The sequence below is a fragment of the Xanthomonas sp. NCPPB 2933 genome, assembly GCF_056725225.1.
On the sequence record NZ_CM161518.1, the window covers coordinates 3,339,434 to 3,396,475 of the forward strand.

The following is a 57,042-nucleotide window of genomic DNA, read 5'->3' on the forward strand; positions in this document are numbered from 1 at the left end:
GCCATCGAATTTCTTCGTGTATTCAAATTTGTGAAATGCAGCCACAAGCGAGCTCTTGCGTAAGCACCGTTTCTTGGTTGGATGAGGGCTTACCCAACACAGGAGCACCCATGCACCACCAAACGCAAATCCAAGTCGCCAGTCGCTTGCTCGGCCACCTCCTCCGGCAACACACCACACGCCGTCCCCCTAACCAAGTCGAGGACATCCAATACGCGCTCGACCTAGCTGCCGAGCTGTTGAGGCTCGGCGGGCCAGGACCGACCAGTCAAACCCAGGCGTCAGCTATGGCACCCTCTAAACCCATCCTCGTCAAACGAGCGGCCGTGGATCGCAGCGTCGTGCCGACCATGCCTACCTCCATTGAGGAGTGGCGAGAGGCGCGCAAGAAGAAGGACAAGGACAATGTCCCCCGCCCCAAGGAGCCTATTGGGATTGAACGCGCAGACTTGCGCCCTCGCCCTCGCGCCTGCCGCTAGGGCCCAAGGAAGAAAGCCCCGCATCTGCGGGGCTTTTGGTATCCATCAGGCCTCGATGAACATGCCAGACGGATTAGCGCCGGTGGCGCGGACACTCCCCTTTGTTTTGGAATCGACAGCCGAGCAAAAAAGCTTCGATTCGTAGGCTCGTGCACAACGCGGGGTAAGAGCGCGTCCGCTTACGGCCAGGAGCGGACATTTGGAACGGGCCATGTCACGATAGGGAGCAGTACCGGATTGAACGTAATAAAAGTTCTATCTTCAGGCTAGTATTACTGCCCATCATTGGATGATTCGCATGGAAAATTTGTACTTGGACTTCAACGTCATCAGCTACCTAAGACAGGGACAACAGCCAGCGTTGACGAGAGCCTTCAATCATGCCGCTAAAAGTCAGCTGGTAGTTTTTAGCCCTGCACACTTGGAAGACGTTGCTGCCTCAGCAATAAGGGATGCGGCGCCGCCTGCCATCATCAAGGCTGAGATCGACTTTCTCGCCAAGATTGCTGGCAGAAACGGACTTCGCCCCATCACCCTCGATCGAGTCGTTCTGTATGACGAGTCGCCACACGACTGCTATGCACGCGTAGTCGCCCAGTACGATAAGAATGACGTTGCCGAAGAGATAGATGCTTCCGTCATAGCCGATGCGCACGAAAGTCCTGCCGGGGATCCCAGAGAGATGAACAACGTTCCCCATACTGAGATACTCGGCCACATTATCTATCGCGAGCTCATCGTGCGCACCCTTTTCGTCCGGGGACTTATCGGCAGGAACGAGCAGGTACGCGCACTTTCATGGCAGTTCGATGATCTGAAGGATCGATTCAAGGTGCTTCAGGAGTATATTAACTTGGCCGCAAATTTTTTGGAGAAAATAGGCTATCACCGTGAAGGCAGAGACAAATCTCGCGCCCGGCTTCATGACGTTTCGCACATCATCTATGCAGCCTACTGCGGTACATTTGTTACGGCTGACAAGAAGCTAGCGAAAAAGGCCATGGCCATATACAGCCTGCTCGGTATCCGAACGCTTGTTCTTCTTGACAAGGAGTTCGCGGCCCAACTGCCACTCGATGTGTTGAATTCTGCGGACGGGTGACTGCAGGCTCTAACGTTGGAAATTGGCGCCCACGTGCCAACGGCGGTGGCGCAACGCTGCTTCGCAACGGCTATCGGCCCTTTATCGAAGCGGCAGTTGTAAGCGAGCGCGGCGAAGAGCCACTAGAGGGCAAGGGTTCGTTCCAACGTGGATCACCTCACCGTCAAGCTGTTTCGATGCCAATGGGACGCTCCCTGTTCACTAGGCGAGTTCAGCCGCCCGGGCCCTGTTTCGGCCAGAAGCAGACATTGACCAACGCCTGAGTCAAGCCGGCCCGCCCAATGCGGTCCGGTTAAGCCCGAGACCGCTAAGCGGGAATCGGCTTGAACGAATTATTAAACGTACGCCTATTGAAAGCGGATCTTTGCGGGAGTGAATTTGTAGAGCTCGGATTGAACAATTGGAACTGTGCAGCCGAGCGAAACTAGCCTCTGCTTAAGCTGGTTGTACTCGATATCCGTCAGCCGCGGATCTAGAGCAACCTCTGAGACAATCTTTCTCCAGTCAAGGCCGAACACCGCAACACTCACGTTTGCATGAGTCCCCTCTGTGTCGTGAAAGAGGAGGCGCACCTCGTTCTCATGCTGGAACTCTGGTCTCTTGATGAGCAATGTCTTAGCAAACCTGTGAGGCTGTCCGCCGAAAGCTAGATCGTTGAAAGTAGTGGTTGCGAGAAATTGTTCGATCTGTGTTCTTGACTGGTAGTCAACAGTTCCAATCAAGAACTTGAGACTAGCGAACTTATCGCTGGGATCGTAAAAGTCAAAGAAGAGGTCGCGGATTGTGGTTCTTACCCTAATTCCGTCCTTGTTTGGGCTGTAGATCCGCCACATGGCGTCACTGTCGACATTTCTCGTCCAGCATTGTCCGTACCAACTCCTTGACAGCTGAGAGAGACTGACGGCCGTCCCGTCTGGTAGTTCCGCCTCATTCTTTAGAAAGAAGTTCTCGAACGGATCGTCCCAGGATGAAGGGTGTACGAGTCCGTTCTTGCCGGTGGTGATTAGATGCTCGAACCAACATGTCGAAAAGATCCGATAGATCGGCTGATCAAGGTTCGAGACCCCAATTGCGTTGTTTTCCATCGATGGTTCTCCGAACATCTTTCCCTCGCACGTCCAACTATCTAATAGCCGGATCCCTGGGTCCGACTATACGACTTATCCACAGCACACCGTATGGTGGGCCATCCCCTGGTACCGCTCGATCTTAGGACGACGGGGGCCGGCTAACAAGCCGACGTGCAACCGGATTCAGCGAGCTGACCAGCCCGCAAAGGTCGTGGAGAAGCATTGATGGATGTCCGCTTTGGATCGTAAGCGGACAGTTGCATCGCGGGGACGCTATCGCTTAAGCCAGACGTTCGCTTTGGGCCAGAGGTGGAAATTGCAATGTCCTAGTCGCCTGGAAGTTGAAGTGCAGTAACACAGTGAGATCATCGTGTTCAGCGTTGCTCCATTGCGTGGCACGCTTTGCGAAACGGTTTCACTCGCGCGCAGCCGCTGAGGCAATCTGCATACGTCCAGCTTGAGTGAAGTCGGAGATCACGCTTCAATCGGCTTGGCTCGCCCTGACGTGGACCGTTCCTTGTTCAACCACCTCACAATCCTGCTCATCAAGCTTCGATCCATACGCAAACAGTCGGCGATTTGGCTGGGCATGCCCTCAGCGGTGACGCTAAGCCACCAAGGCACTTGGAAACCGGATGCAGTCAATGGTGGGGTGAACGTCGCCGCAGCTTCGGCTGCAATGGGCCGGGGTTTAGTCATAGTATCCATCCGGCGCTACATGGTGCATCGCATAGCGCCTCAAGAGCATTAAATGGCCTCTATCAGGGGCGTGGCCGGCGGCGTGTTGGTTGCGGCGCTGGCACTGGCGAAGGCTTGGGCATGGCTGGAGTAGCGTCGATAGATGCAACAGAGCCATGGACGATTTCAGGCTCTGGACTTGCGAGCATCGCTTCGCTCCACTGTTCCACTTGAGCCGCGCGGATCTCAATCTCGTTCTCGTCGTCGTTCCACCGCTGCTCGGAGACCGCTGCCCGGGCTGTCGCCAGTTCGGCTGTGCGTTTTTCCAGCACGGCCAACCGCCGTCCTCGTCGCGTTTCCCATTCTTGAGAGGACCACTCGCCATCGGGGCGAGGATGGTCGCCGTTGAACTGCTCCCATGCCTGCTCAGCTAGGTGGAAGAGCCTCTCGGCACGCCCTAAGGCGTCGGTCCTCTGCGCAAACTTCAGCACACTCCGCTTCAGCCGGCCCAGTCCATCGACCAGCCCGTTGAGCCACCTGCGCAAATCGACACCGTCGACAAGGGCTGATGCATGCGCGGTCCACCGCCCCACCAGACACTGCGTAGCGGTCAACGCCAAGTCGGGCCGAGCCGAAAGGATCTCTGCCAGGTCCCGAGCCGCCTCCATGGCCAGCTCACCGATGGAGCGCATTGGTCGCGGTTCCATCTCTTCTGCAGGCCGACCAAGTGCCTCGGACAGGCGCATGCCTCGAAGCCCGTGGATTTCCAATCCAGGCACAGAAGCTCGGAGGTGGTTCTTGGAGCCAGCCCGGCGTCGACGGTCGCGCTGCGCTTGGTTATGGCTATGACCAGCGGAGCTCGGAGTAGCCCTACCCTCTTGCTCGGCTTGCGCGAGCAACCGTTCGAAGGCCTCTTCGTTTTCTCGAACGATGCGCGCGTTCTCGGCGCCCAGCTCTGTGAGCACGCCCCGGCGTTCGAGGGCGGACGCCGCCTTACCCATGTGCTTGGTGGGCTGCCGGGACAGCACCATGGCTTCAGCCCAGTCACCGCGAGCCAGAGCTTCCTCGGCTTGGACCTCCAGGCGGCGATGGTCGACCCGAGCATCGATGCCCGCAGCCGCCAAGTGCTCGTTGATGGTCGACGCCATGGTTTGGCGAACCCATTCGATCTCGATCTTCCCCGACGCGCCGCCATCCAACTCCCGCGTCTTCTCGGCAAAGCCGTCGCTGGTCAACCGCCGCGTGGTGGCGAGGAGGTGGACGTGATGGTTCAGACCGTCACGGGAGCCTGGCGAGTGGATGCTGGCTTGCACAGCAAACCCGTAGCGGGCGACCAGCGCTTGGCCGATGGCCGTGGCGAGCTGGGACCGCTGCTCGTCGTTGAGCTCGTGTGGCAAGGCGACCTCGAACTCGCGGGCCACCACCGAGTTCTTGCGGTTCTCCGCCGCCTCGGCTTTCGGCCAGAGCTCCCCAGGGATCAACGCCCAGTCGGGCGCGTCCTGGGGGACCAGGCAGATGGTCTCCACGACACCACCGCGGCGGCGGTAGTCGTGGCGCTGTCCGGTGAGGTGGTCGATGAGTAGCAGACCGGCCCGGTAAGCCGCTGCGGCAACGGCAGAGTCCCCGCGGGAACGACTAAAAACTTTGACACGAGAGTGGTAGATGGCCATGCAGAGCTCCGGATGAGGTTGCTCTCTTTATGCCGTGGCTTTTGATTTGCGCAAGCGCGGAGCGCTTGGGGGTCCGGGGGCGTAGCACCTGGCGCGCGCTATGTCGCAGACATTGCATCAGTGCGCTCTTGCTTCTTTCTTTTAAGCCTTGTTTTTCAGGCTTTTCAATTTTCGAAGCGGCCGAAATTCGAGACCACCTCAACGCTTGACGCGAGCCGTTTTCCTGATTGACTCATTTCCAAGCGACAGGAGAAACGCATGACCGCAACGAATCACTACCGAGATCAAATTCAGCGGGCCACCGAGCGCTTAGCACAGCTGCAAGCGAAAGAGCTTTTGGCCAACCAGCGCCGCGAAGCAAAGGCGCAGGAAACAGCGAGGCGCGAAGAGATGAGACGACGGCAGCGAGTGGCTGACCTAGTCTTCCAGACGGGTGCCCATGCACTAGACGAGGCAGAACTGGAAACGTTGCTGCTCAATCACATGAGGGACCGGGCAGGCTTGCTCCACTAACCTTGCACTATCAAGTCAGCTTTTTTGCAAGCCACCCAGTGCTCGCCCATGGTCATCCGAGACCCTTGCTCCTGCTGGACGCCCCTCGGCTGCATCGGTTCCATGACTTGCCAACGGATCTAGCCCTGCTTGATAGTGCGGAAGAGCTCTACGGACCAAGGACGGTGATGGCGTGAAGTCCCGACTCTATCGCAGCCCTGATGATCCTGTAGCTGTCCCGGTCGAAGCCCAACGGCTCGCCTTTTAGCTTCCTGGCCGCTGTCAGTGTCGTGACGGTGCCAAGGTAGTGCCAGGCATCCAGCACATGGAGCTGGCGCAAGTTCTCGCCCTTCTCTTCCAACGCAATCCGGCCATGAAAGGGCCAGGTTGAAAGCTCTAGACGAATGAGTGCAGCCCGTAGGCGCTCTTCGTGCTCGTCCAGGGTCTCACCTCCCGAGCAAGCGCCGGCGCAGCGCTTGAGCATGGCCCGAAAGCACGGGCGACCCGAGGGTAGCCGCTCAAGCCCCACCAGGGCGTAGCAGAGCCGGTGGTCATCGGCGATGCGCCGCAAGCTTTTTTGAGCGGACTGCGGGCTGGAATAAAGCCCGTAGAGCATCGGAGAGGAGGCCACATCGTATTCTGCCGAGTGGACGATGGACACCTCGCCCCGATAGAGCCGGATGGAGAACTGCCGCGGCACCTTGCGGAGCAGCTTGTTGTAGAGCGGCATCTGACGTTTGACCATCTGTGCCTCCAACAAGCGCGCCCCAGTGTCCCCTGCCATGGGGATACAGGAAACCGAAGTCGTTTGTCGCAGCAGTAAGGCTTCTTCCTGGGTGCGACAATGGTCCATCACCCGGGTGCGCACGTTGACGCTCTTGCCAATGTAAAGCGGTAACAGGCCTTCCTTCCCGTGAAAGGTGTAGACCCCTGCGGTCTTGGGAAGTGCTTCCACGCAGTCGCGCAGATGCTCTGGGTAGGCGTAGTCGAGAGCGATGGATGCGCGGCGGGCCCGTTTTGCGCTGGGCATGCGTCAGTGCAGCTTCACGGAGGGGTCGTATGTCGGATTGGATAGGCCGCCGATGGCCACCCAGTGCGCATTGATGGCTTCAAGCTCGCGCGAGGGACCTATGCCGTCGGCCTGAACCAGCGCGATGTCGTCCGAGTTCTCGGCCGCCTGATCCATGACCGGGCCCAACAGGTCCTCAAAATCGTCGGCGAAGAACTCGCAGAGGTTCTCTCCCGATGCAGCCAGGAGAATCACGAAGTAGCCGGCGCCTGGTTGCTGCCACCCATCGATCCGCTGCCAATCCAAGGCATTGGGGCGCCCGCGGAGTCCGGCCAGGAAATCGTTGGTGTCTGGGGTTTAGGCCAGCACCAACAAGGTGCCGCACTCGTAATGATGGGGTGGCGAGACTTCCGAGGGCATGGAACAGGTGCGTTGAGAGCAGGCCAGCAAAGTTTCGCTTCGCCCCGTCTCAAAGGCTGCGACGGCTGCTAACGCTGGCAGGTGCCGACGTAGGTCAGCGAGCCCACGGATTCGGAAAAGCCGGTCTGCACGCAGTTGCCGGTCGGATCCTTGGTCCAGCAGCGGGAAGTTACTTCGAACCCCTTGCAGCCGTTTGCTTCGGTGTATTGCTTGATCCACCCCAGCCGAGTCTTCTCGGCAGACTCGCTGTCCGGCGCGTAGTTGGCGGCCGTCTTGGCCGTCATGCGCCAGCCGGTATCGGTCATTTCGAAGTCGCTAAGCGAGGGGCGATCACTTGCTTCGCTTCCATCATCCTGCAGCACCGCCCGCGAGTGTTTCCAGAATGGCACACGCCGCCGGTCCGTTGTAATATCGAAATTCGAATCACACGAATAAAGAGGTGCGAAAATGAGCAGCCTTCCAACTCTCACTGCCTCGGAACAGGTCGCGGACACGATTTCCTTGGCCACTCAGATAATGATTAGTTTGGAGTTGTCGGCTTCCGATAGCACCCTAACATCCACTCTAGAGGATGTTTACACTAACGCGGCGAATGAGTACCAATACGGACAGGGGATCGCGAGCGTTGGCGTCGCCGCCGCTACGAACGCGGTTGAGGCAACAACGACCGAGGCGAAGAGCGAGATTAGCAAGTGGGAGGATGAAGCGCTTGCAGCCTCATCTCTTTCTCTTGCCGCCTCAGCAGCTCAAATCGCTGCTGCGGTATTCAGCTGGGCGCCCGGCGTTAACCTTTGCATCGATGCAGGTGCGATCGCCGCGTACTTCGTGGCTCAGGAGCTTCAGCAGTCCGCAGAAGATTATGAAGGTACTGTCATCAGCTATATCGGAAATTTCAACAATAACACTATCGGCCAGCCGGGGCTTGAAGCGATAAATCAGTGGAATACGGCTGTTCAGAACAACGTGATCAACTTCAAGAAGCTGTCACTTGGAGCGACAAACGAGCAGATCCAAGCGACTTTGATGGCTATAACTAACAGCCTTCTGAGCTCAAATCAGGCATTAACTCCACAGAATTACGGCAATGTCGTTTATGGTGTTGCATTGGCGCGCGCAAACAATCCTGGAATCGATCAGGCTTGGAATAAGGCAATGGTTGCCATCTCCCAAGCTCCAGCAGCCGACCTCCCCTCTACAATCGCTAGCCAAGCGGCAGCCCTTAAAGCTGCATTCCCCGGCGCATGGGACACGACTGTTACAGTTATGTCCCTCTTTACGTCGGTTATGACAATCGTGGATTTTAAAACGTGGGTGACTGTCCGAAGGGTTTTCCAGTCCAATTTCGCCGACACCGGAAATGTCGCCGCTGCCGACCAACTGACGCAAGCGGATCCGGAGGTCGCGCGCTTGGCGAGGTGGTCGACTCGGGTGAAGGTTCTGGGATCCATAGTAAATGTCGCGGTGGCCGTCATAAGTATCATCGCCATTGTTGATACCGTTGAAGCGGCGAGTAAGATGACCGACGCTGTTAATCAGGCTCACGACGGCATGTTGCAGTATCTTACAACTCTGATCCAGGACGCAGCCGGGCAGCAATCGGCAACCAGCTCCTGATTGCATTCCCGAGATTAAGGCCGGTTTGAAGAAGACCGCCACATGGCAGGCGAAGGTATTTTAGAAGCTCCTCATCACCGCGCGACAGGTCACCCTGCGTCGCGTGCATCGCCATTTCATACTCGCTTCTTCGCGGCTTCTTGTGCCTGCCTAAGCAGCCGACTAGGGCCGGGACTCACAACCACCACATGATCGCGGCGGCGAGATGGATGCTGCCGAGGAAGTTGGCGGCGAGCCGGTCGTAGCGTGTGGCGAGACGGCGGGAGTCCTTAAGCCGGCAAAACATGCGCTCGATGGCGTTGCGGCCTTTGTACAGGGTCTTGCTAAAGCAGCTTTTCCACAGGCGTGTGCGCTTGAGCGGGATGTTCGGGACGGCGCCCTGGCTCTCGATCAGTTCGCGGACGCGGTTGGTGTCGTAGGCGCGGCCCGCTCAGAGGTAATCTAGCCTATTTGCATTAAACAGTATGAGTATGATGAGCGAAAAGGGCACCGTTTAATTTCGGCTTGATAGGGCCTCCCAATGGGAGGCCCTTTTAGTTTACGTGATTGTTTCGATGGTTCGCAAAATTAATGAACGTTGTATCAACGTAGGGTTCGCTGAACCACGAAGACCATGCCAGCTTTTTTTAGCCTGCGCCGCAGGTCTTCCACCTCTTCAAGACTAGGCTTGTTAGCGAACTCCAAGCGTATATCAGCATCCTCAAGCCCTGGAATAGTCAAATATTCCTCGAACGCAATGTATGGGGTAGCGCCCAACTCCGGGCTCCACTCGCACACCTTCAGGTGGGGGGCGTCCTTGTGAACTGAAACGCTCATCTATAACTCCTTCGTGGCGGGTTGAGAAATCCATTTATACATTGACATGACCTACCAGGGAATGTCGTCGTCGAGCTCAACAACGTCGACCGACGCGGCTTCTGGACCCGCTGCCGGCGCCATCATCTCTATCAACCGCTCTCCTTGATCCAATAGGTGGTCGTAGGTCATGACCGTGATTCCATGCATGCGCCGATTGAGACCGTGGAGTGCGCGCTGCTGCTCATCATTCCAATCATGGGAGCGCCCAATGACGATGGTGGCGCGTGGGTGGTAAGCAACTACCTCCTTGTGGTCGAGCAAGCCCTTGTCTGCGAAGTCGTGGAGCATGTCGAGATATCGATGGCACTGACCGATGGCTTTTGATACCTCGGCGGAAAAGTAGTGATTCTTGTGGGCCTTGTCATAGAGCAGCACCTCCATGTCGGGCCGCTTCAGTTCGACAATGTCTCGATAGCCAGCAATGACGTTAGGCAACATCAGGTCGATGTTGTCCCCGGTAGTGATTGCCCGCACCTCGTCCCGAACCACGTAGGCATTGCCAAAAGCCCAGCAGTGCTTCTCGCACCACGACTGGTAGACTTGCTCTGCTGATTCGCCGCGACCCAAGCTGGAGCGCAGCTCGGCGACTGCGGAGCGCATCTCGCTGAGACGAATAGATCCCCGTAGCGCGGTAGTCAGCTCATGAGTGAGCTCCGTGCTAGCCAAGTGCTGGACCAGGTCCGAATGGGAGAGCACCTTAGTGAGCGCGCCGACCAATGACTGCGGATCATACCCGGTTAGATCTGCGGCTCCGTTCGCCACCTTGATGAGAATGAACTCGCCGGTCTCGGATTGCTGGGCCAAAGGCAGATGGGTCTGCAGGTATTTAAAAAGTTTGAGAGTCGATACCTCGGTGAGGTTGATCGTCCTGGATTGGTCTTCCTCCCAAGGCGAAGCTTTCGTCTTTTTGAACCCCACTAGCTTCATGGAGAAGCCGGTATGGTCACTGTGCGGAATCAACCAACCAACGACATGAAGCTTGGTCTTGGACGTTTCGTTGAGCACGACGACGGGGACATAGTCCAACTTGCCACTGCTCGCCGTCTTCCGAACAACTTTAGTCAACTCCGCTGTCCCGTTCATTGGATCCCTCCCTTCGCCCACGCTGCCCCGATAGTCTCAGTTCTGTTTCGCAAGCGCCATGAGGTGACGCAGCGCTCCCGCGCGATCCTGCCAGGCATCTACGTTCCACGATGGATGGTAAACCCACGTCATCAGGGCTGACCCTCCCTCGTAGTCCAATGACCAGACTTCTCGGAATTCGATGTAACGTCGCTTGCTCTCTCCTCGATTCACCTGTTGGGCGATGAAGGGCTCTAAGCCCGTTTGCGGTTCACCATGACTGAAGAGCCGCCAAGCGGTGCGACCCAGCACCAGCACCACATCCGGCCGAAGCACCGGCAGAATGTCTCGAACCAATACGTCCCCGCCATCGCGCAGCGCCTGATTTCCTGGCCGGTGATTTGCCTGGGAACCTGCGAACGCTTGGGAGAGATTCATGAATGCCACACGCCTCCAAGCTTCCGCGGCTTCCTGCAGCTGGAAGCCCTGTTGCCCGGTGAGCACCATGTCTAGCGCCCTGAAGAAGGGGCCGTCGCGGCCGTTCCGGACCGGCAAGGCCATCTCACGGAAATGATGTTGAGTGAAGGGACGGGTCACTTCTAACGAATCGCTTAGCCCCTCCCTCCGGTAATGCGACTCGCCCAACAGCAAGACCCGCTTCCCCTGGATCCCTTCCCAGTAGAGGTCGCCCCAATATGGTGTGAAGCGGACGGCGACGGGCCACCTGTAGCCTGCCAAATTCTCATTAGCCTCTCGCGCCAATCGCAACATGGCTAAGCCAGTCTCTGTCATGTTCACTCTTAGCAGCTGACACTTGAAAAAGACTGGCACTAGTCGGTGCCGGCCAGTGGAACTCTTTTCCTCTCTGTCCTTCTCGAAGGCCTAGCTCAAAGCAGAATCTGCGGCCGGCTTGGACTTGCTGCTGGCTCGACGGTTAACGAAAAAAGCATCAACTGCGACTTTTGCTGCTTCGCGCCCGCCCTGCTTTTCAGTTACATCTTCGAACTGAGACAAAAAGCGGTTCTGCGCTTGCTCCACGTATACGCGAAGCTTCTTTTGCAAGACCTCTAGTGCTGGTCCATAAACTGAAATACGGTTCGCTCTGTCACGGACCACCCATCGTCATGCGCGGCCCTTGCTCCTGTTGGACGCTTTGCTGCTGAGTCTGTTCGAGCGCCTGCTGGCGGGCCTGGTTCTGCTGAATGGTTTCGGCCTGCTGAAGGTTCTGTTGCGCCGGCTGCTGAGAGGCCTCGCGCCCGTCGACATGCGCATGGAAGAACGGTCCTTTGTCCCCGAAGGGCGCATAGACCGCAAAGACGTTTTGCGCGCCATTATCTCCCACGCCTCCAGACACCCGGTCCACCCGTTGCAACAGCAAGTCTTCGGCTTGCTGCTTGTAGAGCGACGCCGACACGTTGCGGCTCTCCTCGTCGTTCCAGTTGCCCGTGCCTTTGACCCAGTCGTGGATGCGGGCATAGGTCTGATGGTCGGCGTGTGCCGGGTTGTCGGCCAGCACGGCCTGGTCGCGGGCGACGGACTGGGGCGCCGTGTCCGGCTGGCCGGCGCCGCCTTTTCCTATCTGCCGAACCTCACTGGGACGTAGCTGCCCATCAGAGATATCCGTGAACCCAAAGGCTTTCCCCTGCCCTCCCAGCCCAATGCCTGCCGCCTGGATCTCTTCCACCGAACTGCCGAGCTCTTTTAGGTTGAGGCCAAGGCTCGGAATCGCCTGGCTGGAGGCCCGGTCTAGGTCACGGGATACGGCAGCCCCAGCGGACACGACATAGGACAAGTAAAAGGCGTTGTAGTCGGACTGTCCTAATGCGCCCAGGCCTTTGCCGGACTGATCGAACTGACAAATCGCCACGGCTTTTACCGCCGGGCTGTCGATGCGGTTGTCGGTGTGCTGGATGCCCTGGACATCCATCAGGATGCCTGGCGCCATCCGCCCATTTGTGACGCAGGGCGTAGTCGGGTCGAGGCGATAAAGCAGTTCCGCTTCGCTGACGTTGCTGTCTTGGTGCTTGACCCGACTGGCCACCGAATTCATCGATACCATTTCGGCGAGCGCTTCGTTCTGCCGGGAAGCGTTGATGTATTCCTTTGCCAACGGAGTGATGTCCACCGTCGCATCTCCGTAGCGCGCACCCTCTTTGAGTGCCTCATCGATTCGGTAGGAAAGCTTATAGGTGCTGAGGTCGTTAGAGCGGGCCATCAAGGCATGCCCCGTTTCGTGCCCCAGGACTCCGGTGAGCTGGTCTATCCGCTCTGACCTAGTCGGTCGCTGCAACACGTCGGTGTTTACGCTGATCGTTTTTTCGCCATGGCTGTAGTGCCCACCTTCGTTGGGCGTGCGAGCGAACTTGATGTGCTCAAGGTCGCCGTTGTCGATGGCTTTGGTCATCACCTCAACCAGGTAAGGAGAGGACTCCACCGCCTCGCGGAGGTCCTTGGCTGCACCTGGGGACAGAGACGATTGCTGCTCGGTCTCTTGGAGCATGCGCTCGATGCGAGGGTCAAGCATCGCTGCGCTCCATCTCAAAGCTGATGATCGTCACGCAGGTCGGCGCGTCCCGATGGTCAGGAGTCACGGCAATGTAGAGCCCGAGCGAGGGGCCGACGATCTTGTCGAACGTAATTCGCTGGTCGTCGCCAAAGGTTGGCACATACACCCGGAAGCCGTCGGCTTCCATTTGCTTTTTCAATGCGTCGTAGGCAAGGCAGGCGTTCGGGGTAAGGGTAAGTTCCACCCGGTGCCCGGGGAGCTTGGGCGCGCCCTTCCACACAGCCCATTCGTAAGTGCCCTGTCCCACCTCGCCGGTCACCCCCCTGCGCTCATGCTTGGCGTCGGGAGGAAGCGCGATGCCCAACACGCGCTCCACGTTGGCGGGGGCGGAGTCTGCTTGGACATGGAGAGCCTTGGCAAGTGCTCTGATCTGCTTCAGAAGCTGGTCCGGGGTGTGCTCAGCCCCTGGTTGCAAGGCGGGATAGCCGTCCCAGGTCATCATTGGCGCCGAACGCTCAGGGGCGGCTGCATCGACAAGTGCCGCGACGCGGTCCTGCTCGCGCCGAACGTCAGCCGAGGTCGGTTCCTTCATGGCTTTCTCCTGGTGGGCGTTTGACGATTGCGCGCACGCGGCCACTCCCAACAACAGCGTGCCTGCTGAAAGGGCTTTGGCGATGCGCCTTCCTTGACTAGGTATATCCATGGCCAACATCCGAGTGTCGGGAGGTTAGACAGCTTACCGCCAGCGCCTGGACTCAGGCCAATCAGTAGATAGAGGGGGCTATGCTCATCCCCTTGCCGCTGGGCTCACACTTTTCTGGCCGCCGATCACCAGGTGGTCAATGATCCGGATGTCCAGGATGGCCAGTGCTTGCTGTAGGCGCTCAGTGACTTGGCGGTCGGCGTGGCTGGACTCTAGATTCCCGCTCGGATGGTTGTGGAAGAGGATAAGAGCGGCCGCGTTGAGCTACAGAGCACACTTGACGACGACCCGGGGTTGAATCTAGCAGCCTTCGACTGTGCCGGAGAACAAGTGCTCGCTTAGATGGCAGCTTTGCACACCGCTCCGCCCTGGTTAGCCAAGGTCATCCACAATGCTTTGCCCTGCTCCGCACTCATTTCGCTGAACTGTGAAGGCTCCCAGTGGGTGTGAGTAAGCAGCTTGCCGAGGTCCGCCAGGATTTGCTCGCACTCCTGACCGAAAGCGAAGACAGCGTCGTAGGTTAGGCCCAGCGTGCTGATGTCGAAAGGCGCTGGATCGTGTCCCAATGGCTGCATTTCCCAGTGGGCATGACGCTTATCCCGAAACGTTCGAATGCTGTTGCCAACTGAATCATTGAACAGCTCTTCCATCGTCATGGTGAGCCTCGACCATTCATTATCGAAGTGAGCTAAGTTTTTTTCACGATCTTGCCGCCGCCATTCCTCTTTGGCTTCCTGGCTGAATCCATCCATCGGCCTGTCGTAATGGTAGTCATCCATCTGGCCGTAGCTAACTCGATATCGCTCACGAACACCTGACACGTTCAACTTGCGCCAGATGTTGGTAAGACTTCCGGTCTTCTTGCCCTCGTCCAGGAATAGTCTCGCCAATTCGCGGATGTAGTCCTGTCCAAGCAAGGGGACCAAGTGGTTCCATAACTCCGCCCCTAACGTTCTGTCCAATTTGGCCTGCATCGCTGCCTGCACTTCCTTGTCCTGGACCAGCGGCTTGACCAGATGAACGCGTTCGTCCAGGAAGTGAACTTCGCTGGTCAATGCCCGAATCCACCCATCGATCTGCTGGATACGCAGCTCCAACTCTTCCGCGCTTGTCACTGCTCACTACCCCTTATTTTCCGCGTCCACCGGCACCCTATGGAAGCTCGGATTAAGCCGTTTGACGCGCGTCTACATTGCCGTTTTGGAAGCCCGTGGGCAGACCAGGAAGGCCTCAGCGTTGAGGACCTTGCGGGTAGCGCGCTGGATGGCTCGATACTTCACACTGGTAAACCCCGCGTATGAACGCGTCCCCCGAGCACTTGCGCGACACCATCCTCTCTCGGAGCCGCGCTGCTAGACAAGCTCCTATCATAGCTATCAAGGAGCTGGAGCGGCGTCTTGCGCTTGGTCAATTCCCATATTAGCGGCGTAATGCTCCGGAAATCCCGCTGCGTCAAACACCGCCTTAAACTTCCCAAAATAGTAGTTCAAGTCAAAGTGATGGAAGTCGACCACTGTGATGTTGATACCGTCCTTGTGAGAGCCCCTGTCCAAGAAGCGCGCCAACGGCGTAAAGGAAGCATCAGTGGCGGCCACCTTCTTCAGGGCTTCTTTGAACTTCCCTTCTTGGTGAGTAAACCAGAAAAAGTGCTCAAGAATGCATCGCATGGCGTTGGGAACCATGATGGCGGGCGTATTGGAGTCGCGCGCATCCCTAAGCACCTGCCACAACGCCTGATAGTCATTCATCATTTCCGATGCCTTCATCGGAACAACCTTTGTAAAGTCCGACTTTACCACCCGGAGCAGCTGGCATCGCTTGGCCTGGTTCGCCAACTCCGGCCCTACTGTCTGCCGGAGCATCTCATGCAAGAAGAAGAGGTTGTGGGTCAGCACGATCACCTGACGCAATCGCGGCACGCCCTCGGGCGGCTTGATGAGTTCTTCCTGGATGATGGAGGCAATGTCGAACACGAAGTTGTGCGACAGGCTAGAAATCGGGTCATCGATGACAGCAATGGTTCTGCCCAGGTCGACAGGACCAGCGTCTGCCTCGTCTGAACCCGTCAGGCGCTCGAGGAAATAGAGGAACGAGATGAGTGTCTTCTCGCCCTCACTGAGCGAAGCCATGTCGCCCTCTGTCTGCCCGGGACGGCTTAAGCAATAGAGATGGCCCTCTCCTTTCCTCGCAATGCAATACGAGGTGACACCCATGCCTACCAAACGTGCGTTGATCTTATCGACGGCCGCTCCCACACCTGTTTGGAGCTGCCCCAGTTCCTTAAGACGAACGGAAATGTCTTGCAGGCTCTTCTCAATGGTAGCCTTCTCGGCACGGTCCGTTGTAAGCGCCTCCACCAACGGGGCCTTGCTCGCTTTATACGCATCGTATACGGGAGCCCGTTCCCGCCGCATCACCTGCCAAAGCATCGTTCGGACACGCCCTTGTTCAGTCGCCCGATCAGCGATTCTGGCATTGAAATCTGTGACTCGCTGGTTGATGGCGCCGATGGCATCCTTCATTGGCTCGACATCACTTGCCGCGACTTCATAAGGCTCTGCGGGCTTGTCGACCTTGGATCTCATGACCGAACTGTTCGCCTTGAGCCGTGCCAGCAAAAGTTCCCAAGCCTGAGACAGAACCGCATCTTTCTGCGCAAAGGTGTGACTAAAGACCTGCGCTACAGACACTTCTATCTGCCCGACAGTCGTTTCATAGCGATCAGCGAGCAACTTTACCTGGTCGACACGGGCTTGCCTGTCTCCGTCAAGAAGCTTGGCCAAGTCCTCGGTGAACTTCTCCGGCAGCTTCTGCTGGCAGAAGGGGCAGTCGTCTCCGTGTGGGATGTCGCGCCCCTTCCCTACCCAGTCGCTATTCCCCCACTTCTCAATCAAAGGGGCCAGCCGGCTAGCAGAAGAGACCACGATCCTCTCGGCCCAGATCGGATCGGCTTCGATAGCATTGAGCCCAGAGAGGTCAACCGAGACTTTTGCTTGAGCAGTCTCCGAGCTGGTCGCGTCAGCAAGGCGCTCTTCTAGCCGATCCAACCCGTCCAGCTCGGCATCGTCGGCGACAGCATAGGTCTCCAGGTCGTCGAAGAACTTCTTGCGGTCGCCGTGAGACCCCTTCAAAAGATCACGGAAAGGCGGCTTGTTGTAATCGGAATGCGCCTTCCAAGCTCCTGCTATCGCCACCTCCTGGACTTTCTTCCCTGCTTCGATCGAGTGGTAAATCTTTTTCTTGACCACTTCTAGCTGAGCCTCAAGCGCCTCAGCCGCTCCCTTCTTGCCTTCGATCTCAGCTTGGGCCTGAGCGTCCAAGGCCCCAATGGTGAAGATTCCAGGAACTCCTCCTGCCGTGCGGATCACCTTGTCCACGAACCGTTGGTTGTAGACAAGCACACGATAGGGAGCGTTGTTGGAGGTGTGCATCTGGCAGTGAGAGAAATTCTCATCGCCGCCGCTCAGGCCTTGAATGACCTCTCCGATGGCACTCTTTCCCGCGCCGTTGGTTCCATAGAGGAACACTGGCTTGGGGGGCGTTCCAGGTTCAAAGCTAATGGGGAGAGCAACCGTAGGGTGGAAGCTCTTGTATCGATGAATCGACAGACCGGTAATCAAGGTATCCCCTTGGCAACGCCATCACGTGCGAAACCTCGTGTAATCCGCGAGCGCGGCAACTCTCCGCGCACTTTCGGCCTTATATGCTGCGCATACGGTTCAGCTAAGGAAAAAACCATCACCAACCCAAGTGGATATACGCCGCTCGGCGAGATCTGAATTGTCAGAAATTTTCTTAAGAGTATTTTGAAAGTTACCGAATGCCCTTGCCCACTCTGGATCATTCGGCCTACTGCGCAAAGCTGGGAGCTTGCGAAGACCGGAAACCAAACGTTCACTACGCACGGCGAGCAACACCTTCTCCAGCTCACCAGGAGTGGATGCAGCAAAGACTGACACCAGATTCTCCGGTATCCGATGATCATCTTCCATCCACATGTTGAAGGCATCTTCAAGCGAGATAATCTCCTCCAAACCGTCTCTGGCAGTAGCGATCGTTGCCAGAATCTCATCATCATCTACAAGCGAATACGACTGAATCACTCTCTCATCAAACTCCTTGGCGCCGTTAGATCTACGCTGCTCCACCCAGGCCCTGATATAGGAGCTTGCAAGCTCTGACTCACCCAAGGACCGCAGCAAACGAGCAAGTGACTGAAGACTATGCGCCGCCTCCATATGTGAAACAGGAGGCCAAGCTTGACGCATGGCAACCACAATCTCGCCAGCGTTGTCCTGCAACGTGTCGTGGTAGGTTCTCCAGGCATCGTGCCAGTCATCCTTCAAGCGACGGCTTTCAGCGTTGGCCTGGAATTCAAGAACCGCGGCACGTAGCTTATCGATATCGGGAAATCCTTCTCGAATTGTATGGATTAGTTCGTGGTCAAGCGACGTGTAGAGATACAGGCCATACTTACGAATAGCCTCCTCGGAAGCCTTTTCCTGCTCCGAAGCGTCCTTAGAGCCTCGTGCGAGTGCGGAGACGATGCGACTCTGCCCAGTCACTCGTAGCACCATGTCAAATGGGGGCGCGCCGTCGCCAGATCCAAAAGCCGAGTAGGCGAGAAGAGACAGCACCTTAGAAATATGATCAACGGTGCCTGGTTGAAGCATGTTCTTCCCAGCAGATTCAACCACCAATCGAATCGCCCTTGAAGTCCGTTGAATCAGTCTAATGTTTGAGACACCCAAGCTTTCGAGGTGTGAGAAAGCACTCTCATACCATAGCTCTTGGACATCCTCCGACAGACCAAGAGCGACTGTATCTCGCAATGTTGGCGTGTAGTTCAACTCGCCATGAAACACCTTTTCCTTATTGTCATTCCAAATGGACTGATCGGCATCTGAAAGCCGGCCATTATTCAAAATGACAACCACCCGACAGTTGCGGTCTTCGACCAAATAGGACACAAGTCCCAACACGTCACGAAGACCGAGAGCAGAACCGCGTCGCTCAACATCATCCAAGCAAATGACTCGGTCGCGAACGGCATAAAAGCTTGCTCGCTCGTAGAGCTTCCCGGCCTTACCGCCAAATTTTGGAACAAACTGAATCAGGTCTCCCAGCCAACGCTGCCCTCTCCACCAGAGGCGAGTCAAGGATCGCTTGAGTCTCCACTGTGACTGCGCATCAATATCGAATTCGGCTGTGGCTACACTTAGTGACGTTTTAAGCTCTGACAGCGAATTGATACCAAAGAGAGAGACGTAGGAGTAACGCTGCCTCCACGGCTCCGCTGCAGAATCTTTCAAGATTCGGTGGCGCCAGAAGTAGGTCTTGCCAACTCCCCATCTGCCTTGAAGAACGATGGCAGAGGACGCTTTGGCGGATAGAAAGCCTTCTATGGTCGTCTGGATGGACAAGGCTCCGCTTCCTACGGCAGTGTTGATTCCCGGTAACAAACTAACATGAACACACGTCGTTTACAATTCATTCATTCATTTTTCAGCCTTAACAAGCCGCCGCACTTGTTAGCTTATTTACTGCAAACAGTACAGCCTAGTTGTCGCTCAAGGCACCGGCGAGCTCATCTTAGACCGTAGCCTAAAGCTTCAGATTGATCCGCGCTTTAGCTCGATACCAAGGTTCAACCTCTCCAGCCTGCATAGCCATTTCAGTCACATTGCGCGTCGATTTCACCACCCTCCAAATAAAGCGCTTGCCATCGGACGGCTTATGCCAAAATTCCGCATTTCCGGCGGAAGGATCAAGCACGAAAAAAATGGTTCTTGGGCGTGCCGTGTTCCTTTTGCCACGGAATTCATCCGCACAACAAAGGAGCATGTAAGGAATCAAATTCACATTGAAATCCTTAAAGGACCACGTATTCCAATCAGTCGCTCTCTCCAGCAAAGGAAGAAACTCCTTCCACTTGAGCTGCGGGCAATTAGCAGACGCTCGATAATAAATGCTTTCGATATTATCAAGCGCATACTGTTTAACCTTTCTGGCCTCAGCGGGACCAGACCTCTCCACAGCTTTAAATATCGAGTAAGCATTGGCAGCCGCCTGGACAGTGGGGCACTTGGAGCCCTTCTGATGCGCAAAATGTGTTGCCCGCTCGGTCGAGAGGTCCGCCGAGATCCTCATGGCTTCGCCACATATGGGGCAAGACGGTGTGTCGCCATGGTTATGGACTACCCACTTCTCGATATCGATGATCAAGCTTGACGACGTTGCTCTATTGACCGCGACCCTCATAACTACCCCTGCCCATCCTGGATGCGGCATAGTTTAGCAATCGAGATCGAGCCAATTCCGCACGAACCTCTATTTTTCTGCCAACGGGCGCTTTGGCAGCAGAAATTCCTTTGACCAAGCAATCAGCTCATCATCTCTGAAGAAGTCAGGCTCGCCTGAGCCTGGGCTTTTTTCGGGTGAAAAAAGAAGCCAGTTGGATTCGTGGCACGCTCGAGGATCCGGCTCAACTGTGTAGCCGAGGCATCTGAGCTCGCGGATGCATTCGTCAATTTTCATTAACAGCTTTTACTGCGAAATCAGAATAAGTCAATGCCTACCCCGCCCATACTTATCGACCAAGGCTCGGCCATCGACGCTAGCTTTCACTCGGCCGATCCTCGCAATCGGCTGACAACAAAGGGGCGGCCGGTAGTTCATGAGGCTGCTGCGGCAACTTAGGCCCCCCGAACACTCTATAGAGCTCTCCTGCCAACTGATCACGTCTTGCAAACCCATAGCTTGACAGGTGAGGATTCGGAGCGAGAACAGTCTCCAGGCAACCGGCCAACACACTAAAGAGATCGGCGCGGATCAGCATCAACATCACGTCGCATTGTGTCCAACCCGGCCCGATTCTGCGATTGAGCTGCGGCGTTCCACCGTGCGCATACTTGTGGAGCCACTTGGCAGCGCCTCCCTTTTTGAACCCATCCACTATGGGTTGGATGGGTGGAAACGTGGAGGTCAACTGAGCGGCCATGTTTCCCAACATCGGGACATCATCAATGGGGTTGTCAGACCCATCCAGTTGGAGACCCTGAACCTCATCGCATGAAGCCACGTAGACGAACCAAAAGCCAATCGTAGAAGCTTCCAGAATAGGACGCAGCAACGCAGCCGCGGCGCCGTATTCGCCCGCCTCAACCACACGAACCAATGCGGAGTGGTGCTCAAGCGCCAAATCGATCGCACACCTAGCGAAATCCACACGCAACGAGGTCGCGGCGGCTTCGGGCAAGAGAGACCTGAAGCATTCGTTCTGTTGTCGCGACTCGGTGCAGCGGCCGAGGATGACCTTGAGAGATTCGGCTTCCATGGCTTCTCGTAGCGATGACTTTGCGTAAGTTTGCCACTCAGGCACCCACCGGAGGCCCCTGACTGCGTTTCCCCGAATCGTAGAGCTCGCCTTGCCTTAAGACGCTGATTAGATGAAGGGGCGGGCTATGCCCACCCCCTTGCGGCCAGGCTGACGCTCTTCTGGCCACCGATGACCAGGTGGTCGAGGACTCGGATGTCCAGGAGGCCCAAGGCTTGCTCCAGGCGCTTAGTGACTTTGCGGTCGGCTTCGCTGGGCTCCGGATTGCCGCTCGGGTGATTGTGAAACAGGATGACTGCGACGGCGTTGAGGTCCAGGGCACGCTTTGCTACGACTCGCGGGTGGACATCGCACCCGTCGATGGTGCCGCTGAAGAGGTGCTCGGTGGCCAAGATGTGGTGCTTGGTGTCGAGGAAGACGACCCCGAAGACTTCGTGCGGCAGGTGGGCGCAGCGGGCAATGAGGTAATCTCCGGCTTGGTCGGGGCTGTGGATGCGGCCTTGGCGCTGAAGGCGCTGCTCCAGAATAGTCGCTGCCGCGAGGAGAATCCCCTCCTCGTCCATCTGGAGTTGGTATTGAGCCTTCAGGTCTTGGGTGCGCTTCATCGGTTCTTCTCCACCAGCGCGTTGTGCGCCTCGTGGGAACCGACAGGCGAAGCGTCCGGCCCGACCGCACCCGAGAGCGAGAACCGCGCAAGCGGCGCACAGCGAAGGGCCGCAACAGAGCGCCAGCGCCGAGAAGGAGGCCTGTCCTTGCGGTCGGGCCAGCGAAGCTAAGGTCCCTTTCAGAGGCCCAGCGCTGGTGGAGAGCTACTGATGCGCGACTCTCATGGCCGTGGTTGAAACACCAAGAGGACTGCCATGCTGCTCGCGTGCCATTGCCATCTGCTGCACTCGCCCTGTCGCCGACTGCCTGAACCACGCCGCCTGCAATCCGCTGCCAGCTGCCAGCTGCCAACGCCAGCATCCTTGAGCATCGGCCCACGAAAAGCACTCATGCTCAAAGCATTTCAGGCGCAGTAGGTTAAGGCACGCATCTCAGCGAAACATCGTTACGCTGTGGGACACTCGATGCATCTTCGGACTGGCACCGAGATATGGGAAATGAACGACTGAAGGCCGCCCTGGACCCGTGGATGCGCGTGGAAACGTGGCACACCTTTCATCCGCTTGACGAGCAGCGCTTCCATCTAGCCCTAGCTGCCGCCTTCGAGGTGGTCGGCCTGCCTGCTGAAGCATTGGAGTTTGAGACCGCGATGCTGGCGCTCACGCGCAAGCACCACGGTGACGTGATGCTCCATCACATTGACGCGATCGAGGCCTATGCGCAGCTCGCCGAGGACATCAGCTTTTATCTCCACAACACGCGAGCATGACCGCCGCCATGAAGCGTATCCGCCACTTGCGCAGCCTGGTGCTTGCAATGCTTTTGGTCGTCTCACTTGTCGGGTGCGCAGCGACTGGCCCTGTCACTAGCCCGCTCATCGAAGGCCCCGTGCGTCTGGGCGAGATTGCGGCGGTCGACGGGCCCAAAGTGCGTCCCGACCAAGTGATTGAGGACAGCCGTTGTCCGGCCGATGTTCAATGCATCCAGGCTGGGCGGTTGATTGTCAAAGTGACAGTGATTGGCGGCGGCTGGTCCAAGCAGGTCGATCTAACGCTGGGTATTCCGGTCCCTGTGGCCGATGGCATGTTGACGCTGGTGGACGCCACACCCGTGCCCCTCAGCGGGGAGGCCGTCCCAGCATCTGCCGCTCGTTTCACGTTCAAGTTTCAGGGCGGCCGGTAGCCAAGCGTGTTCAACTTGCAGCGCCTTGGCCATTTGCGCTTTTAGCTTGGTTCGTCAGTGCTGGTGAGCCCGTGCCAGGACAAGATTTCCTCGGCCCGACGTCCGACAAACTGCGCGTCCTCGCTCGTCGCTGCCTTGCTCTCGATGGCGGCGGCCATGCTTGCAAATGCTCGCCAGAAGTGGCGACGATCGGGACTTGAGGCCCGCAGTGTCGGCACCGCTGCATCCAGGCGTTCGAGGTGGAGGCACAGCTCAGCTCTGTCCATGGGCTTGAGTATCGGCAGTGCTGTCGCGCCGCTTGAGACGCATCACCGTCAGGACAGCGCGGAGTCAGTTTTTTTGGGTGCCGGCACGACGCTGCTCAAGCGTCTCGCAGGGTGAGCGACCATTGGGTCCCACGTCCGGCAATCTCATATTGAACCTCCGCCGTTTACCACGCCATAGGTCCCGCGCGCGATGGGGTGTCAGAAAGTTCCGAACCAGGCGCATCAGCCTGGGATCCAGCCATGGCATGTTGACACTTACAGTGCGACTGCGCGTCTGAGGCAAACTGGACGCATGGATACAATTCGGGCCTACCGCCCTCACGACTCTGACGCATGCATTGAGCTGTTCGACGCGAACATGCCCACGTTCTTCAATGCTGAAGAGCGCCCAGATCTCGTGTGGTTCCTGATGCACCATGCTGCTGCTTGGCACTACCAAGTCGTTGAGCGCGCGGGTGACGTGGTTGGCTGCGCGGGCTACTCGGTTAATGCAGATGGCACGACGGCCAGCCTGTGCTGGGGCATGGTGCATCCAAAGCTGCACCGGCAAGGCCTGGGGACAACGCTGCTCTTGGCTCGACTAGAAGCCCTGCGCCTGACGGCAGGTGTTGAGAGGATTGTGTTGGACACCAGCCAACACACCCAAGCGTTCTATGCCCGCCACGGCTTCATTGCGCAGCAGGTGACCCAAGATGGATACGGTGCCGGCTTGGACCGGTGGGACATGGCGCTAGGCCTCAAGGGGCCACCATGACGCTGCTTAGCGTTCATAGAGTCAGATAAGGCCCCATCCACGCCATCAATGTGCATCACCATCACTGTGCCGGACGCGAGGCCATGAGGTCGCTCCATCTCGCGGGGTGCAGAGCACACCCAATGCCGGTATACCGAACATCATTTGTGTGCGAGGGGAGCATGCATCTTATCCGGGCCTACCAACGTGCCGTCCACGCGGCGCTCGTCGTTAGCTACGTCGCCTTGCTCTCTTATGCGGGCTGGATCGTGACGCATGTGCATTGAGTGAGCGGATCGTCGGAACCGCCTCTATTTCTGCGAGAGGGATCCGCCGCATGAACCTCGTTGCACAGGGGTAGCTGAGAGTAAGCACGGGGCGCACTGACGTTGTGATCGTCTCTAAAGAACTCAGAACGCCGTGGAGAGTGGAGCCGCGACTCAGCTCGACAAGGACATCGCCACGGACCGGCTTTAAACGATGAGTTCCGGATGGCTGATGCGTCACCTTAGATAGCATCTCCTGCGCTGTCCTCTTTGGCAGTCCGACTCGGCTGCCGCCGCAATTCCCCGGCTGCCCGCAGCGCTACTGATCAGCGCCATAGGCGACATACGCGAACTGCTTACTATCAGGGGACCAACTGTTAACGTTCATCGTCCCCTGCCCTCCAAAGACGCGTGCGACCGTCTTAGCCGATTGCCAGTCGTGATCCTCCACCAGCCGAATGTCGACCCATACGTCGCCTGGGTGGCCCGTCGTCCCAGGGGCGTAGGCGAGATAGGTAACGCATCGCCCATCTGGCGAAACGTGTGGGAACCAATTCGAACACTGGTCAAACGTTAGCTGAGTCAACTCAGTTCCATCGCAGCGCATGCGCCCAATTTGCATATGACCATCGAAGTATTCCGAGCTGAAGTAGATCCATTGGCCATCCGGGCTGTGTTCGCATCCGTCGGCTGCTCCGGGTCCCCGCGTTAGTTGGCGATAGTTACCGCCAGCAATGGTCATCGTGTAGATCTGCGCAGGGTGCTCGCCAGCTGAGGGCCTGCGGTGCACCCCAACGAAGGCCAGCCGACCATCGGTGGGATGAATGCCGTGGAGAAAGTGCATCAAGTCCTCGCTTTGCGAGATACGCTTGGCACCGGCACGCTCGAAGTTGAGCGCAGCCCGATAGATATGACCATCGTCTGCTGACAGATACACATGTCGGCCTAAGCGATCGACGACATGGTCGTTGTTAACAGGTGGCAGGTCTTCAATTTCCCAAGACCGAAGTTCGGAGGGGCCGAGCGTCAGCTGAAAAAGCTTTCCATCTCCGTTGAGAAGCAGCGCCTCACCTGTCGGCAGCCAGTTCGGGGCTTCCAGCATCACGTCGTCGGTAACAAAGATGCGCCTGGCCCGCGTCTCCGCCACGTCCATGATCCACACCTCGCAGCGCTGGCCCGTGCTGGACCTTCGATCTCTCTTCGGCTCGATTACTGAACTCCTTTGATAGCTCAGGCGGACGCCCGCCAACATGGTGCACAGCGATTTGCTGCTCATCAACCCTGGCCATCCTGCAGGAGGAATGGGCGCGCTCGCATGCGGCGAAAGCAACCTTTCTTGCAGAGCGTTCCTTCCAGCAATTCCGATCCAGGAGTGCCATTCAGAATTCAGGAACTGGACGGCATTCGGCCTATAGCCCACATAGGCTCTGCCGATATACGTTAAATCCCCAACCTTCCCATCGCATGTCGAACGAACTCAGAGCCCAGCTTCCCTTCGCCGGCCTAGATGACACCGCAAGCGAATTGCTGGAGCGTCTGGCTAGGGTGACCCCGTTGAAGACATGGGTTCTTGCGGAGGTCAAAAATGACCACTGGATCATCCGTGCCTGCACCGACGCGACCTTCGGACTGAAGGTCAACCAGTTCCTGAGTTGGCCCGAGTCCGTCTGCCGCAGCATGATGGTCATGGGCGGGCCTCAGTTCGCGCCCGATTTACAGAAGTTCGAGCACTTGGCACAAGCCGCAGTTGCAACAAGGCTCGGCATCGCGAGCTACCTCGGTGTGCCGATTCGAATCCCCGGGAAGGCGGAAGGCATGCTCTGCGGCCTGGACAACCAAGTGGTCGACGAGAAGCTTGAGCACCTTGTTCCGTTGGTCGAGACGTTCGGACGGGTTCTAGCCGGATCCTGGGAGCAGCACCTGGCAGAAGTTCAGCAAACGTCCACTGACATTCAAGGGTCGCACAGTGCTGGAATGCAGGACGGGCTCTATAACCTCAGCACCTTCCATGACCTCCTCCAAGCAGCAGCTGAGCATCGCCACAGCTCGGAACAAGGAGGGCTCTTGCTGTTTGATCTGGACACGAGCACCTCTGGCAATGATCTGCGGTCAGAGAACGACGTGTCGGTCGCCATCGCTCTGCTGAAGCAGGCCACACGCCCTCAAGACAGTCTGGCGCACTTGGCTCGCGGAGAATTCGCCTTGTTCCTGCCCGGCACTAGCGAAGCTGGCTTGGTGTCGGTAGCGCGGCGCATCCACTCCTCACTGAGTGAGAAGGGCTTGAGCGCTAAGTGGGGAGCGAGCTGGTTCAAGCAGATGCATCAGCTCAAAAGCATCGACCAGCTCATCAAGATAGGTCCACTGCGGACGAGTTGAGATTGCCTGTGTCAACTTAGAGGTCACCGGTCAAGAACTGGGCTCTACCAAAGCCGAAGGACCAATCCATATCAGCATTGTCGACGCAGGAGACCATCAAGTCTTCCGGTGCCAGATTACAGCGATCGCCGAGCATGTGCGCCAGTAAACTGTAAAAGCGCACTTTCTTTTCGGCTGAGCGCGGCCGTGTGGTGACCTGGATAAGAACTCGACGATCGCTGCGCTCGAAACCCAGACCGGTGTCTTGCATTATCAGATGGCTTGCTTCGTGCTCGTTGAGGATCTGGTAACGGTCACGGATGGGGACTTCAAAAGCCGAAACCATCGCGTCGTGGATCGCTTGTTGCAGTGCTGCTGTCTCATCGGCAGTTCGACCTTTGACGACATGGATGTTGATCAGTGGCATCGTGGTTCCTTAAGTGGTCCGGGCATAGCCCGTCGATGATGTTGCGCGCAGCTCTTGATGAAGAAGGCGAATGAGCTCGGCCGCGGGCATTTCACGAGCAAGTGGAGCTCCCTGCCCAGCCCAGTGGGCAGCAAACGCGTGAATACCTTTCTTCGCCGCAAGCGCATGCAGTTGCTTGGCGGCGTCATACGCAACTGGATAAGACGCAGGTGATGGTGCACCCGGGGCTTCACAGGCGGCGATGAACCGGTTGGTGATGCCACGTGCAGGCCGGCCTGAAAGCGTTGCGGTAAGGCGGGTGCTCGCAGCAGGCGCCCCCTTGAGGGCGTCGCGATAGGCATCGCTTGCAGCCGATTCGGGGCAGAGGATGAATGCAGTTCCCAGCTGTGCCGCAACCGCCCCAAGATCAAGCGTGGCCCTGATGCCTGCTCCGTCCATGATTCCACCAGCAGCAACGACAGGGAGCCCGGCCTTGCGGACCAGCAGTCTCACCAGCACTGACGTAGGTAGCTTCTCATCCGGCTTGGCAGGATCAAAAGTGCCCCGATGTCCCCCCGCTTCCACACCCTGCGCAACAATGGCGTCCACTCCAGTCGCCTCGATTGCACGAGCCTCTTCCAGGCTCGTGGCGGTGGCGAGCGTCGTGATACCCGCCTGCCGCAACGCACTGACTTGCTCACCCGTGGGTAAACCAAAGTGGAAACTGACCACGCGCGGCTTGAGTTCCACCAACATCCGGAAAGCTTCTTCGTTACCAAGAAAGCTCGCGTAGATTTCATTCAACGCAGCTGGCGGCGCCGCATCTAGTTCCTCAAACAACGGTGCTAGATGGGCCAGCCATGCCGCTTCAGTTGCAACTTCCCGCTGCGCCGGGGCATGACAAAAGACGTTCACGTTGAAGGGCCTGGATGTTTTGGCTTGTGTCTCAGCAATAGCTCTGCGCGCCTGAGCCACGGTGCTCGCACCGATGCCGATCGATCCAAGCGCTCCCGCATTGGAAACGGCTGCCGCCAAGGAAGGCGTTGAGACACCGGCCATGGGCGCCTGAATGATAGGAACCGATAGGCCAAGGCCTTGGATAGCATCCATCGCGCTCATGTCGGCAACACCTCTTCAGAAGGGCCAAAGAACTCGTAGTGAATCCGATCGATCGAGACACCCTCTTGGATCAAACCAGCGACAAGAAACCTCAGGAAAGGCTTTGGCCCACAAAGATAAATGTCCGCGTCCTTGAGGGGGGTGTTCTGCCGCAGCCAGGTGAGGTTGATGTATCCGCTTTGAATATCTGGCTCACCGTCGGCACGGTCATAAAACGTTGCAACCGTAGTGCTTCCATGATGTTTGGCAAGCGACTTCACGTGCTCACTGAAGGCATGTGTCGCGCGGTCACCGGTGCCGTGGACATACCACGTGCGTAACCCGCGATGCTTCTCTGCAATCGTCTCCAACATGCTCACCATCGGGGTTAAGCCCACGCCTCCCGAGAGCAGCACGACGGGGCGCTTTGGATGTGCAGTGAGGTGGAAGTCACCCGTCGGCGGGGTGCACTCCACGACGGTGCCCACCTCGGCATGGTCGTGCAGGAAGCGCGATGCCACCCCTTTCGCTTCACGTTTGACGCTGATGCGGTAGTGGTCATCGTTGGGCGCACAAGAGATCGAATAGTTGCGTTTAACGCCCGGAAGACCTGCATCGTCGAGACGGAAGGTCAGGTATTGCCCCGCCTTGTGGGGGACTACCTTGCCTCCGTCCCAAGGCTTCAAAATGAAAGAGGTGATGATCTCGCTTTCTGATTGACGCTCGGCGATAACAAAGCGCCGCCAATCGACCCAGCCCCCTACTTGGCTGCTGATGTCTTCTCTGATCTGAGATTCTCTTGCCTTGAGGACACCGGCAAGGAACCAATACGCCTCTCCCCACGCGCCCAATACCTCGGGCGTCGCGGCTTCTGCAAGGGAATCTTGGATGGCGCCCAGGAGGGCTTCCGCCACAAAAGGATAGTGCTCCGCCTTGATGGCATAGCCGACATGCTTCTGGGCAATACGCTCCACCGCCCCATTGAGGGCCATGAGGTTCTCGATATTTTTCGCGTAAGCCAGGATCGCACCAGCAAGCGCTTGCACCTGGGCACCGTTCTCTTGGTTGGACTGATTGAACAACGCAGCAATTGCTTTGTTCTCAAACAGACGGCGATACATGACGCGAGCAATCAGCTGACCGTGCTCCGCCAGCGCCGGCACGGTGGCCTTCACGACAGCAATGGTTTGGGGGGACAGGACGGGGGACAAGCGCGTTTCCTCGAAATGGGACGTTCACATTAATTCTTTATTTGAGAATACACTATCCATCACGTTCCTTTAAGGAGAACTAAATTGGATCTCGCAGCCTTGACCGTTTTTCGGACGGTTGCACGGGAACGGAGCGTCACGCGGGCAGCGGAGCTGCTAGACCGCGCTCCTTCGAACGTGACAACACGGATTCAGCAGCTGGAAGCGGAGATAGGAATTGCCCTGTTCCAGCGAGACAAGCGGCGCATGGATCTGACTGCGGAGGGTGCGACCTACCTGGACTACGCGGAGCGGATCCTGAATCTCGCGGACGAGGCGCAACAAGTCGTCAATCCCACCGAGCCCCTGGGCACTTTGCGCATCGGGACGATGGAAGCGACGGCGGCTGCGCGACTTCCCATGCCACTGGCGCATTTCAGCGCTGAGTATTCCGATGTCACCCTGGAAGTCTCCACAGGCCCCACCCAGCATCTTTTGGGTGAGTTGTCAGCGCGTCGGATCGACTGCGCTTTCATTGCGGTGCCGGAGGGGGACTGGTGGGTCTCCCCTACCGAAGTCGATCGAACGCCAATCTTTCGGGAAGAGCTGATCCTGCTGTTGCCACCAGGACATCCCCCAATCGATGGACCTGATGACATCAGGCCGGCCGGGCTCGCAGCGTTCCGGTCAGGGTGCACTTACCGCATGCTGGCCGAGGAATGGATCGCTGCAGGCGCTTCAAAACGCACCAAGAAGCATGTCCAGGAAGTGGGCTCCTACCACGCTATCTTGGCGTGCACGGCAGCAGGGTCCTGCTTTTCGGTTGTGCCGCAAAGCGTGCTGGACATCATGCCCAATGCGTCAGCGTTCACCCAAAAGCGCTTGATGCGTGCGGACACTTGGTTGGCCACACGCCCAGGCTTCAAAACGCCGGCATTTGAGGCTTTTCTGGCTGAGTTGCTGAAATCGAGTGATCTGTCAGCAGATGATCATGCGGCAACGTGATGCCATTGCCTCACTTGCTGCGGCGCTCGTGCTGGTGGTCGGCATGGGCTTCGGGCGCTTCGCCTTCACTGGACTCTATCCCTTGATGGTGACAAGTGGCCAGATCTCCGTAGGTGGTGGTTCCTATGCTGCAGCGGCGAATTACGCCGGCTATCTCGTCGGTGCATTACTGACCGCCCTTCTGACCCGTGTTTCGAGCCACAAGCTCTGCCTTGCATCGGTGGTAGCGACAGTGGTGTTGGCGGGCCTGCTGTCCCTCAGGCTTCCGGAGTGGACGATCATCGCTATCCGAGGACTCGCGGGGGCCGCCAGCGCGATTTCTATAGTGGCAGCGACACATTGGTTGATCCATGACAGGGACCATCACCACGGAGCCCCGGCGCTCTTCGCGGGCGTGGGGGTTGGCATCGTGCTATCGGCCGAGCTGATTGCAGTCAGCACGTCTTTGGGCTTTTCGAGCTTCGGGATCTGGGCAGTTCTTGGACTTGGCGCCCTGCCTTTGTCGATCATCGCAATGGCATTGCAGGCACGCCAGGAGCGCCACGTCATTTCGGCTCCTATGCATCCTCAGCACCGAACGCGTGAGGCATCAGCCTCGATTGGGCCATTGCGGCTAGTGGCGGTTTACGGTCTTGCAGGCTTTGGCTACATCATCGCCGCAACCTGCCTCCCCTTGCTCGTCCGAACTGCCGTTAGCTCCATCGACCCAATCCATGTCTGGGCGATCTTCGGCATAGGTGCGGTGCCGTCCTGCTTTTTTTGGCACAAGCTGAGCATCCGCTGGGGTTCCAATCGCAGCCTGATGATCAACTTGGTTATCCAGGCCATCGGCGTCGCCCTGCCGGCGATTCACTCATCGGCAGCCTACATGCTCAGCGCACTGCTTGTGGGCGGCACCTTCATGGGCACAGTCACCATTGCGATGCCGGCAGCACGCGCAATCGCCGAGTGCGTGCGCTTCAACATGCTTGCCGTGATGACCGCTGCCTATGGGGTCGGTCAGATCCTGGGACCGCTTCTGGCGAGCCGGCTATATGCAGCGAAAGGAACCTTCGACACCTCGCTCTACATCGCCGCCGCGGCCCTGATTTTGGCCGGGGTGCTGTGCATCGCCCCAAGACGCGCTCAGCAAAGTGCATCGCTGACCGATGGCAGACTTGCAGGACTGCATTAACGCCGCTCTCGACAGCACTCCTAAAACATGACGCCAGGCGTAGCGCAGCTGCCTGCTGCGGCATGCGAGAAAGCTCGTTCACTCGCTGCTATTGCGTCCCCAGATACCTGCCATCTTCCCAAGGATTCCTATGTTTCACGGCCTTAGCGCGTTCCCGCTCACTCCGCTTGTCGGCGGATCCATTGACAAGCTTTCCCTTGCACGCCTGATTACAAGGCTGGTTGACGCTGGCGTGGACTCCTTGGGCGTTCTGGGGTCAACTGGAAGCTACGCTTATCTGGAGACAGCAGAGCGCAAGACGGTGCTCCGAGAGGCTATCTCGCACGCAAAGGGCTTGCCGGTGATTGCCGGCGTTAGCGCAATGCGAACTCAGACTGCAATCGGCTTGGCGTTGGATGCAGAGGATGCGGGAGCGGCTGGATTGCTGCTTGCGCCAATGTCGTATCAGACGCTTCAAGAAGATGAGGTCTTTTCTCTCTACGAGACAGTCTCGGCTGCAGTGCGCACACCCATCTGTGTTTACGATAACCCCGCCACGACACGCTTTACCTTCTCAGACGCGCTCCATGGTCGCATTGCAGTGCTGCCAAACATTGCCTCCATCAAGATCCCAGGCGTGCCCGAAGGGCAGTCCGCCGCGACTGAACGGGTGAGTCGCTTGCGTGCGCTTATCCCCCCTCACGTCACCATCGGAATAAGCGGGGACCCCATGGCCGCTCGCGGGCTCATTGCCGGCTGTGACGCATGGTATTCCGTCGTGGGCGGGCTCTTCCCGGAGCTAGCGATGAAGCTCACCCATGCAGCCAGAAACGGCGCCGCAGATGAAGCGTTGCATCTGTCGGACCGGCTCTCGCCGCTGTGGGCACAGTTCCAAAAGCATGGTGGAAGCATTCGCGTGATGGCGACCGCCGCCTCGTTACTCGGCCTCTGCGAACCCGATAACCTTCCACATCCATTGCACTGTCTTTCAGGAGTCGACCGCACTGAGCTGTCCGATGTTCTTGGAAAACTAGACCTGCTATAGCCACGGGTTTTGCAGCGGCCCTCCCCTGGCTGGCCGGTCTAGAAAATCACACTTGAGCAACCTAGTCGCCAATCCAGCTTCATCCCGCGGCATGAGACGTCATTCGCTGCGGCCGGATAGGGAAACACCTACAGTCCAGCCCGCCTATTGCCGACAGCCTTTTGGGGCACTACTCCTTCACGATGGCGCATCGCCAGAAAAGTCTGGCGGCTAGCTCTGACGATACGGTCAGGCCAAGCACACCAAGGAGGAACACTGTTGGGCGTTACCGCAATTCGGCGCGTGGGCGATTACCTGCTCACGGCCCACGTTACCCCGGCTGGCGGGAAGTTCTTACCAGAGCTCCTGATCTCCAAGCCCGGCGGCATTACGCTTCATAGTCATCGCGTCCCCAGTGTTCCCTTCACTGACCGCAGCGCGGCGTATGACTACGCAAAACAGTGGATGGCGACGTGCCATGTGTCGAGCACAGGCGCGGTTAGCGTGACCTAGCAGGAACGTCTAAGACTGCTCTCTGGCTTGTGGGAAGCAGCGCTCAATGCGCTCGTTCCACGCGGCCAACTGTTCAAGCGTGTAGACCTCGATCGGCTTCGCTGTTGCCGACGAGGCTTTGTTCTGCGCGACCGTCGCCACCAAGGACGACGACAGGCGGTCCCAGCAGCGCGTCAGCAACGCCGGGTCGGGATGCGAGGCGAGCATCGCCTCCAGCACCGCTCCTTGAGCCACCCTTGCCGCTTGCAGGTCACTCAGTGCGTCAGCGACCGCAGCCATCCATTGCTCACTCAACTGCTCCATTTCTTCCACAGCGCTTGGTTGGGAGTGGATAGCCTACTCGGAACTCGCAACCATCTGTCACCCCAGGCCTCGAGCGAGAAGGACAAGACTGAACAAAAAAGGATGATCGCCGGCACTGGGAGACCAGCTTGCTAAAGGCCATGTAAGTAGGAAATTTCCCCACAGGTCAGTTTCTTAAGGCGAGGAAACTCTTCTCTTTGCCTATGTTTCAGTATGGAAAGACATGGCCGCTATTGGGAGAAGTGGTGTCCGGCTTACAGAGCTTGGCCATCCAAGCCTTCCTCTCCTTGAGAAAACCATGATCAATTTCCTTCAGCGCTACAACGTCGGACACCGTCTGGGCGCATCCTTTGGCATCTTAATTTTGCTGTCGGGTCTTCTCGTTGCTGCTGGACTGAGCACCATGGCCAGCGCCAGGCAGCAGTTGGACTTCATTGTTCTCGATCGCATGGCCAAGATTGAGATGGGCAATGGCATGCTCGATTCAAACTCCTCTATCCTCATCGCGCTGGGCACGTATGCGATGACGACGACCGACGCGCTCAACGAAGAAGCGCTGAAGACCATCAAGGCACAACGGCAGCGCTATAACGATCTGCGCACAAAACTCGATACGCTCTCCAGCTCAGAAGAGGGTCTCAAGATCCGCGCGGCCATGGATGAACGCCGTGCCGCCTCGGCGAAGGTTAACGACGAAGTCATTGCGTTGGCAGCCAAGAACGATAACGCTGCTGCTCAAACCCTGCTGAGTGAAAATGCGCGCCCGGCCACACTGGCTTGGCAAGACAAGATTCGCGAACTGGTTACACGCCAGGAAAAGCAAAGTCACGAATCCTACGAACAGGCGGTCCAGTCCATGGCCCGTGGCAAGCTGTTGCTCATCATTGGCGGCGTGGTCGTCGTTGTCATCAGCAGCCTCTTGGCCTGGCTAATCACCCGAAGCCTGACAACCCCTCTCGCACGCGCCACCAAGGCTGCTGAAGCGATTGCTAGCGGTCAGCTCAGCAACGACGTGCAAACGCAGTCCAAGGATGAGACTGGCCGCTTACTGCGCGCCATGCACGGGATGCAAACCCAGCTTCAAGCGTTGTTGACCGCCCAGGGCGATATGGCCAAGCGTCACGATGACGGGCAGATCAGCTTCCGTATAAATGCCGAGGCCTTCCCCGGTGACTACGGTCGGATGGCTAAAGATACCAATGCCCTCGTGACATCGCACTTGGCTGTCCAGTCCAACCTTGCACGGATCATGGGCCGCTACGCCATCGGTGACCTGAGCGAGAGCATGGAGCGCTTGCCCGGTGAAAAAGCCGTGCTGACGCAGACCATGGACGAGGTCAAAGCCAACCTGTCTGCCATGAACATCGAGATCAAGCAGCTGGCGCAGTCCGCCGCCAACGGTGATTTCACGGCGCGCGGCGATGCCGAGCGTTTCCAATATGATTTCCGCGTCATGGTGGAGAGCTTGAACCTGCTCATGGCCACCGCTGACAGCAACCTGCAATCGCTGTCCTCGCTGCTGCAATCCATCGCTGCAGGTGACCTCACCGCGCGCATGACGGGCGAGTTCAAGGGGGTCTTCGCCCAGATGCGCGACGACGCCAACACCACTGCTGCGCAGCTTGCAGAGATCGTTGGGCGCATCCAGCAGTCGGCAGTGTCCATCAATTCGGCAGCCAGCGAGATTGCCGCCGGCAATCAGGACCTGTCGCAGCGCACCGAACAACAGGCCGCCAACCTGGAGGAGACGGCTGCCTCCATGGAAGAGCTGACCTCCACCGTTCGCCAGAATGCGGAGCACGCACGCCAGGCCAACCAGTTGGCCATCGGTGCCGCAGGCGTCGCCTCCCAGGGCGGGGAAATCGTCAGCAAGGTGGTGGGGACCATGGCCGGCATCGAGGCCTCGTCCAAGAAAATTGCCGACATCATCTCCGTGATTGACGGCATCTCGTTCCAGACCAACATCCTGGCCTTGAATGCTGCCGTGGAAGCGGCGCGGGCTGGTGAGCAAGGTCGTGGTTTTGCGGTGGTTGCATCGGAAGTGCGGACGCTGGCACAGCGTTCCACCGCTGCGGCCAAGGAGATCAAGACCCTGATCGACGACTCTGTCGAGCGCGTTACCGAAGGCTCCACGCTAGTGCATACGGCGGGCACCACGATGGCCGAGATCGTCTCCAGCGTGCAGCGCGTCACCGACATCATGGGTGAGATCTCCGCAGCGTCCCAGGAACAGTCGGCCGGCATCGAGCAGGTCAACATCACGGTCACGCAGATGGATGAAACGACGCAGCAGAACGCGGCTCTGGTTGAAGAAGCCACTGCCGCTGCACGCTCCATGGAAGAACAGGCCGTCCAGCTCACGGAGGCCGTCGCGGTGTTCAAGATTGAGGCAAGAACCGCAACAGTCCGAATGCCAACCACGCTGTCTCCGCTCCGTAAAAACAGTGTTCGTAAGTCCGATTCCGCTGTAGCATCTGCAAAAAGGGCTGCCCCAACTCAGAAGCATATTGCTGTTGCCCCAGGCAATGACTCGAACTGGCAAGAATTCTAAGCTGTGACGTTAGGATACCCGGCGCTGCCGGGTATCCTTCACCAGTGACACGACAGTTCTTTTTAGCACCTCTATTAAAGATGTAGACAGCCCCTGTCCCAAAGCCGCTTTAGTCAAAAAACCGGTTTGCACGTTTACATATCCGTCGTTGATTGCCTGCTCTGACGGTGCATGGGCTTGCCGGAGGTTGTAAGTGAAATCACACCTCAACGTGAGCTTCTGTAGGAAAGACCAAATCCGGAGCACCTGCTTGCCATTTGAATAGCTGGGCAAGGGCCTTGTCTGCCGGAACTATGAGCCACTCCCGTGGATCCCCATCGATGCAAAGCGGTCTAGCAAAAGGCTCTGACTTTGATAGAGACGTTAACAACGAAAATTCAAATGTCAAAAATCCCCCCATCATCCTCTCAGAGACAATTACTGGGCAGAATCTAGGTCTATCAGTCAAGGTGTGCCACTCACCCATGAAGACTTTACCTGACAGAGAAAACAAAGAAGAAAATCCGAAAACCTTGACGAAATATCTTTTCTCGTCCCACAGCGCACGGTCATCTAGGTTCAAATCCTTGAACGTTTGATCATATATGAAAGGCGTTCGTCGAATCATTTTGCGTCCGAACCTCGCGCGAAGCGACCTTGTCAGCAGTCCATCTGCCGTTACCACGTCCCCATAGCGGTGTCCCTCCACGAGGGCAAGCCGCTGTGTTTCTTCAACGAGTTGTAAGACCTTGATCAAAAAAATTCTCCTCGGCATCATCCAAGACATGGATAACGCCTGATCGATGACTTCTCTATGGCACTTTTAGCAGGCAACGAGTGAAGGGGCGAGACGACACCTTAACCGTTAATAGCTCACTATTAATTTCGGAATTTTTCTAGGACCTGATGCCCCTATTCACGTCTGACGACACTGATATCGAGAACGCCCCGGCATGGCGCAGCGGCCTTGCCAGAATCGCTCAGCACGCCATATGCCAGCCGTGAATGGGCTCTGCACCTGTATCGATGTCATTGCCCCCGCCCGGCTGCGTGCGAATGGGCAAGGACACAGGCGAGGAAGAAATATCGGAGACTTGCTGCGACTATGTGCGCGTGCCGCAATTAGACGTCAGCGATTATATTTGAAGATATTCTCAAGCCATTGCAGTGGATGGCCCTGGCTCGCTGGAAGTGAAATTTTTATTGCGAAAATCGTCTATTGCGCTTAAGTCAGACAACCAGACGGCGGCCCACTCCCATGCGAAACAAGCGCTAGACCTATCCTTGACCGTTCTTAGCTTCGAGGAAACCGTCAGGTGCTGAGCAACGAAGCACTGAATTAGCTCCTGGGATGAACTTCGTCGCACAACAATGCGGATTTGGCTTTCTGCAGCCTGCAACGCGGAAAGTCCCTAAGTGCAAGGCACGGCCAGAGTAAAGCAAGCCCCCTGCCCGGGCTTCGATTCCACCTCGATGAATCCGTTGGCACGACGGATAGTGCCGTAGACCTGAGAAAGGCCAAGCCCCGTGCCTTTTCCCGGAGGTTTGGTTGTGAAATAGGCCTCAAACAGCCGCCCAATCACCTCAGATGCGATGCCCTGTCCGCTGTCCTGCACCTTAAGGAGCACATACCCGCCAGGTGAATGCGAAGCACCGCTTGGCACCTGCTCAATGACACAACTCTCTGTTGAAACGGTGATCGTGCCGGCATCGCCACAGGCATCTCGGGCGTTGACCACCAAATTCATGATGGCACGCTCCAAACTATGCGGATCGACCATGGCCATAGGGATATTGAACTGAGGTTGGAACTGGAGCGTGATGCCGAGTCCTACTACTTGATCCAACAGAGGCATCATTCCACGCACGATCCCGCCGACGTCAACGCTCTGCGGCAGGTAAGGATGGTGGCGCGCGAACCCGAGCAACCGCTGTGACATCGTCGCGCCCTGTTGCAAAGCGATTTCAGCCATGCCCAAGAGTTTACGATCTTTTTCGTCGACACCCCCTCTAAGAAGCACCATCTCTAAGGCACCAGACGCAGCCTGAAGGACGTTGTTAAAATCGTGCACCATGCCGGCTAGCAGTTGACCTACGGCCTCTCCCTTCTGCGCCTGCTCTGAAACGGCCTCGGCCATGCGTTGGGCCGCGCGTGCAATATCGAGTTCAACTTGTAATTCTTGAGCTCGTATATCGGCCTGGCCCAAGTTTGCTTGGGTAGCGCCGGACAACTGGGTCTGAGCTGGCGCCGACGCAGCCTGACCACTCAAGCTGTGGTTCAGCGTCCGCAACGCAATTTCTGCAAGCCGGCGTTCCGTAACATCACGGTTAACAGCCAAAACGGACTCAACCACTCCCTGTTGGTTCGTGAGTGGGCTGGTGGAGATAAGCCAAAAACGGCGCTCACCGTTAGGTGTCAGGCATTCCGCGTCGAATTGCCGACGCTCCCCACGAATGGCTGCGGAAATGGCCTCATCAACCATCGCCCTGACTTCCTCTGGCCAAAGAGAGGACCATTGCTCGCCGACTACACGCTCCGCGTTTTCAGCAGCGATTCTCGCCACTCCATGAGAGTTGACAAACATCACCCGACCATCAAGGGAGACCTCCTTGATGGAATCAGGGGACATTTCCACGATTTGACGATACCGCTCGTATGAAGGAAGCATCTTTTTTGTTCAGAAAAAAACACAGATATCACGCACATTTTGCACTGTGGAGGCCAACCTCACTAGCATCACCTATTCGAACCGACCCAAATGACCTCCTTGACTGAATGCGTCATCCTTGTGGTAGACGACGATGAGCTAACCCGCGAATTGGCAGAGATATTGCTGACCGAATACGGCTATTTCGTGGTAACCGCAGGAGATGCAAGCCAAGCGCTGGATCGGCTGCGCTGTCATCCTGAAATCGGTTTGATCTTCACAGACCTGCAAATGCCCGGCTCCATGGACGGAAAGGACCTGCTACATCATCTCCGTATGGATGGATGCAATCTTCCTGCCATTCTTACTTCGGGCATTGGCTACACTCCTCCAGACCTGCCTAGCTATACGAAATTCCTAAGCAAGCCTTACAAGCGCTCTCATCTGGTCAGCCGTATACAAGAGTCGCTTGTGGCGTGACCCGATTGCTCCGATCTCCGCAATACAACCGGCCACACGAATACATTGTTAGAAACGTTGATTTATTCACACATTTAACAGCGAGTTTTCGGAACTCTGAAGATGTCGCTGTGATTTCAAAGTCTCAGAGCGCCCGGGTCGCCCAACAGCGTCACGCTCTGCACGTGAGTAGTCAGCATAGTTTGCAACGTCTGTGCACTCCAGCGTTACCGATACTCAAGCCCATGGCAAGACAAGATTTCCTCGGCTCGACGGCCGACGAACTGCGCGCCCTCGCTCGACATAGCCTTGCTCTCGATGGAAGCGGCCATGCTGGCAAAAGCGCGACAGAAGTGACGGCGATCGGGAATGGATGCCGGCAGCGTTGGCACGGCCGCATCCAGACACTCAAGGTGACGGCGAAGCTCGCCTCTATCCATAGGCTCAAGTATCGGCTGCGCTGCTGCACTGCCCGAGACGCACCTCACCTTGATACCGCAGGAGCCCCACGATGGTGCGCTGACGTAGCGCGGAGCTGACGAGACGCCTCGCAGTTACCGGCGTCCAGCTCTACTCGGCGGTAGCACGTAGAGCGGCTATTCCTCCAACCCACCTGGGCGCAGCCACGATCGGACCTCTTGCGAGTGCCGGCAAGACGCTGCTCAAGCATCGCGCGGAGTGAGCGACCATCGGTTCCGCATCCGGCAACGTCAGGTTACACCGCGGGCGTTCCGTAGCCTATAGGCCCCAAACACCTTGGGCTGTCTGGAAGTTCTGAGCAGGGGCGCCACCGTCCCCTTGCGCAATTAAACATAGGCCTAGCCGAGGCCGAGCACCTCATTGCTCGGCCGGGTCTTCGTAAGCACCACGATTCCAAAACCGGCAGCGCCAGGGCACGACATCCTCCAAGAACATGGTTCGCGGATTCGATAGGCTGCGCCCTTCGCATACCTACGCGCATCAAGGCACACGTTCAAAAAGCAGCGTGTCGCGTTGACCCTTGACGAACATTGAAAGCGTCGCGCTGCCATCCGGACGAATCTGCATGGCGGCTTGGCCGTCGCTGAGCTGACGGCAATATCCGCTGTCGTTAGGGCCGATCCAGGCAGTCAGAGCCCCCGACACACGCCCCGCGTATCGCAGTTGCACTTGGCAGTCCCGCGGGGCTCCATAGCTAAGGCGACCAATCACGTCACCCGGTTGAACCGATGTTGGCACAAGGTCCAACTCTGCAGAAAACCGGCCCCACATCCGCCAGCGTCCGGCTTCAGCCAGCTCTGCCCTTTTCTGGTCAAGGGTGACGACCAGAGGCGGCTCTTTTCCCAGCAACGTTAGCTCTATGCTCTCTACGGTGCCATCCGTCACCTGGAGTCGGGCCTGTCTACCAGACTGCGCATCACAGAACTTTCCGCCATTGCGCGTCGTTAGCGTGTAGGCATCGTTTTGTGCCCGCAATTCCAGGGTGCAGTTGAAGGGGGGTCCAAACCGCAAGTCCGCGGCCTGGGGGCTGCTACTACCTGCCGCGCGCTCACTCAAGCGGACATAAACCGGGCCTGTGGCTTCGCTCGTGGGCAGAATTCCCCGCCAATCACCGGCTGGAATGCCATCAGCCGGAACTGCCTGAGCGATAGGTGGCGTTATACAAATCGCCAGGACTAAAGCGACGCGAAAGATGTGATTCAGACATTTACCTTCATTAGACATTGGCGCCTCTTACCGAATTAGACAGCATGGAATGACCAATTACGCCGTTTCTCACACGCTGCCATTGGCAGCCATGAGGCACGTATATGATGACCATGAATCGCCCTTGGGACCGAGACCTTTAGCAGAAATTTCAAAGCCAGTTCCCGGCACGGCATGCCGTTACTCAGCAATACCAGTGCAGACCGCCGGTGGCCGGGTTGGCACTCTTGTTGAGCTAGATGCAGCACTCGCTACTGACGAACAGCGAGCGGTCGGCTCGGAGGTAGTCCAATACCACGCCATCGAAGTGATCCATGTTAGTCAATTTCCTTAATCACCCTCAGTATCTCAAAATAATACTAACAAAAATTTCCTGTAATTTAAGAATGGTACATATTACAAGCTAACAAACCAGGACCTCTGCCTCGCCCATAAAAAATTAAACAGTATGGTTTTGACTACGCAACCGCGAACAACTACCCCCTTAAAACCCTTGCTGCGTATAGATTTTGTCAAACGAAATAGATCGGATCCGCAGGCCGAGGAAGAACTCCACTTGGTCGTCCCTGGAGTTTGCATGAGGAAATAAAAAGCCGTTCAATTTCGATTGACGTTTGAGCAGATCGTCGTATCCCTACTTCCATTGTAAACAATGGAAGCAACGCAGTGACTCACCCACTTAACGACATCATCAGCAGTTACATCGACACACCCAACGGCGGCCTTGTCTTGGAAGGGATCAAGATTGGCCGAGTAACGTTTGAAAAGATCACAATCACCAACCGTGAGGGCGCGTTCAATGCCCAGGACCTTATCAATACGGTTTTAAGCAAGACTGCTCGCATCCGGAGTGGCAAGCACGGCACGCGATACGCCGAGCTGCTGCCGCCCGGCAGCCCTGGTCGCCTCCTGTCTATCGAGATCGAAGACTTCTCATTGCACCAGCGCCGCCGTTACTTGAAGTCCGCCACCGTCAAGGACTATGCCCGGACCTTAAACCTGCTGCTACTGACGTGCGGTGACATCCCCGTTTCCCGTATTGACCACACCCACGTTGAGCGCCTGTGGGACCTCTTGCGATGGGCACCCTCCGCTTTGCTGCAGGATCCCAAACTGCGCGCGATGACGGTCGACCAAGTGATTGCGCTGGGCCAAGCCAACGGGGTTCAAGGCGTGTCCCACGCCACTCTCAAGAAGCACAACCTTTGCCTGACCAACTTCTTCCGACGCTTGGTGGCTACCCGCGCTATTCCTGGAAACCCCATGACGGCGATGGGGAAGATCAAGAAGAACTTGGTGACCGACCCAAACCGTGGCAAGAAAGCTGAGCGATTCCTGGAGGAAGCAGAACTTCAGAAGATCTTCGACCCCGACGCGTTCGTCGCTTGGGCAAAGAAATGGCCCCATCGCTGGTGGTGCCCCATCTTGGCCCTCTACAGCGGCGCGCGTGTCAACGAAATTGCGCAACTCAAGGTCCACGACATCGTGAACGAGAACGGGATTTGGTGTATCGCTATCCAGCTCACGGTCGACGACGATTTGGCAGGCAACGAACACTTCCAGACACGCCAGACAGTGAAAGGAGCCTCCGCCCTCCGGCGGATTCCCATCCATCAGGCGGTGCTAGATGCCGGCTTTCTCGACTTCATCAAGGACATCAAAGCATGTGGCCATCCGCGGCTGTTTCCCCATCTCTCTGCGGGTGTCTGCGAGGCGTCGGGGGAAACCAATGCCCGCTACAGTCAAGGCTTGGTCATCCAGTTCAGCGCCTACCTCAAGAAGCTAGGCTTTGGAAAAGGGCTTGGTTTCCATGCCTTCCGCCACACACTTTCCACCAAGCTCAAGCATGCCCGGGTTCCGCAGGAGGACGTGGCTACGATTACGGGGCACTCCGAGAACAACCGCTTCCCTGTGTTGAACCTCTATCAAACCACAGAGAACCCCGAAGAGCGGGCCCGCCAAGTGGCGGCGCTGCAACGGTTCAACCCGCCGGTGGTGCTTCCGAAATACGAGCGAGGGCAGTTCAAGGAGCGGTTGCGGGACAAGCAAAAGTTTTACCCCTGACCGTGCCCTGCCCTGATGTCAGGTTTTGCAACCTTGTTGCGGTGCTGTCGCCACCGCTATGTCGCCTGCTTCGACCCCCGTTGTTGGGCAACTGAAGACGTAGGCCAAACGACTGACGCAGCCGGCTCAAACCTCAACGCCCTTCTCCCCCTCCTTCCCCACCCTTCCGGAATTCAATCATGAGCATCACCAGCACGCCTACTGCCGAACATCTGTCCTCTCTCCTCAATCAACGCCTACCTGGCAAAGTAACCTTTCGAACACCTCGCAGCACCGCAAGCACCGCAAGCACCGCATTTGTTATGAATGCCGGATCTCACCGCCAACGCCCGCAGCGTCTTGCTGAGAGCGACCTAGCGACGATTTTCGCATCTCCGGTCTACGATCAATGGGCAGCCAACGAACCGCTGCTTTTTTGGGCCCCCTTGCTCGGACTCTACATGGGTGTCCGGGCATCGGAGGCGGCTGCGCTGTCTATCGACGACATCATCGAACCCGCTGGGCTGATGTGCATCGTGCTCAAGAATCGAGCTGCGCCGGAATCGGAAAGCGCCACTGCCTCCAAATACCGAACTCGACAGAGGCATAGCGCAGGGTCAATTCCGGTGCCGAAAGTGTTGCTTGATGCCGGGTTTCCGGACTACGTCGCAGCCATCAAAAGCAAGGACAGGCGGGAACTCTTTCCCACCAGCCAGAGGGAGCGAACAGCCGACACAGCCGCATGGCTTAGGAGCAAGTTCGCTCGATACTTGCGCTCTCATGGCATCAAAAAAAGCGGATTCTCAGCGCTACGCCAGACCTTCGGAGAGCGCTTGATGGGTGCTGACATCAGCTGGGCTGATAAAAGGGAGTTGGCCCGAGCGTCAGAGCGCCACTTCCCGGCTTTTACGTGGTTCTTTTACCCAAGTTGTCGGATGAGTAGCCTAAAAAAATCGCTGAATAAGATCTCCTGTGATGGGCTGACCTTGCCACGCTTTATGGGCGACCAGGTGCTTGTGCGCAAGCATGGGGCTGCCCGTTACGGGTGACTCTTCCAGCCTCAGAAAAAGCGAAGCAGATCGCAGAGGAGCGGAACCCCAGCTTGTGCTACCTAATTCGTTTTGCACTATGGTGAACACAGGAAGAGCGACCTTCTCTTGTGTTTATAGGTCTACTGTTACTCAGGCACGGCTACCCTGTCATGGCTCGCCTGTCATCCCCAATCACGGCTTCTTAAAATCCTCAGCGGTGAGTGGCTTGAGGTCCAAGTGCGCACGGCGAGCCAAGTCCTTCTGGGCATCCGCCCTTTCTGCGTTGACGCAATCTGGCGTGTCCCGGAGTTGGCCGGGGTTGTCGCGACACCGAGCCAGAACGGCCTTCCGTTCCCCGTCGTGTTCATCATAGTAAGTCACCGTCTTCGGTGTCGCAGCGGGTGCTTGGCTGCTCAGTGAGAGGCCACACACCAGAGCGGTCAGCAATCCACGAATTTGCATCGTTACCACTCCCTGCTTACTCGGATGTGTCAACGTATCGCTACGCCCCGACGAGTGCAACAGCTCAGGACGAGAAGTTCCCGAAAGCCTAGGCCGGCAGCTAACGTCGCACGAAGCAACCTCTCACCTTGAGCGGAAGACCTCTGGTTGAATGCCGCCCCCTAACCGCATCCCCCATCGGATGACCAAGCCCCCAAAAAAAACACGAGGTAGAACGCAGTTTTACGACGTTTGCTGGCGACCGAACTCGATGCCAACGACGTTCCAGCGTTCCAGAAATTGCCCTGGTCACTGGCCACAGCACCGATCCAAGGGACCGCGTCCAAGTGCTATGCAAGCACTACCTCCACAAGAGAAGCCGCAGGTGACGCGCAGCAAGCAGATCAGCGCTTTGGAGCTGTATCAGCCCAACGTGGAGCTGCCGCGCTACCAGCGTGGGCAGTTCCACGTATTGTTATCCGACGCCAGCAAGTTCTATCCTTGAGGAGATGGAAGAATCTTTGAAGGATGGCGAGATGGCTGAACATCCAATCTACCGCAATGCCCTCAACGCGATTCAAGTCGGCGTTGAGGACTTTAATGATGGCTCACCTCCCCGCCTCTCTTCTGCGGTGCGCAACCTAACTGCAGGCATCCTACTCCTCTGCAAAGAGAAGCTTCGTCGCTTATCGCCCGAAGACGAAATACTGATCTGGAAGCAGCTAAAGCCACGACTCGATGACGAAGGACATGTTGCCTTTGGAAAATCGGGAGATACGACAGTGGATGTCAACGATATCCTGGAACGCTTCAAGTCATGCAAAGTGGATGTGGATGCCAAGCTCTTACGACAAATCACTACCATCCGAAACAAGGTAGAGCACCACCACGTTGAGGATGTCGGTCAGATTCGAGGTGCTTTCGCTGATGGCTTGCTGTTCCTCTCTCAATTCATGCCGACGCATTTAGGTGTCGATCCACAGGAAGAGATCGATGAGGGCGCGTGGGCTTCACTGGTCGAAGAGAAGGAGATTGAAGATCACCTACGAGCAGAGTGCCGATCATCCTATGAGGACATGGATGGACCGGAGGCACTTTTAGAAGCAGTAAAGAAAGAAGGGTGCCCCCAGTGTAGCTCGCAGCTTGTCAGACAGATTGATCGTCAAAACAAGAATCCGTTCGAAGCTCAGTGGGCTTGTAGATCTTGTGGTCATAGCAGCTCAAATCAAGAGTGGCTCGGGCGGATACTTCCTGATTACTTTGCCGGAGCAAGCTTTCTGGCCGTGAAAGATGGCGGACCTGATCCACTGGACACCTGCCCCGAGTGCGATGAAGAGGCATACGTTTATGAAGAGCAGATGTGCCTTGCTTGTGGCTACCAACATCAGGCTAGAGAGTGCTTGGTTTGCTCAGTGCCCCTTGGACTGGACGAATATGATGAGGTGATATGTTCATATCATAGGCATATTGCCGAAAAGGAGCGCGACCGTTGACATGTCCGGCTTCAAGTTCGTTTCTAGCGTAGATGTCATCAATAGCGTCTTGTGTGCCTTCTAAGCGCTGAGCGAGGCAGGAGCATTGATCTTGCGCTACGTCGAGCGATTGATGCTGCACGGTAGGCTGTCCCGGTTTCGATTTGGTCGTGCGACAACGAGATGAGGTGAATAGACGGATCAGACTTTTGGCGCTGAACCGTTAGGCTTCCAAGAAGCGAAGCCATCTCATCATTTGCATCAAACCCTCCCCTTAATGCACGTCGCCACGCTGACGCCAAGAGGTCAGCTAATTGGACACCAGGAAAGTCATGTGATCGGACGAACTTCGAATCGCGGAACACGGCCCCCAGGTTTACCGCTGACTCAATAGGTCGCCCAGCAGCTTCTTGAACGTAGCTTGGCACGTCCGCGGCGGCGTAGCGGAAATTCTTCTCGAAGTAAGAATAGTCAAACTCTTCAACGAAGATGCCAGGAGCCTCCAAAGATTTAGCTTGAATGAGCGGCGAGGCCATGTGAGACAGCGTCTGCTCAAAAAGGGGCCGGGCCGAGTTCTTTTCATCTATTCGCCACCTAAAACTCCCCAAAGTGGCCGGCAATCTTTGAGCATAGTAAAGCGTGGATGCTCGAAAGACCTGATCGAGTAGATCAACCTGTACAACCAACTGCGCATACAGCTGAGGGGAAAGCCGCTCAAGCCGTCCTGACAAATCATCTATCAAGGCCCTTCCCTCTTCATAGAGCATCTTGGGCCTATTTACGCGGACACGCTGGACTTGGTCTGCCTGATGGCGAACGATACTCTCGGTGTCCTCATGCCCTAGATCAATTCCTGAAACGAAGAGGATCGATTCGAACTCGCAAAGCTGAGCCAAGAAAACTTTAAATTCCGATTCCGGCACATCCTTCAGCTTGACTTCGTCACGATAGCCGCAGCCAAGACGCCGTTTGAGTGCCTTAAGTGCACCCTCGACCTGCTTTCGGCTTATTTCAGGCACCACGTAGGCAGCAACTACAGACCAGCTCCCAGCACTGGTCGAGGGAACAAAACTGCCTGACTCATCGACATAAATAAACATGTAAACGATCCCTGTTCAAAAGAGGCACGGCCGCTCCGACAATATCTAACTCTTGAACTTCTTTAGCCATGCTGTGGCCTTTGCCCGGTCTTCTGGCGTCATTTCTCCCAAAGCCAGTATTGCGTCAGCCGTATCGCTGTCTTGGGCGACTAAGTAGGCCATCGGCACCCCCAATGTTTCGGCCAGCTTCCCTAGCCCATCCAAGTCGATGCCACTGGTCTCGTTCTCGTAGCGATTGACCCGGCTGCTGGCCAACTTCTTATCGAGCCCCATCAGTACCCCCAAAGCCCGCTGGCTTGGGATGCCTTGCAGTTCCCGAGCCTGTTTCAGGCGGGCAGCAAAGAGAGCTCGGGGAGAAGCCTTCGGCACGTGAACGGATGTTGAAAAGTTGGCCGGACAGCATGACTTGCTCCTCCACTGCATGGCAGACTCTTCATGAAATGTAGCACCCTCCACCAACAGACGGGGATTTCATGAAGATCGCAAGGATTGCAGGCGCCGCCCTGCTCGCATTGACCGTGGCCGGCGTCGCTCAGGCCCAAGACGCACAAGACCAGAAGCCGGGCTTCTTTCGCCAGCTGGGCAAAGGCTTGGCAGACACTGGCAAGCAGATGGTGGGCATCAAGACGAACACCGCAAGCAAGGCTGGCGGTCAGGGGACCGGCTCGATCTACACGCCCGTCAGTGGCGCCGGGAAGCTGCCCAACCTCTTCAAGGGCGACAACCACCAGGCTGCCCAGGCGGGGCGCCTGGACTGGCCCCGAGTCGCGTTGACCTTTACCGAGTGGGGGGCATCCCTGCCCTGCTGGACGGCGGAGGCCCGCATCTGGACCAGCCCAACCGCATCGAGTGTCGAGACCTTCCGCACCTGTTTCGATGCTGCAGTGACGGAAACGGACGACATGGGTGAGACGGCGGAGCTCAACACGTCGGCGCTGTGGAAGGGCCGGGACACCCTGACCGGCATTCGCGTGCCGCCCAGCAGGCCCAACACGGGCGCGCAGCGGTCGACCGGCCCTAACCCACCAGCTCAGCCCTTCGTGGTCAACGTGAGCCGCCCTGGCGTCGCTGACCGTGCCGTGGACGTGTCGCTGCGCATCGCTTGGGTAGCCGGCTTCATCCAGACCGCCGACCTGCACCCGGGACCCAGCGGCCTGCTGACGCCCGTCAAGGACACACGGATGTGGATCGCGGGGTTCAAGCCCGACGGGAACCGCGACAAGTAAGGCCCCCCCGCTTCGCCAACCCTACTTCCGCCTTAGCAAAGGAACGACATGAAAAATGCACGAATTGCCTTGGTCGTCCTGACCTTGGCCCTGGGCCTCACCGCCTGCGGCGGCAAGCCTTCGTCTGACAACGCCAAGGAAGCCTTTGTCCGGCTGCTGAAAGACAGCGGTGCCGGCCAGGTGACCGACGTCCAGAACTTCGAACTAACCGGCTGCGTGGAAGCGGAAGGCGCGGACGGCTATCGCTGCGACACCCGTGGCCAGGCCGTGCTCAACATCGAGGGCCGGCAGGTGCCCATCCCCGTCAGTAAAAATCTTCGCTACGCAAAGGCAGACGGCACTTGGAGGGCCTACGCTAAATGAAGACCCAACCCGATTCGATTGTGGGAATGTCGGCAGGCGCCATCGGCGACTTCCGCGAAGACGGCGCCATGCGCGCTGCCCCCAAGAAGGTGACTACTCCGCACAACCGGTTCTTCTGGTGGTATTCGCTGTCCCTGCTCTTCCTGGGCCCGTTCGGCTTCATCGTTGGGCCACTCATGGCTCGACGGGGCCTGAGGAAGGCCGAGCGGCTCTACCCGCAGGAGGCCTACGCAGCGCGACGGCGCGACCACGGCTTCAGCTGGGGTCAGTGGTGGGTGATGACCCCGCTGACCGTGATGGGAGCTTTTTGGGTCTACTCGGTGATGAGTGGACTGCCCATGGTGCTGCTTGTGTTGTGGCTGCAGTTGACCAGCTGAAGGTCTCGCTCCTGCCTGACAGCACAGAACTCAAAACATGGAGGAGTCGCTTAATACGCCAGTCACCGAGAGGAATCAGCTCTGGAAACTGCGAGGCCCGCATCACTGCGGGCCTCTTCGTATTCGGTCGAGAAAACCGCCATGAAATCTTACGATCGCGGCCGCTCGCGATATCTCTTTTCAAATTGAGACCTTAGCTCTCCAACACCCGCACCAACGCACTTTTCGTCCTTGCAAGGCCTAATTAGAGGCAAACCACTGGAGAATGCCCATTCCAGGGGGTCTCCATCATAAGGAGGCAGCAAGATTGTCAGATTGCAGGACCCATCAGACTTGAGCTTGACTTGAATTCGATCCCAAGAACCATTTTGCCACGGCACCCCTTGTTCAAATTCCAACAACTCCAGCGCATCTGAAGGCCCACTTTTGCATCCATTGGGCTCGAGAACAATCACCTTAGATGCAGGCTTGGATCTCCCTCGCATAGACCAGACCCTGTCGTGAACGGAGTCGTTAGCCAACTGTCGGTTTATTTCGTAAGCCCCTTCCGCAATACACCATGCCGACAAACGAATCTCGCACCGTGAGGCAGGCGCAGCTGGCGCCTGGGTTGTAGGCGAAGCGGTTGCAAAACCGCTTCCAAGAAGTCCAACCATGCTTGCGATAAGTGACAATTTGTTCACTAACAACCTCCGTTCGCTGCGCTTACGCCTTTATCACAGGAGTTTACATTGGTCTTGGCATTGATGATCTCTCCGAGGCTCTGAGAATTTGCCGGCTGACCAGAGAGATCCTTCATCACATTAGCGGGACCTGCGACATTGGCCGGAAGCTTATTTCCGCTAGCGTCAACCCCGCCCGCATATTGATCTCCTGCGCCGCCGGCATGGCCAAGTTCGTGCGACATCGTTAAAGTTGTTGCCGCATCTGCTCCACCGGCACCAACGGTTACTTTCTTTCCGCCAATAGCGTTAGTTTCGGAACGTCCACTTTTAGTGACGTTAGCCGTATCAGGCACGACATTAACGACGTTGACGCCTCTGCCCCCTTTTGTTTGATAGACACCTTGCGCTGTCATCGTGACCTTGACGCCATTTACCATGGTCGTTCCAGAGAAATCTTGAGCGATCTGCGCATTGACAGAAGCAGCCGTAAAATTCGATGTTGGCACACCAGTCATCGTCCACGGAACTGTAAAGGTCACTTGATCGGGAGCTGACCAGAAAAGCCTACCGTCTCGCCCATCCGGGTCAGTGAACCGATACGGATTGTTGTTCGCATACCAGTAGCGATTGAAGTTAGCCGCCAAGACCGAGTCCGCAGCCACCGGATCCACGCTCAGGAACCGCCCAAGGTCCTGGTCGTAGTAGCGCTGCTGCATGTAGGTCAGTCCGGTCGCACCATCCATGGCATGACCGGTGTAGCCGATGCCATCGACCGTCTTTCCGATAGGGCTGCCGTAGGGCTGATAGTCGGTGCGCTCTACTATCTGCCCTGCGGTGTCCGTCACAGCTATAGGGCTGCCCAGCGCATCGGTGTGCTGGAACTTGATGGCCCCTGCGTTGCGCGTGGCGAGCAGGCTGCCGTTGAGGTAGAGGTATTCAACGCCCCCTTTGCCCGACGCTTCCGTGTAGAACAACTGACCCGCCTGGGTGTAGACCTGAGGCGTCAGTGTGGTTGGGCGACCCGCTACGGCGCGGCGACCGTAAGCATCGTAGGCGTAGCTTTCCTTACCACTGACATCTCGCAGACGGTTCCCATAGTCAAAGGTGTAGACCTGGCCGTTCTTGTTCTTCAGGTTTCCTTGCGGGTCATAGCTCAACCCGATCGTTGTTGCCCCGGAATTGTTGAAGACGCTGGTCAGACGGTTCTTGGCGTCATACCAATAGTTCTTCTCGTTCACCCCAGGCAGTTGAGCAGTGAGGATGTTATCCAACACATCGTATGTGTAGCGATTCCACGAGTCGCCGCCAAATCGGCCGGACCCGGCTTCGACTAGCCGATCAAGGCCGTCATAACCCATGTGGCGGTTGTAGCCGACGCCCCTCTGCTGATCATAGATTGTCGTAACGTTGCTATTGGCATCGTATTGATACTCGAACGAAGCAACGTTGCTGTCCCGCACTTGCTGAGGCATCTGGCGCGCGTTGAGCACCAGGGAATGACTCACACCATTGCCGTAGCTGAACTGGCGAGCAGCCCCATTGGGGTAGTAGCTAATCCCAGACGCGTAATAGGCTCCCGTATGGTCGCGGACCGCTGTCGGCTGCCCTAAGGCATTCGGCGCATAGCTGACATCTAACCCAGTCGGATACCTCTGACTTGCGAGGGCTCCGTTCGCATCGTATCCATACCCGATTGTCCAATTAAACCAACCGGCCTGGCTCGAAGACTCGGAGGTCAGTTTCCGACGCTTGTTGTAGTTGTAAACGTTGATGAACGATGAGCCACCCCCGTCGTTTAGCGTCGTCACTTGGGCGGGCAGGCCGTCCGGAGTGTAGGACCAGTCCTGGTTGCCATTCTTGTCAGGGAACCGCAGGGTCTTCAGACGACTGCGGCTGTCGTAGGTGCGCACCACCTGACGGCCACTGGCAGCAGCGGCATCCAGGTCACAACTGGTCGTGCTGGGCAGGTCCAAACCGCCGGCTGACCAGCTCAAATTCCCGGCAGCGTCGTAGGCCATGACCGTAGAACCGCTTTCGGGTTCGATGACCTTGCAGAGCTGTTGGTTGGCGTCGTAAACATAGCTACGGACCGCCCTGGCCGGACCCTGAGGAGCCCTTACCGTAAGGGCGACTTGGCCAGACTCGGCAGTCAGCCCGTTCACGTCACGCGCTACAGCTTTGAAACGGTAGCTACCTACCGCCAGATTGTTCAAAGTGACCTGATACGGTGCGGAGCCAACGGTTCCCACCAAAGCATCGTTGGAATAAAACGAAACACTGGCCAGACCACCTTCCGGATCACTGGCGTTGGCTCGAAGGGTAACCGTGCCCGGCGCGTAGAGAACTTTTCCGTTAGCAGGCTCGGTAAGCGAAACGCTCGGCGGCTGGTTGACAGCCTGCACGGCAACGACCTGGTTGGGACTCGCTTCGCCAAACCAAGTCACGCCTTCCTGTAGGAGCTTCCACTGAAAATTGAGGGCGCCAGAAATTTGCGGAACCACTGCGAACGGAATCCTGACAGACTGGCCCGGCGCCACATCGTTGGGCAGCTCCACGCGGCCCGCCCCCCATCGGCCATTGTCCAGCGGGTTCGCAGAGCCCAAGCGATAGGTGGACGATCTACGCCAAGTAACGTTACCGGTGTTACGAAAGGTCATCTCGACAGGGTAGGACTGCCCTACCGTCATCGTTGCCGGGACCGACTGGCTGACAAATGCCGAACTACGATCGATAGCAGGAACCCGTAGGCTTCCAGAACCCGCGATCGTGTCGTGGGCCGCTCCTACTGGCGAAATGCCATGGATGAAAATTACCTTCCCGCCGTTTTGGAGAATGAAGTTCTCATCGATGGGAAACGAGAAACGGTAGTTTGCCGCTGATGTTCCGCAAGCAGCGGCCACCCCAGCTTCGCTAGGAAGATTCGCTGTTTTGGCACCAATAAAGTTTCCCGTTCCACCCGGGCCGTCGAGATAAAAATGCACATCGACTGGTTGAGACAGGTTCGTTGAACATGCCCAACCGGATATCACCGCAGTGCTAATCCCATCAATGCCTCCCTTGATGACGGACGGAAGAACATTGATGTAAACCGGGTAGCCCAGCCCACCGAACCAAGCAACGCCATCCCGAACCATTCGCCACTGAAATAGCGTGCTCCCAGCCGTCAGCGGGGCACGGACCGTAAAATTAAAGGTCGTGCTAGCACCTGACATGACACTTGATGCCAGGGCAACTCGCCCTGTTCCCCACGTCGAATTATCGGTCGGACCTTGGCTGCCAAGACGATAGAGCTCCTGAGCAGTCCACGTCTTCCAGCCAGTGTTCTGAAAAGTAACGCTTGCCGGATACGACTGTCCAACGACCATCGTGGTCGGCACCGACCCACCAATGTATTTGGAGTCGTTTTCTTTCGGCTCTACTGGGGTAGGGCATTCATTGGCTGAGCCAGCCGTTGAGCCATCAGGACACTGGCGTGCAGCCTGTGCAATGCCGGGAAGCCCGAGCACTAAGAGCAAAGCGAAGGTGCGCCACACCACTCGAAGTGGCTTGGATGAAACAACAAAATCCATTTTGCCGCTCTCCAACGCTTGATTCGCTACTTTTGGGAACCCGCTCATTGCGCGCCCCGCTCGATCCTGAGTGCCTTACCGAAGATATCGCGGGTAATGTCGGTTCTACTGGACTCTGGGAGCAGCACCCACACCGGAGCGTCATAGACGGGTTGATCGAACATCTGATAGCCCGTTCGGGTCTGGGCACCGCGCGGGTTAGTCACCATAGTCTGGGAGCCAGGCAGATACTGCGTGATCGTGGTCAGCAGTCCCTGCTCGCTGTCCTGAGATACCGCAGTAGGCCGACCCACCACATCAAACTCTGTCCAGACTCCGGTGTTAGCGGTCTCGTTGCCACTCGGATAGGAAGCAAAGACGGCCCGTCCTTCGTGGTCGTAGACGAAGCGCTTGACTCGCAGGGTTCCCGCTACGTTGGCGGCGTCGTATTCCCGGATCAACAGCGGCTGCCACAGGGCGTCAAAGTAGGTAATTTTTTGTGCGTTCCCGGTGGTCACGATCTGCCGCCAATGGCCGGCTCCGATGCCGTATTCGTCGCTCCCGACCTTCTCAAAGGTCTGTGAACTGGAATTCCAAGACACGCTATCGCCTGACGGGTAGGCCGTCGAAATCAGGCGTCCCATCACGTCGTATGCATACGCATAACCAAAGTTGTTTTCATCTGCGGTGTTGCGCACCCATCCATTGTCGTCAACATAAGCTGCCTTGGCGGTTCCATCCGCATAACTCACCGATTGCGGGATACCACGCTTCCAGTTCGACAATGTTGTTGCATTCCCTAGTCCATCCTTGACTTGAGAAAGAGTGCCATCAGGATTGTAGGTGTAGGTTGCAACCAGCTTCCCATTGCGCCGTTCCGTCTGGGGCAACGCATTGCTGCCATAGTCAACCTGAGAGGTGGCGATGCCCGTATTGATGTTGCGAGCAATGGCGGTTTGCCCCAAGACCCAAGCGCCGCGTTCGTCGTAATACGTGGTCTCGTCAGTGCGGCTGTGCCAGGGACTGAAGCGTTCGATCCGCAACGGACGGGCGAACTCATCGAAACACGGCTGCCCATTGCAGTCCGCAATCCGCCAAACGAACTGGTCGCCCTTGTCGATAGTGATCACCTGACGCACGGGCCGCTGCCTGGCCGCCACCGTGTTATCGCCATAGTTGCCACCCGGATACATCGTCCGTGCCGCATAAGGAGCCGCATCAAATGCAGCGTAATCGGTCATCCGCGTGCGAACGGCTGTAGAACCATTCCAACCGAAGTCCTGCTGGAGTAATAAGCCTTCGTTGGACCAATAACGATTCCCAAACCGATAACGTGTGCTCTGCCCCGCAGGGTCCTTAACTGTGATGTCTCGAGTGATGGGGGAGCCGGCATTGCACTCGACGTATTTGGCAGGGTCGCTGGGGCTTGGGTTGGGGCTTGGCTGCCAGCAGTTGTTTGGTGTGCCGTAGTCATACGTCCAGGTGAGGCCCTGCGACGGCAACCCGGGGCCGGTGATGCGTCGGCTGGTCACTGCCATGACATAGAACTGGTAGGGGATGTCCGAGTAGGCCTCTTCTCTCCTGCAAACCCTGGGCACCCACGACCGTCCCATCAGCATGGAATTGATCGTGTAATCGCTGCGTGCACCGGTGGGAGCAGTAATGCTTCCCACTCTAGTGCCACCCGACCAAGGGCGTATGTTGTCGCAGCCAGGCGGCTGGCCGTAAGTTACGCGCGCACGAGACAATTCGAGCAAATTAAGTGTCCAACTGCTTCCGTCTGGCAAGGTCACCGTATCTACCGTCGCACCGTATCCATATGACCACGAGCGTCCACCGGTGGTTATCGAGGTAATAACGGTGCCATCTCCCCCGGCATAGGAAAGGTCTATGCGGCGTCCATCGCTAGCGACAATGCTCAACAGTTGCCAGGGTGCCCCTGGATTCCAGTTGTAGACCACCGTGTTGCCGAAGCGGTCGGTCACTCGCGTGGGATAGATCAACACCTCCTTGCGAACCAGGATGTAGTTGTTGGCCACCATCGGAACGATGTTGCCAACGCTCGCAGTGCTCATTGCAGCACCTGCAGAAATGGACTGTGGGCCAGGGGAAGACTTTGCCAGCGCTGGATAGGAGCGCGTGACCATGTGATTGAATGCATACACACTGCCTTGTGTATCAACCAACTCAAATCCTTCACCACGAACGCCCGATTCGCTGGCCCCGTCCAATGCTGCTAGACAACGGACAGCAGAGCCATCCTTCAAAACAATGGGGTAACGGCGCCCGTCGTTTGGAAGAAGTGCTTGAGCAGAGGCTCGCAGTAGTTCCTGATCGCCGCTTCCAGGGCGATAGAGAAAGTTGCCGCGCCAGAACTCGGACGACTCAAAGATCCCACCTTGGTTTTGGGCAGCGGGGGGCACGCTGTAGCTGCTGCACCGGTTGTAAGCGGTGTCTCTGGTCCCGTTTATTGCCCAGCCGTCTGGCGCGGTGTTGCCGCCTGGAAAGGCGAAGACTCCGTGCATGTTGGGAATATCCAAGTCCCAGAGGTTGAAGTGCCCCCTGCTCGGACTACCCACCGCGAACCGACGCCCTACCCGGACTTGCAGAGCATTGTTCCCCTTTAAGTCGACGTCGGTCTGGGTGATTTCCATCGAGCCCGTATAGAGGTTGATGTTGTCTCCGAAGAGCTTGTCACCTGGACTTGCGACCACAGCCCCGGACTGAATCAGCTTGCCGTAGTCGTCGTAGACGCTCTCGGCCGATCCTGCTGTGGGCAAGATCCCTGCCAACGCAGCCAGCCCCAGTCCAATCGCGCGCGTCCGGCGCGAGGTCGTGCCCGATTCCATAGCATTTTCCAAGTTGATGACTGACCGAGATCCGGGTAGACCTCATCGCTCCCACGAACTCGCGCTCATGCAAAGGCGAGGCATGACAACGCATGCCCAGCCAAACCATTGGCAGGTGTTCGTGTTCAAAGAATCCGGAGGGTGCGCGAAGCGCGACCGCGAGGTCATTCCCCAATACCCCCAGCTGAACTAAGGTTGCGCGACGCCAATTCGATGTCAACTACCCGCCATTGCTTGCTTGCGTCTGCAGGAGCCGGGAGACAGCAATACAAGCTCTTGACGTTATGAGGAATAGCTCACGAAAGATGGCGCTAAGAGCAGTAGCCCTACGCTGGATTCAGAAAATTCTGACGCTGTTTTCAGCGGTTATCTGACGCGAGATGGCGATGCTTATAGACATGTTTACGATACGCCGCACTTGCCGCTTTTCTTGTTGCGCAGTTCGGCCAGCAAACCTCGGCTCAGGGCGTTTGGTCACACCTTCAGAAATTAAGGATTGACGCTAGAGCTCGTTTGTTAGATACAAATGATGACCGCGCGCCACCCACCGTGGCGACAGGGGCGCGGCGTAACCCCACCACTCGCCCAGCTGGGCTGCCATCAGCTGTCTGCTTCAACTCCGTCAACTCGCGCTTCCCTCAACAGGCAACGGCCTTTTCCGGTGTTTGGAGGGTTCGTGCGTCCCCCAGAAACACAAGGAGATGTGCTGCTATGCGATTCCGATTCTTCATCACCGCCTTGCTGCTCACCACGTTCAGTGCGGGTGCCCAAGCCCAGGTGGTCACGCTCAACAAGGGTGGCTACACCTTGCGCTACGACTGCACGAACCGCACCGCGCTGCGTTACGAATACGTGCTGCAGGCGGACAACGGCTCGGCGGCTCGCCCGTCGAGCTTCAACCTGGATACAGAGCTGCCCAGCGGCTGCGCCGGCCAGACATCCAGCGCCTCCTATGCCAGCGTGCGTTCGGGATATGACCGCGGGCACTTGGTCACGTCCAACCACATGGACTACAACGCCACCTACATCCGCCGCGCCAACCTGATGTCCAACATCGTTCCTCAGGTCGCCAGCTTCAACCAAGGCATATGGGTGCGGGCGGAAGAAGTCGCCGAGTGTTACCGCGATATCGCCAGCGTCCAGGTCTATGGCGGCGTCATCTACAGCGACACCACCAACGATTACTTCCTGACAAGCCATGGCATTCGAACCCCGGATTTCTTCTGGAAGACCATCATCACGGCCAACCCCAGCGGCGGCTCGCGGGCCATCAGCTGGCTGATTCCGAACAGTGCCACGCTCGGGTCGCTGGACAGCTACATCGTCAGCATCAACGAGCTAGAAGACACGTTTGGTGCAAGCACGATTGGCATCTCAGCACCGGCCAACGTCAAGGCGATGTTGCCAACTACTACTTGGCCGCAGCCCAGCGGTTGTGACTTGAGCTGATTGCTCAAGCTGCCAAGTTCTACAGGAGCCAGTGAGTAAAGCAACTGGGTGGCGTT

At 57.3% G+C, this 57,042-nt stretch carries 53 protein-coding genes and 3 pseudogenes; 21 read left to right on the forward strand and 35 right to left on the reverse strand.

The features are described 5' to 3' along the window. Positions 1-110 precede the first annotated feature (110 nt). Complete coding sequence (locus tag AC1PLU_RS13595; RefSeq protein WP_481106494.1) at positions 111-479, forward strand: hypothetical protein; 369 nt, start codon at positions 111-113, stop codon at positions 477-479. Positions 480-777: 298 nt separating this feature from the next. After that, on the forward strand, positions 778-1,581 hold the full coding sequence (locus AC1PLU_RS13600; RefSeq protein WP_481106495.1) for a hypothetical protein: 804 nt from the start codon (positions 778-780) through the stop codon (positions 1,579-1,581). Positions 1,582-1,928: 347 nt separating this feature from the next. Here AC1PLU_RS13600 and AC1PLU_RS13605 read toward each other — a convergent pair whose 3' ends face one another. Continuing rightward, positions 1,929-2,666: a DUF2971 domain-containing protein gene (locus AC1PLU_RS13605; protein ID WP_481106496.1), complete on the reverse strand. Its 738-nt coding sequence runs from the start codon at positions 2,664-2,666 to the stop codon at positions 1,929-1,931. Positions 2,667-3,412: 746 nt separating this feature from the next. After that, on the reverse strand, positions 3,413-4,999 hold the full coding sequence (gene mobQ, locus AC1PLU_RS13610; protein ID WP_481106497.1) for a MobQ family relaxase: 1,587 nt from the start codon (positions 4,997-4,999) through the stop codon (positions 3,413-3,415). A 258-nt stretch (positions 5,000-5,257) separates the two neighbouring features. Between mobQ and AC1PLU_RS13615 the strand changes: the two genes are divergently transcribed. Then, complete coding sequence (locus tag AC1PLU_RS13615) at positions 5,258-5,512, forward strand: hypothetical protein (RefSeq protein WP_011346616.1); 255 nt, start codon at positions 5,258-5,260, stop codon at positions 5,510-5,512. A gap of 148 nt (positions 5,513-5,660) precedes the next feature. Here AC1PLU_RS13615 and cho read toward each other — a convergent pair whose 3' ends face one another. The 3 genes from cho to AC1PLU_RS13630 all read right to left on the reverse strand — a co-directional run bounded on the left by cho (position 5,661) and on the right by AC1PLU_RS13630 (position 7,225). Beyond that, entirely contained in the window at positions 5,661-6,521 is an 861-nt protein-coding gene (gene cho, locus AC1PLU_RS13620; RefSeq protein WP_481106498.1) for an excinuclease Cho, read from the reverse strand. A 3-nt stretch (positions 6,522-6,524) separates the two neighbouring features. After that, positions 6,525-6,755, reverse strand: a complete 231-nt coding sequence (locus AC1PLU_RS13625; protein WP_481106499.1) for a hypothetical protein — start codon at positions 6,753-6,755, stop codon at positions 6,525-6,527. A 233-nt stretch (positions 6,756-6,988) separates the two neighbouring features. Then, on the reverse strand, positions 6,989-7,225 hold the full coding sequence (locus AC1PLU_RS13630; protein WP_481106500.1) for a hypothetical protein: 237 nt from the start codon (positions 7,223-7,225) through the stop codon (positions 6,989-6,991). Between the two features lie 142 nt (positions 7,226-7,367). Between AC1PLU_RS13630 and AC1PLU_RS13635 the strand changes: the two genes are divergently transcribed. Beyond that, the gene (locus AC1PLU_RS13635) at positions 7,368-8,534 is read left to right on the forward strand and encodes a hypothetical protein (RefSeq protein WP_481106501.1); all 1,167 of its coding nucleotides are present in this window, start codon (positions 7,368-7,370) and stop codon (positions 8,532-8,534) included. 175 nt (positions 8,535-8,709) lie between these two features. Here AC1PLU_RS13635 and AC1PLU_RS13640 read toward each other — a convergent pair. From AC1PLU_RS13640 to AC1PLU_RS13710, 15 genes and pseudogenes are all read right to left on the reverse strand, one after another. Continuing rightward, a pseudogene (locus AC1PLU_RS13640) lies at positions 8,710-8,964 on the reverse strand (transposase); the annotation flags it as partial. 152 nt (positions 8,965-9,116) lie between these two features. Continuing rightward, a complete protein-coding gene (locus tag AC1PLU_RS13645; protein WP_481106502.1) occupies positions 9,117-9,350 on the reverse strand; it encodes a hypothetical protein in 234 nt (77 codons plus the stop codon). A gap of 51 nt (positions 9,351-9,401) precedes the next feature. Further along, positions 9,402-10,475, reverse strand: coding sequence for a Shedu anti-phage system protein SduA domain-containing protein (locus AC1PLU_RS13650; RefSeq protein WP_481106503.1), 1,074 nt, complete (start codon positions 10,473-10,475; stop codon positions 9,402-9,404). 36 nt (positions 10,476-10,511) lie between these two features. Next, positions 10,512-11,051 (reverse strand): hypothetical protein, encoded by a 540-nt coding sequence (locus AC1PLU_RS13655; RefSeq protein ID WP_481106504.1) that lies wholly within the window; start codon positions 11,049-11,051, stop codon positions 10,512-10,514. A gap of 285 nt (positions 11,052-11,336) precedes the next feature. Beyond that, positions 11,337-11,516: a hypothetical protein gene (locus AC1PLU_RS13660; protein WP_481106505.1), complete on the reverse strand. Its 180-nt coding sequence runs from the start codon at positions 11,514-11,516 to the stop codon at positions 11,337-11,339. A gap of 43 nt (positions 11,517-11,559) precedes the next feature. Beyond that, on the reverse strand, positions 11,560-12,978 hold the full coding sequence (locus AC1PLU_RS13665) for an XVIPCD domain-containing protein (protein ID WP_481106506.1): 1,419 nt from the start codon (positions 12,976-12,978) through the stop codon (positions 11,560-11,562). Then, complete coding sequence (locus AC1PLU_RS13670; RefSeq protein ID WP_481106507.1) at positions 12,971-13,552, reverse strand: hypothetical protein; 582 nt, start codon at positions 13,550-13,552, stop codon at positions 12,971-12,973. Before AC1PLU_RS13670 ends, AC1PLU_RS13665 begins: the two co-directional genes overlap by 8 nt. A 195-nt stretch (positions 13,553-13,747) precedes the next feature. Next, positions 13,748-14,002, reverse strand: a pseudogene (locus AC1PLU_RS13675) (JAB domain-containing protein); the annotation flags it as partial. Then, entirely contained in the window at positions 14,002-14,718 is a 717-nt protein-coding gene (locus AC1PLU_RS13680) for an AbiU2 domain-containing protein (RefSeq protein WP_481106508.1), read from the reverse strand. The gene AC1PLU_RS13680 and the pseudogene AC1PLU_RS13675, both read right to left, overlap by 1 nt. 321 nt (positions 14,719-15,039) lie before the next feature. Continuing rightward, the gene (locus AC1PLU_RS13685; protein WP_481106509.1) at positions 15,040-17,283 is read right to left on the reverse strand and encodes an AAA family ATPase; all 2,244 of its coding nucleotides are present in this window, start codon (positions 17,281-17,283) and stop codon (positions 15,040-15,042) included. 99 nt (positions 17,284-17,382) lie between these two features. Next, the gene (locus AC1PLU_RS13690; RefSeq protein WP_481106510.1) at positions 17,383-19,086 is read right to left on the reverse strand and encodes a hypothetical protein; all 1,704 of its coding nucleotides are present in this window, start codon (positions 19,084-19,086) and stop codon (positions 17,383-17,385) included. 181 nt (positions 19,087-19,267) lie between these two features. Further along, positions 19,268-19,888, reverse strand: a complete 621-nt coding sequence (locus AC1PLU_RS13695) for a hypothetical protein (protein WP_481106511.1) — start codon at positions 19,886-19,888, stop codon at positions 19,268-19,270. Between the two features lie 105 nt (positions 19,889-19,993). Continuing rightward, a complete protein-coding gene (locus AC1PLU_RS13700) occupies positions 19,994-20,200 on the reverse strand; it encodes a hypothetical protein (protein WP_481106512.1) in 207 nt (68 codons plus the stop codon). 79 nt (positions 20,201-20,279) lie between these two features. Further along, positions 20,280-20,999 (reverse strand): DUF6988 family protein, encoded by a 720-nt coding sequence (locus AC1PLU_RS13705; RefSeq protein WP_481106513.1) that lies wholly within the window; start codon positions 20,997-20,999, stop codon positions 20,280-20,282. A 125-nt stretch (positions 21,000-21,124) separates the two neighbouring features. Beyond that, positions 21,125-21,604, reverse strand: coding sequence for a JAB domain-containing protein (locus AC1PLU_RS13710; RefSeq protein WP_481106514.1), 480 nt, complete (start codon positions 21,602-21,604; stop codon positions 21,125-21,127). 491 nt (positions 21,605-22,095) lie between these two features. Between AC1PLU_RS13710 and AC1PLU_RS13715 the strand changes: the two genes are divergently transcribed. Continuing rightward, positions 22,096-22,374 carry a hypothetical protein gene (locus tag AC1PLU_RS13715; protein WP_481106515.1) on the forward strand — a complete coding sequence of 93 codons (279 nt, stop codon included), beginning with the start codon at positions 22,096-22,098 and terminating at the stop codon, positions 22,372-22,374. Then, positions 22,371-22,787 carry a hypothetical protein gene (locus AC1PLU_RS13720; protein WP_481106516.1) on the forward strand — a complete coding sequence of 139 codons (417 nt, stop codon included), beginning with the start codon at positions 22,371-22,373 and terminating at the stop codon, positions 22,785-22,787. The genes AC1PLU_RS13715 and AC1PLU_RS13720 overlap by 4 nt, the downstream gene beginning before the upstream one ends. Before the next feature lie 41 nt (positions 22,788-22,828). Here the strand turns inward: AC1PLU_RS13720 and AC1PLU_RS13725 are convergent, their stop codons facing one another. After that, entirely contained in the window at positions 22,829-23,053 is a 225-nt protein-coding gene (locus tag AC1PLU_RS13725; RefSeq protein WP_481106517.1) for a hypothetical protein, read from the reverse strand. A gap of 358 nt (positions 23,054-23,411) precedes the next feature. Between AC1PLU_RS13725 and AC1PLU_RS13730 the strand changes: the two genes are divergently transcribed. After that, on the forward strand, positions 23,412-23,807 hold the full coding sequence (locus tag AC1PLU_RS13730; RefSeq protein WP_481106518.1) for a GNAT family N-acetyltransferase: 396 nt from the start codon (positions 23,412-23,414) through the stop codon (positions 23,805-23,807). Between the two features lie 564 nt (positions 23,808-24,371). Here AC1PLU_RS13730 and AC1PLU_RS13735 read toward each other — a convergent pair. After that, positions 24,372-25,328 (reverse strand): TolB family protein, encoded by a 957-nt coding sequence (locus AC1PLU_RS13735; RefSeq protein ID WP_481106519.1) that lies wholly within the window; start codon positions 25,326-25,328, stop codon positions 24,372-24,374. 188 nt (positions 25,329-25,516) lie between these two features. Between AC1PLU_RS13735 and AC1PLU_RS13740 the strand changes: the two genes are divergently transcribed. Further along, positions 25,517-26,428 carry a GGDEF domain-containing protein gene (locus tag AC1PLU_RS13740; RefSeq protein ID WP_481106520.1) on the forward strand — a complete coding sequence of 304 codons (912 nt, stop codon included), beginning with the start codon at positions 25,517-25,519 and terminating at the stop codon, positions 26,426-26,428. Between the two features lie 16 nt (positions 26,429-26,444). Here AC1PLU_RS13740 and AC1PLU_RS13745 read toward each other — a convergent pair whose 3' ends face one another. From AC1PLU_RS13745 to hmpA, 3 genes are read right to left on the reverse strand one after another with little or no spacing between them, the layout of a single operon-like run. Then, positions 26,445-26,834 carry a tautomerase family protein gene (locus tag AC1PLU_RS13745; RefSeq protein ID WP_481106521.1) on the reverse strand — a complete coding sequence of 130 codons (390 nt, stop codon included), beginning with the start codon at positions 26,832-26,834 and terminating at the stop codon, positions 26,445-26,447. A 9-nt stretch (positions 26,835-26,843) separates the two neighbouring features. After that, positions 26,844-27,932 carry an NAD(P)H-dependent flavin oxidoreductase gene (locus tag AC1PLU_RS13750; RefSeq protein ID WP_481106522.1) on the reverse strand — a complete coding sequence of 363 codons (1,089 nt, stop codon included), beginning with the start codon at positions 27,930-27,932 and terminating at the stop codon, positions 26,844-26,846. Continuing rightward, complete coding sequence (gene hmpA / locus AC1PLU_RS13755; protein WP_481106523.1) at positions 27,929-29,122, reverse strand: NO-inducible flavohemoprotein; 1,194 nt, start codon at positions 29,120-29,122, stop codon at positions 27,929-27,931. The genes AC1PLU_RS13750 and hmpA overlap by 4 nt, the downstream gene beginning before the upstream one ends. An 84-nt stretch (positions 29,123-29,206) precedes the next feature. Here hmpA and AC1PLU_RS13760 point away from each other — a divergent pair, with 84 nt between their 5' ends. The 3 genes from AC1PLU_RS13760 (at position 29,207) to AC1PLU_RS13770 (ending at position 32,304) form a co-directional block, all read left to right on the forward strand. Beyond that, positions 29,207-30,106 (forward strand): LysR substrate-binding domain-containing protein, encoded by a 900-nt coding sequence (locus AC1PLU_RS13760; RefSeq protein WP_039518608.1) that lies wholly within the window; start codon positions 29,207-29,209, stop codon positions 30,104-30,106. Further along, positions 30,093-31,280 carry a YbfB/YjiJ family MFS transporter gene (locus AC1PLU_RS13765; RefSeq protein ID WP_481106524.1) on the forward strand — a complete coding sequence of 396 codons (1,188 nt, stop codon included), beginning with the start codon at positions 30,093-30,095 and terminating at the stop codon, positions 31,278-31,280. Before AC1PLU_RS13760 ends, AC1PLU_RS13765 begins: the two co-directional genes overlap by 14 nt. 130 nt (positions 31,281-31,410) lie before the next feature. Continuing rightward, positions 31,411-32,304, forward strand: a complete 894-nt coding sequence (locus AC1PLU_RS13770) for a dihydrodipicolinate synthase family protein (RefSeq protein WP_481106525.1) — start codon at positions 31,411-31,413, stop codon at positions 32,302-32,304. Positions 32,305-32,805: 501 nt separating this feature from the next. On the opposite strand, the gene AC1PLU_RS13775 is transcribed toward AC1PLU_RS13770, so the two are convergent. Further along, complete coding sequence (locus tag AC1PLU_RS13775) at positions 32,806-33,099, reverse strand: hypothetical protein (protein WP_481106526.1); 294 nt, start codon at positions 33,097-33,099, stop codon at positions 32,806-32,808. A gap of 298 nt (positions 33,100-33,397) precedes the next feature. Here AC1PLU_RS13775 and AC1PLU_RS13780 point away from each other — a divergent pair, with 298 nt between their 5' ends. Beyond that, the gene (locus AC1PLU_RS13780) at positions 33,398-35,650 is read left to right on the forward strand and encodes a methyl-accepting chemotaxis protein (protein ID WP_481106527.1); all 2,253 of its coding nucleotides are present in this window, start codon (positions 33,398-33,400) and stop codon (positions 35,648-35,650) included. A 199-nt stretch (positions 35,651-35,849) separates the two neighbouring features. Here AC1PLU_RS13780 and AC1PLU_RS13785 read toward each other — a convergent pair whose 3' ends face one another. Together AC1PLU_RS13785 and AC1PLU_RS13790 are read right to left on the reverse strand one after the other, a co-directional pair. Continuing rightward, positions 35,850-36,416, reverse strand: a complete 567-nt coding sequence (locus AC1PLU_RS13785) for a hypothetical protein (RefSeq protein ID WP_211920734.1) — start codon at positions 36,414-36,416, stop codon at positions 35,850-35,852. Between the two features lie 625 nt (positions 36,417-37,041). Further along, positions 37,042-38,259: a two-component system sensor histidine kinase NtrB gene (locus AC1PLU_RS13790; protein ID WP_244812132.1), complete on the reverse strand. Its 1,218-nt coding sequence runs from the start codon at positions 38,257-38,259 to the stop codon at positions 37,042-37,044. A gap of 129 nt (positions 38,260-38,388) precedes the next feature. Between AC1PLU_RS13790 and AC1PLU_RS13795 the strand changes: the two genes are divergently transcribed. Continuing rightward, positions 38,389-38,757, forward strand: a complete 369-nt coding sequence (locus AC1PLU_RS13795) for a response regulator (RefSeq protein WP_104541406.1) — start codon at positions 38,389-38,391, stop codon at positions 38,755-38,757. Between the two features lie 206 nt (positions 38,758-38,963). On the opposite strand, the gene AC1PLU_RS13800 is transcribed toward AC1PLU_RS13795, so the two are convergent. Further along, positions 38,964-39,176: a hypothetical protein gene (locus AC1PLU_RS13800; protein WP_244812133.1), complete on the reverse strand. Its 213-nt coding sequence runs from the start codon at positions 39,174-39,176 to the stop codon at positions 38,964-38,966. Between the two features lie 520 nt (positions 39,177-39,696). Continuing rightward, complete coding sequence (locus AC1PLU_RS13805; RefSeq protein ID WP_481106528.1) at positions 39,697-40,440, reverse strand: hypothetical protein; 744 nt, start codon at positions 40,438-40,440, stop codon at positions 39,697-39,699. A gap of 648 nt (positions 40,441-41,088) precedes the next feature. Between AC1PLU_RS13805 and AC1PLU_RS13810 the strand changes: the two genes are divergently transcribed. Beyond that, positions 41,089-42,486, forward strand: coding sequence for a site-specific integrase (locus AC1PLU_RS13810; protein ID WP_481106529.1), 1,398 nt, complete (start codon positions 41,089-41,091; stop codon positions 42,484-42,486). A 179-nt stretch (positions 42,487-42,665) separates the two neighbouring features. Continuing rightward, positions 42,666-43,514 carry a site-specific integrase gene (locus AC1PLU_RS13815; protein WP_481106530.1) on the forward strand — a complete coding sequence of 283 codons (849 nt, stop codon included), beginning with the start codon at positions 42,666-42,668 and terminating at the stop codon, positions 43,512-43,514. A gap of 174 nt (positions 43,515-43,688) precedes the next feature. Here the strand turns inward: AC1PLU_RS13815 and AC1PLU_RS13820 are convergent, their stop codons facing one another. Continuing rightward, positions 43,689-43,958, reverse strand: a complete 270-nt coding sequence (locus AC1PLU_RS13820; RefSeq protein ID WP_481106531.1) for an EexN family lipoprotein — start codon at positions 43,956-43,958, stop codon at positions 43,689-43,691. Between the two features lie 225 nt (positions 43,959-44,183). On the opposite strand from AC1PLU_RS13820, the pseudogene AC1PLU_RS13825 reads away from it, so the two are divergent. Continuing rightward, a pseudogene (locus AC1PLU_RS13825) lies at positions 44,184-44,442 on the forward strand (integrase); the annotation flags it as partial. Between the two features lie 4 nt (positions 44,443-44,446). Then, positions 44,447-45,430: a hypothetical protein gene (locus AC1PLU_RS13830; RefSeq protein ID WP_481106532.1), complete on the forward strand. Its 984-nt coding sequence runs from the start codon at positions 44,447-44,449 to the stop codon at positions 45,428-45,430. Positions 45,431-45,468: 38 nt separating this feature from the next. On the opposite strand, the gene AC1PLU_RS13835 is transcribed toward AC1PLU_RS13830, so the two are convergent. Next, positions 45,469-46,509, reverse strand: coding sequence for a DUF3800 domain-containing protein (locus AC1PLU_RS13835; RefSeq protein ID WP_481106533.1), 1,041 nt, complete (start codon positions 46,507-46,509; stop codon positions 45,469-45,471). A 45-nt stretch (positions 46,510-46,554) separates the two neighbouring features. After that, complete coding sequence (locus AC1PLU_RS13840; RefSeq protein ID WP_481106534.1) at positions 46,555-46,878, reverse strand: helix-turn-helix domain-containing protein; 324 nt, start codon at positions 46,876-46,878, stop codon at positions 46,555-46,557. A 104-nt stretch (positions 46,879-46,982) separates the two neighbouring features. Between AC1PLU_RS13840 and AC1PLU_RS13845 the strand changes: the two genes are divergently transcribed. The 3 genes from AC1PLU_RS13845 to AC1PLU_RS13855 are packed head-to-tail and all read left to right on the forward strand — an operon-like array spanning position 46,983 to position 48,475. Beyond that, a complete protein-coding gene (locus AC1PLU_RS13845) occupies positions 46,983-47,735 on the forward strand; it encodes a hypothetical protein (protein ID WP_481106535.1) in 753 nt (250 codons plus the stop codon). Positions 47,736-47,783: 48 nt separating this feature from the next. After that, positions 47,784-48,098, forward strand: coding sequence for a hypothetical protein (locus AC1PLU_RS13850; RefSeq protein ID WP_481106536.1), 315 nt, complete (start codon positions 47,784-47,786; stop codon positions 48,096-48,098). After that, positions 48,095-48,475: a hypothetical protein gene (locus AC1PLU_RS13855; protein ID WP_481106537.1), complete on the forward strand. Its 381-nt coding sequence runs from the start codon at positions 48,095-48,097 to the stop codon at positions 48,473-48,475. The genes AC1PLU_RS13850 and AC1PLU_RS13855 overlap by 4 nt, the downstream gene beginning before the upstream one ends. 682 nt (positions 48,476-49,157) lie before the next feature. On the opposite strand, the gene AC1PLU_RS13860 is transcribed toward AC1PLU_RS13855, so the two are convergent. Together AC1PLU_RS13860 and AC1PLU_RS13865 are read right to left on the reverse strand one after the other, a co-directional pair. Further along, positions 49,158-52,709, reverse strand: a complete 3,552-nt coding sequence (locus tag AC1PLU_RS13860; protein WP_481106538.1) for an RHS repeat domain-containing protein — start codon at positions 52,707-52,709, stop codon at positions 49,158-49,160. Positions 52,710-52,753: 44 nt separating this feature from the next. After that, entirely contained in the window at positions 52,754-55,549 is a 2,796-nt protein-coding gene (locus AC1PLU_RS13865; RefSeq protein WP_481106539.1) for an RHS repeat domain-containing protein, read from the reverse strand. A 699-nt stretch (positions 55,550-56,248) separates the two neighbouring features. Between AC1PLU_RS13865 and AC1PLU_RS13870 the strand changes: the two genes are divergently transcribed. After that, on the forward strand, positions 56,249-56,986 hold the full coding sequence (locus AC1PLU_RS13870) for a DNA/RNA non-specific endonuclease (RefSeq protein WP_481106540.1): 738 nt from the start codon (positions 56,249-56,251) through the stop codon (positions 56,984-56,986). Positions 56,987-57,042: the final 56 nt, after the last annotated feature.

Coding starts and splice junctions, on each gene's coding strand:
- AC1PLU_RS13595 (WP_481106494.1), top strand. CDS start 111: ATGCACCACCAAACGCAAATCCAAGTCGCCAGTCGCTTGCTCGGCCAC.
- AC1PLU_RS13600 (WP_481106495.1), top strand. CDS start 778: ATGGAAAATTTGTACTTGGACTTCAACGTCATCAGCTACCTAAGACAG.
- AC1PLU_RS13605 (WP_481106496.1), bottom strand. CDS start 2,666: ATGGAAAACAACGCAATTGGGGTCTCGAACCTTGATCAGCCGATCTAT.
- mobQ (WP_481106497.1), bottom strand. CDS start 4,999: ATGGCCATCTACCACTCTCGTGTCAAAGTTTTTAGTCGTTCCCGCGGG.
- AC1PLU_RS13615 (WP_011346616.1), top strand. CDS start 5,258: ATGACCGCAACGAATCACTACCGAGATCAAATTCAGCGGGCCACCGAG.
- cho (WP_481106498.1), bottom strand. CDS start 6,521: ATGCCCAGCGCAAAACGGGCCCGCCGCGCATCCATCGCTCTCGACTAC.
- AC1PLU_RS13630 (WP_481106500.1), bottom strand. CDS start 7,225: ATGACCGATACCGGCTGGCGCATGACGGCCAAGACGGCCGCCAACTAC.
- AC1PLU_RS13635 (WP_481106501.1), top strand. CDS start 7,368: ATGAGCAGCCTTCCAACTCTCACTGCCTCGGAACAGGTCGCGGACACG.
- AC1PLU_RS13645 (WP_481106502.1), bottom strand. CDS start 9,350: ATGAGCGTTTCAGTTCACAAGGACGCCCCCCACCTGAAGGTGTGCGAG.
- AC1PLU_RS13650 (WP_481106503.1), bottom strand. CDS start 10,475: ATGAACGGGACAGCGGAGTTGACTAAAGTTGTTCGGAAGACGGCGAGC.
- AC1PLU_RS13665 (WP_481106506.1), bottom strand. CDS start 12,978: ATGCTTGACCCTCGCATCGAGCGCATGCTCCAAGAGACCGAGCAGCAA.
- AC1PLU_RS13670 (WP_481106507.1), bottom strand. CDS start 13,552: ATGAAGGAACCGACCTCGGCTGACGTTCGGCGCGAGCAGGACCGCGTC.
- AC1PLU_RS13700 (WP_481106512.1), bottom strand. CDS start 20,200: ATGAAAATTGACGAATGCATCCGCGAGCTCAGATGCCTCGGCTACACA.
- AC1PLU_RS13705 (WP_481106513.1), bottom strand. CDS start 20,999: ATGGAAGCCGAATCTCTCAAGGTCATCCTCGGCCGCTGCACCGAGTCG.
- AC1PLU_RS13710 (WP_481106514.1), bottom strand. CDS start 21,604: ATGAAGCGCACCCAAGACCTGAAGGCTCAATACCAACTCCAGATGGAC.
- AC1PLU_RS13715 (WP_481106515.1), top strand. CDS start 22,096: ATGGGAAATGAACGACTGAAGGCCGCCCTGGACCCGTGGATGCGCGTG.
- AC1PLU_RS13720 (WP_481106516.1), top strand. CDS start 22,371: ATGACCGCCGCCATGAAGCGTATCCGCCACTTGCGCAGCCTGGTGCTT.
- AC1PLU_RS13725 (WP_481106517.1), bottom strand. CDS start 23,053: ATGGACAGAGCTGAGCTGTGCCTCCACCTCGAACGCCTGGATGCAGCG.
- AC1PLU_RS13730 (WP_481106518.1), top strand. CDS start 23,412: ATGCCCACGTTCTTCAATGCTGAAGAGCGCCCAGATCTCGTGTGGTTC.
- AC1PLU_RS13735 (WP_481106519.1), bottom strand. CDS start 25,328: ATGAGCAGCAAATCGCTGTGCACCATGTTGGCGGGCGTCCGCCTGAGC.
- AC1PLU_RS13740 (WP_481106520.1), top strand. CDS start 25,517: ATGTCGAACGAACTCAGAGCCCAGCTTCCCTTCGCCGGCCTAGATGAC.
- AC1PLU_RS13745 (WP_481106521.1), bottom strand. CDS start 26,834: ATGCCACTGATCAACATCCATGTCGTCAAAGGTCGAACTGCCGATGAG.
- AC1PLU_RS13750 (WP_481106522.1), bottom strand. CDS start 27,932: ATGAGCGCGATGGATGCTATCCAAGGCCTTGGCCTATCGGTTCCTATC.
- AC1PLU_RS13765 (WP_481106524.1), top strand. CDS start 30,093: ATGCGGCAACGTGATGCCATTGCCTCACTTGCTGCGGCGCTCGTGCTG.
- AC1PLU_RS13770 (WP_481106525.1), top strand. CDS start 31,411: ATGTTTCACGGCCTTAGCGCGTTCCCGCTCACTCCGCTTGTCGGCGGA.
- AC1PLU_RS13775 (WP_481106526.1), bottom strand. CDS start 33,099: ATGGAGCAGTTGAGTGAGCAATGGATGGCTGCGGTCGCTGACGCACTG.
- AC1PLU_RS13780 (WP_481106527.1), top strand. CDS start 33,398: ATGATCAATTTCCTTCAGCGCTACAACGTCGGACACCGTCTGGGCGCA.
- AC1PLU_RS13785 (WP_211920734.1), bottom strand. CDS start 36,416: ATGTCTTGGATGATGCCGAGGAGAATTTTTTTGATCAAGGTCTTACAA.
- AC1PLU_RS13790 (WP_244812132.1), bottom strand. CDS start 38,259: ATGTCCCCTGATTCCATCAAGGAGGTCTCCCTTGATGGTCGGGTGATG.
- AC1PLU_RS13795 (WP_104541406.1), top strand. CDS start 38,389: ATGACCTCCTTGACTGAATGCGTCATCCTTGTGGTAGACGACGATGAG.
- AC1PLU_RS13800 (WP_244812133.1), bottom strand. CDS start 39,176: ATGGATAGAGGCGAGCTTCGCCGTCACCTTGAGTGTCTGGATGCGGCC.
- AC1PLU_RS13805 (WP_481106528.1), bottom strand. CDS start 40,440: ATGTCTAATGAAGGTAAATGTCTGAATCACATCTTTCGCGTCGCTTTA.
- AC1PLU_RS13815 (WP_481106530.1), top strand. CDS start 42,666: ATGAGCATCACCAGCACGCCTACTGCCGAACATCTGTCCTCTCTCCTC.
- AC1PLU_RS13820 (WP_481106531.1), bottom strand. CDS start 43,958: ATGCAAATTCGTGGATTGCTGACCGCTCTGGTGTGTGGCCTCTCACTG.
- AC1PLU_RS13830 (WP_481106532.1), top strand. CDS start 44,447: ATGGAAGAATCTTTGAAGGATGGCGAGATGGCTGAACATCCAATCTAC.
- AC1PLU_RS13835 (WP_481106533.1), bottom strand. CDS start 46,509: ATGTTTATTTATGTCGATGAGTCAGGCAGTTTTGTTCCCTCGACCAGT.
- AC1PLU_RS13845 (WP_481106535.1), top strand. CDS start 46,983: ATGAAGATCGCAAGGATTGCAGGCGCCGCCCTGCTCGCATTGACCGTG.
- AC1PLU_RS13850 (WP_481106536.1), top strand. CDS start 47,784: ATGAAAAATGCACGAATTGCCTTGGTCGTCCTGACCTTGGCCCTGGGC.
- AC1PLU_RS13855 (WP_481106537.1), top strand. CDS start 48,095: ATGAAGACCCAACCCGATTCGATTGTGGGAATGTCGGCAGGCGCCATC.
- AC1PLU_RS13860 (WP_481106538.1), bottom strand. CDS start 52,709: ATGGATTTTGTTGTTTCATCCAAGCCACTTCGAGTGGTGTGGCGCACC.
- AC1PLU_RS13870 (WP_481106540.1), top strand. CDS start 56,249: ATGCGATTCCGATTCTTCATCACCGCCTTGCTGCTCACCACGTTCAGT.